We start from the raw sequence: 52,331 nt of genomic DNA on the forward strand, positions 1-52,331 counted from the left end.
TTGCCGCCTCGCATCAAGTGACATACAGACACTCTAGTACGCAATCGCCATCATTCAATGAATTTTCAACTCGGGACACTAGCCGGGAGTAACATCATTCCGTGAGGCAACACGACCGGCCGCGCTGCTTGACGCTCTCTAGACAATGGCGCGCAGATCGCGGATCTCTGCACGGCCACCATTCGCGCGGTCGCTCAAGGCGTGGTCGGGATCGCGTTCATCCAGATGCTGCTCATAGGTGTCGCGTTCATTGTCATGGGTATTCCGGGCGCGGGTCTGCTGGCGCTCGCGGTGCTGCTGATCGGAATCATGCAGCTGACTTTGGTCGAACTGAACAAGAGCCGCGGGACTCCCGCATTTTCCCCGGCTACTACGCCCCCGTGCTGGTGGTCGAAGACGGGCAGTATGTCGTCAAGCCGATGCGCTATCAATGTCGCATCGCGGGGAAGCCCGCGCACTACGATGTTAAGTACCCCGGCACGTACAACGCGCGGCGCGATAGCCTGGACAAGTTCTGGAAGCCGTGTTTTGGCTACACACATGGGCTGATGCTCGTTGACGTCTTCTATGAGAATGTCGCGCGCGCGAAGTGCGAGAACACATTGTTCGAGACGCATGACGGACCACAGGCGCCTGGTGAAAATGTCGTCCTGGAGTTTCGGCCCAACAACGGTCAGCTGTTGATGGTCGCGTGTCTCTGGTCGAAGTGGACGGCTCCCGGTCAGCCGGAGCTCCTCTCGTTTGCCGCCATCACAGACGAGCCGCCTGCCGAGGTGGAAGCCGCAGGCCACGATCGCTGCATCGTCCCGATCAAACGTGAGAACGTCGACGCCTGGTTGAATCCGCAGGCGTCCGACCTCGCCGCACTCGATGCGATTCTCGAGGACCGAGACCGGCCCTACTACGAGCATCGACTCGCCGCATAATCGTGGGCAGCGGCAGCCGCCTGCCGAAAGCCACTCGGAACGCGCCTTGCTCAACGGTTTTTGTGCTTTACTGAGGAGGTGCAACGATGGCAGGCGACAATTCGTATAAGCCCGGTGAGATAGTCAAGGTGTCCGGCATCTATTCCGTCGTTCATGACGATGGCAAGGATACGTTCGAAGTCACGTGTGTGGAGGGCGAACATTTTCCTCCGACGAGAAGCGGCAAGGGCGCCCACTTCGAACTCAATATGCGGCGACGCACTCACACAAGCACGATGAACTGAAGGGCACCGAGGCGCGTAAGTGACATGGCTAAGGTCTGATTGTCTACTCCACCGGCATGAAATGCTACCTGTCTAGCGCTTCATGCCGACCGCCCGTCGCATCGCGGCAGTGATTCCTTGCCGCGTGCGCCAGTTGCCTTCCCATGGGTCCGCTGCAAGCGTGCGTTGTCGGTGGATGGCTTGCGCCATCGTCCATTGGTCGCCGCTTTTTACCTCCGTCAAATCATCCCACGATATCGGCATCGATACCGCCATGCCCGGGCGGGCGCGCACCGAAAACGCGGCCACCGTACTGGCGCTTCGTCCATTGCGCAGATAGTCGATGAAGATCTTGCCGACTCGATTTTTCGGGCCCAGGACGGCTGAAAATCGCTGCGGCACGACGCGTGTCATGTGCTGTGCGACCGCTTGTGAGAAAAGCTTGACCTCCTCCCATCCCTGCCGGCGGGTGAGCGGCACGACGATGTGAAATCCCTTGCCGCCGCTCGTCTTCGCAAAGGAGCGTAGACCCAGTTCGTCGAGCACGACCTTGACGAGTGATGCGGCTTCCAACATTGCGGACCAAGGCAACGCGGGATCGGGATCGAGGTCAAAGATGACACGGTCGGGGTGTTCCAGATCGGGCGCCACGCCGTTCCATGAGTGGATCTCGACGACGCTCATCTGAGCGAGCCCGACCAGTGCGTCTGCGGTGTTAGCAACCAGCAGCGGTTTGTGTCCCGGATAGACGCTTACGGGCAACTCTTCCACGCCGGGAATGCGCGCACGCTCGGAGTGCTTCTGAAAGAACAGTTCACCCGCAATCCCGTCAGGCGCACGTACGAGCGCAAGCGGCCGGGCGTGCAGGTAGGGCAGCGCCCACTCCGCGATCGCGTCGTAGTAGCGCACGATGTCGAGCTTGATGCGGCCTGAGGCCTGATCCATCACGCGCTGTGGGTTGCTGATCTTGATGTCGCCCACCATGACCGTGCCGCGGGGACCGGGTCGTTCCCGTGTCGAGCCGACATGTCCTGCTTGTGGATCGTCGACGACCTTTTCTTCCGTGACCGCCCGCGCAGTCTTGTCTTCGCGCAGGGCATGAAACACGGGATGCCGGATTTCTCCATTGGGCGTCCACTCCAGGAAGGACACCTCCGCCGCAATGTCCGGCGCGAGCCAATGGAACTCGCGATCGCGCTCGGGTTCAGGCGCGTTGTAGAAGGTGGGCTGAGGCTGAAACAAGGCTTGAGCGCGCTTGTTGAACGCGGCACTGCGGGAGGGCGTCAGATGAGGCGCAACATGGCCCGCATACCTGAGCGTGCCGTCTTGTTCGTAGACGCCCAGCAACAACGAGCGCACGCCCGTCTTGGCGCCCTTCACACGCGAGAAGCCACCAATCACGAACTCTTGCCTGAGATTGCATTTGAGCTTGATCCAGTCGTTTGAACGTCCCGAGCGGTACGGCGCATCGGCGCGCTTGCCGATGATGCCTTCGAGTTTCATCTTGCAGGCCGATGCGACGAGCGAGGTCGGGTCCTCGGCGAAATCGTCGGAATAGCGAAGGAGAGGGCTCGCAACGCTCTGAATCAACTCGTGAAGCAGGGCCCGGCGCGACCGGAGCGGCTGCTCGCGGATGTCAGTGTCGTTGAGCCACAAAAGATCAAAGACATACAGGACGATGTCTGCCGTACTGCGCCGGTCGAACGCGTTCTGCAGCGCATTGAAGTCGGGCTTGCCACTGGCGTCCAGCACGACCGCCTCGCCGTCAATCCATGCGCTGCCGACGGGCAGGCCCGCCAATGCGTCTCGCAGCCGAGGCATGCGCTCTGTCCAATCGTGTCCGTTGCGGGTGATCAGCTTGACGTTGCCCAACTCGATGCGAGCGAGCATTCGGTAGCCGTCGAACTTGATCTCGTAGGACCAATCTCCCTTCGCAGGGTGTCGCTCCACCAATGTGGCCAGTTGTGGCTCGATGAGGGCCGGCATTTCGCCTGGCGCAGTCTCGAGAGGGCGTACGCGCGTCGTCGCGCGCGAACCATTCCATCGCCCCATGTCATTCGTCGTCCGCGTCCGGCGGCAAGCCGTCGCCATCGTACCCTGCGTCGTTCCCGATCATCGGCGGGCGAAGCGGTCGCTGCGTGTCGATGCCCGTCATCTCAAGAGCCGCGTCAATGCGCCGAAGCTCGGCCTTGAAACTGGCTCGCCACCGCGTGGGTGGTTCGTCGTCGCCCAACAGCGTCATGCCGTCATGGATGACGAGCGCATAGCGCGCAACCAAAAGCGCATCGATGAGTTGCGCTTCCCGTTTGGCTTGTTCCAAGAACGCTGTCGCTTTCATGGCGGCACCTCCTGTCGCCAGAGGCGCAAGCCTTGCGCCCGGGGCCAGGCGAACGAGGAGGGCGGATCGGTTGCCAATCCTGGATGGCCTTGCACTCCGGCGATAAGGGTTTATACTAACCCTGTCTCCTCCATGTCCACCGATATGGATTCAACCCGCTCAATCGAGCGGGTTTTTCTTTTCACGCGAAACTGTGTCCGGCGCAACGTGGTTGCCGCCCGGTGTCGCTTCGCTCGACCGGTCCCTACGAAGATAACCAGACTCCTCCGACCGACGTGCTTTCAGCGACCGGTTCGGGATCGAAGGAAGGCACCGAACCGCAGCAAGCGATGCGTGACGACCGTCGAAGCTTTCGGTCAACCGAGGCGGCCCAGCGCGCGCTGCAGTGGATGAGCCATTGACGCGCTCGGAAGTTAGACGGGTGCGACATGTTCGATGAGATCGAGCAGCGGCTGGATCGAAATGCCTTTGCGGCAGAAAGCATCGATTTGCGCCTGCTTGCCACGTTCCTCCACATCCGCTTCCGCCAGCGAGGTGTAGGCGATAATCGGCGTGTTCGCGAAGCGGCTGGAGCCTCGCATGGCTGAAGCCACCGCGAACCCATCGCACGCGGGCATCTCCATATCGAGAATCACGACGTGAGGCGTTGTCGCCAGCGGCATTCGGAAGGCGTCGGGGCCACTCTCAACGACCGTCGCCCGAAAACCTTCAACCACAACAACCGCAGCCAACGCCTGCGCGCCGGCCGTATCGTCGTCGACAATGAGCACGACGACCGGCGGCAACACGCGGTCAAACAGGCGATCGGTCCATAATCCAGGCGTCGCAACCATGACAGTCTTTGAATGTGTCATGGTGCGAATAGAGCAACGGCCATGCCCCTAGGCTTGTCGCTCGTCCGCTATAGGCTTGTCGTAGAGGTCGTGCAACGAGCGCTCTGCGTTAAGACGCGCCGTTTCTTCGGTAGCAAAAGCTTCCGAAGACTGTCCGACCATGATAGCTGTGCCATCTTCCGCGTTTGATAGAAAGGCTGCCAAGACCCAGCCGCCGGACTGGCGTTCCAGCATGATCTCGAACGATTGCCACATTTCTCGCCTCCTCGTCTCACTATAGACGGCCCTTATTTCAAGGCATCTTTTTTGCGTCGCTATATGCGCTTGCGATCCGCAGGCGCATCAGGAGCGCGGCCATGAATGAAGATCAGGTGAAAGGCGTCGGAGAGAAGGTGAAGGAGAAGATCAACGAGGGTGTCGGCAAGATGACGGACGATCCCGCGCAGGAGGCGAAGGGCGACGCTCAGCAAATTGGCGGCGAGGCAAGAAAACAAGTCGGCAACGCAGAAGAGGATGCGAAAGACGCAGCCAGTGGGGCGGCGGATCGTGACCGTGACCCGGGTTCCGTCGCGCCGTAATCTATCTGGTTCAAGAATGAGGGAAGCCGTGAAAGGCTCCGGAGACAGCCATGAATCGCATCTCAGCTTTATTAAGCGTCCTCCTTGTAGCGACCGGCACGAGCGCGTTCGCGCAAACCACGCAGAAGGCGCCGTCACCAACGACTCAGAACGGCGCCGCGACGAATCAAGCGGCCGACAGCGCTTCTAGCGGGGCAAGCACCCCAGGCGGCCCCACACTGATGCAGCAACGTGAAAAGGGCATGTCGCCGGATGGCGCTTCGGGGACGGACGGAAATGGAAAGGCGACCGGCAAAATAAAACAGTGAAGCTCCAGTCCCTCCCCGACGTGGTCCGGCGGGAGGGGCCATTGAGTGTTGACCGCGTCCATCCACAGCATATCGCGCAGCGCGGACAGAAGAGCAAACGGTTCGTGTTATAACGCCCGGCAGACCCGCGGCGCGCATGCTCAGCAGTCATGCTGGCGGACTCGTGTGCCGGCCCGTGTCGGGCCCGTCCGCCAGACCGTCAGCGGCGCTCTGCAGCCATGGCGGGCGATACGTCGCTCGACGATGGTCTAGGCAGCAGTTCGCATCTGTCTACCGCGAAACCAGCATGCCAATGATCACGCCTCCAAGTGCAGCGATGGTAATCGCCTTCCAAGGGTTGTCATGCACAAAATCGTCAGTCGTCTCCGTCGCAAGTCTGTACTTTTCAACGGCAGTATCTTGTACGTCCGAGAGCTTGTTTTTCATGTTTGCGCGCGCGTCGTCGCCTGATGACTGGCTGTTTCCAGACTGTGAAGCTTCGCGTTGATTGCCGTCCCCAGCGGTCGCGGGCGGCTGAGTGTCTCCACTCGACGCGCCGTGGTTTGCGCTGGTCGGAAATTCATAGGTTGTGTCGGCCTTCTCCGTGATCAGGGAGTCGACCGGTTCGTGGACCGTCTTCGCCATGGCTTCCTCCAAACGCGAGAGCTGATGTAGACGAGAAACAAAGGGGACGGGCGCGGCCGTTTCGCGCTCATCCCCACCTACCGGTTTTAAAGCGGCGGCTTATTAACCGGGATGACGGCGGGGACCTCCATCGGTACCCTCCGTTCTTTCGACGTCTACCTCGGTGCCACGTACCGTATCGTTGACGGTCTCCGTCCTGGTTGACGCTTCCTTGCCCACCACCACCTCTTCAACGACACGCGCGGTTTTGGCAACCACGGGCTGCTCTTGTGTTTCGCGAATTTCGACGGAGCCTTCCTTGAGATCAGCTGCGGTCGCCGGACGGTCCACGGCTCTGCGCTCAATGGTTGCGCGTTCTTCACGCAGATTGACTGATTCACTGACCGGCGTTTCGGTCACGCGGGAATATACGCGAACGCCGCCCGTGTGCACTTCGCGCTTGCCGACCTCCAGCGTTTCCTGGACGACCGGAAAAGCTTTACGTTCTGCCGCGATTTCGTCTGCGGTGTAGGTGGGTGCGTTGCGGTCGTAGCCCGTATATCCGCTACTGCGCCACTGCGCGACGCGCGAGTCGATGTCGACCGCGCCTGATGCATACAGTGCGTCCCGTACCCGTTCCACAGATGCTTCGTCGTTGACCTCCACGGAAAGTAATGCGCCCCCTCGACGAACTGCTTCGTGATAGTGGCCGATCTCCTCAGGTTCGTCGTCGCCGCCGAACAGTCTTTTGAAGAAGTGTTCAATGCCGCTTATGGGCACATCGTGACGTCCGTCGTCCGCAACCTCACTAGTGACAGACCGGCCCGTCGGATCACCGCCCGTCGCCGAGATGTCCCCGGTAGTCGCGCGATGAATTTCCATCTGCGCGCGAGCGATGCCTTCCGACTCAAGTCGCGTTTGAGCGCGCTCCGCCGCTTCGAACGTGTCGAATACGCCGATTATCGTTTGTGCCATTTCAAGTTCTCCGAACAAGTTAAAGGACCAATGTGTCTGAGTGTCTGGCAGTGTTGCAACAAATGTTCCGCTTTTCCTCTAGTCAATTCAGTCGAATGATCGGTCTTTTTTCCATGGACCGTTCGGGCCGTCGCGACGCTCAACGACGAGTTCTTCTGAGTTTGTCAGCACGCGAGACGTCACGTCTTCTTGCGCTTCGGTGGTCCTGACGCGCACCTCTTCCTTCAAGGTGAGCTGCATCCGGACCACTGGGACATACTCGTAGATTGGGATGACGAGGGTATCGCCTTTGCGCCGTGGCTCCTCTTTCTCTTCGACCGGCCGGTTGATGGGTATGCGCTGAACGTCGACCTTCTGACTACGGAGTTGCAGCGAGACAGGATGCTCTTCTTCATGGACGACAACCCGTTTCCACCGTCTCGATTCCGGCCGCAATGTTTTCCTGGACTGCCGCGACGCGCACTTCGCTGAGTGAATCGGGCGTTGGAATCGCGCCGGTATTCTCGTCCTCTCGCATCCGTTCCTCCTATGAACGTAAAAGGAGCGCCTGCAGCGCTTTTCATCCAGCGCAACGGATGTGCCTGTCGCGGACGCCCCAGATCGGCAGGCGGCATTTCCCATTCGGTGTCTGACCGTGCTTATAGGGCATGCCTTTGACGGGTCAGGGCCGAAGAGGAAGAGGCGCCCTCCGAGAAGACAGCACCCGTGACGACTCCCGTTATAAACGGTGAGGCTTTTGGGCGAGTGCGGAGGAGGGGATTTTCACTGGTGAAAATCGCGACCGGGGTTGTCTTGACGCCCTCAAGCTCGATCGGACGATGCGAACGCGCCTGATGCTCACGCGACAGGGCTCTGACGCCCCGTCCGCATCACAAGCGCACATAGCGTATGCCTGCGCCACGCGGCGCTACTGACGCGTGCCAGCGCGCGCGTGTATCCTGCAAAAAATTCCTGGGAGACGGCCATGGCAGACGACACGATCATATTGCGCATCTACCGCGCGCCGAACGGGCAATGGTCCGGAAAGCTGTTTGCCGGCGACGAAGAACTTGGCGCGATAGCCGGCTGTGAGTCAGCCGAAGATGTCGAGCAACAGGCGATCGACTGCGGCCTCCATCCAGATCGGGTTGAAGTGGAAGCAGGTTGAAGGCTTCTGCGCACGCGCGTAGGCATCCGATCGAAGTCAACCGAGCGCTGTTCGAAGCAGGCTTTCTCACGTCTTCGCGGCCAAGCTTCAGTTCACGGGGACGTAGCTGGAAAAGCATACGACCTCTCCTCGAAAAATTCCTTTTGTACGTGCATGAGAGCAACAATTTGGGGCCATACCGGACTGCCGGAAGGGCATGAAAAGGTCCATCGTTTCGCATTCGAATTGCATGATGGAAGTACGGCGCCGCCCGTCCGCGAATCGGTTTCGCTGCGCACTGCTCGTGTAGTCGTCGCCTATCTTCAAGATGGCAACGCGTTGATCCAAATGTTCCGAGCCATCGTCAGTAGCGAGCAAGCGAACTACGATAATTGATCGGCCAGAGCTTCGAAGACGATTTCATCGAGAACGGTCCGAGCGATCGTGTCGATGACTCAACGGGCTGGCAAAACGCCGAGCGTTAAGTCGTTCTGTGGATCGACCGGCGGCATCGGTCGGCCACGAACCTGCCCTGTCGCTAGCGTGGCGCGGTCGGCGCGATGCCGGAACACGAATCGGTGCGACCATGCAGGGCCGAACAACCCTACATGGCCTTGTCTTACTTGCTCTTTTTCAGATAGGCCTCAACATCGGCCGCCATCACGCCCACTTTCTTCACAGCGGCTTTCAGCTCGTCATGGGTACAGCCAATCTTGCCGCTCCAATAGCGCAGTTCGTAATCTTCATTGACGTTGATTCGGCTTCTGTCATCCGGTCCGCGGTTCTTTTTGTCATCAGACATTGCGTTCTCGCTAGTTGATACAAGCCAACGACCGCAGCGACAAAGCAAACTTTTTGAGCCGCCGCGTAAGCAGTTTAACGGAGCTTCGCCACGTGCCCGTCTTGAACCGTCGGCAAGACCGGCGCCGCGGCTTGGGAGACACGTCGCGCGGCAGGGAAACGGGAAAGCACCATGTCGAGGTGTACTAGACCGTGCTGCAGCAAGGTAAGCGATGGTCCAATTCGACCCCGGTTGACATAAGGCCGTCGTGTCGCACGCACGCATGTAGGAGCAACATGAGAATGTCGTGTTCGACATTTCAAAAAAGCCTCGACACACGCATGTCCCGGCTATTTTGAAATGTCGTACCGCCGGCTAAATACAGATGTCGTGTTTTTATGTCTGTCTACTCTCGATGCGACGTCGCGAGTTTCTCTATTTTTTACGGTCAGGAGAAATCGACGCCTTCGGGAAGGCGCTCGCAAGCAGCACATGTTGCGTTTTGCCCGTTAGCGCGGCAGCGATTGGAGATGCGATCGGCAAAGGACAAGGACGGCCAGACCGACCGCAGAACCCCGGATAAACCGGTACTTGCTCCCGTACCGGTCCCGTTTCATCAAACACTGGCAATCTGAAGGGGGGCGCCTCGGTTAGCTTAGCTTACGCAAAAAGAAGAATAATCAACTGTACGCAGCGGAGCTCACACAGCAAACTAGCCTTACAAGATGGCTACCGGCCGAATAAGCAGGGAGACAACCTTCGATAAGCCAGTCCACCGCAATGGTGACGCGTGCGGCGCAACCTGCTGTCCATCGGGACGTCTTTCCGAACAACAGTCAAGCCTCGAGGCGGTAGCTCCTCACAAGCGAGAGGCTAAAGGGGGTCAGTGCTGCGATAAGCTTGTACCAAGGCACTCTCGTTCGCCAGCAGAAGGTGAAGTTTTATTCGTTCCTGACCTGCGCATCAATAGCAGCAATCGGCAAGCAGCCGTACTCGCGGTGCGTGGGCGCTCACCACACCGGCGAGTGCAGAACACGCTCTCGCGCGGCGTCGTGACGAGCTTCTAGGAAGAAGACTAGAGCGGCGGTTTATTAGGAGACTTCGGATGAGCAATAGGGTAAATGCAGGTGCGCGGCTTGATCGCCTTCCGATCGGGCCTTTCCATACGCGCGTCTTATGGCTAATCGGATTGGGTATGTTCTTCGACTCATTCGATAATACGCTTTCGAGTTCCGTCCTTGCTGCAATGCTCAAGAGCGGCTGGTCAACGTTGCAGCTGAATTCCGTCTTCATGTCGTCAACGTTCGTCGGCCTGACAGTTGGAGCAGCACTTGCAGGTTGGTTGAGCGACAAGTTCGGGCGTCGCTTTGCTTACCAGTTCAACCTTGCGATTTTCGGTGGAATGGCGCTTGTGTCGGCGCTCGCCCCATCAATGCCGTGGCTCATCGCTGCTCGCTTCATTATGGGCATCGGGATGGGCGCTGAGTACGTCATGGGATATGGCCTCATCATCGAATTTGTTCCGCCGTCGCATCGTGGACGGTACCTGGGAAAACTCGCCCTGATTGGAGGATCCGGAGTTTTCGTGACGGCGGTCGTCGCGACATTCATTATTCCGTGGATCGGTTGGCGCCCAATGTTCGTGATCGGCGGTGTCGGGACGCTTTGGGTTTGGTGGATGCGTCGTCACCTTCCCGAATCGCCCCGGTGGTTGGAACGGGTGGGGCGCCATGCTGAAGCGGAAGAGGTTATGCGGGCCATCGAAAAAGATGCGGGCGTTGCGACGCCGCTACCCTCTGCTACGCAAACAACAGCGCCTGCCAAAGAGGCGCATTGGGTACCGCTTTCCACGCTTTTCTCGAGGACGGTCATCCGGCGTACCTTGCTTGCAATCGTAGTGAACGTTATCTGTCTGTTCGGGTCGTATAGCCTCACCGGGTGGATGCCTACATTCTTCGTCAAGCAAGGTATGAGCGTTACCCACTCGCTGGGCTTCACCGCTGCAATGATGGGCGGATGGATCGCTGGGCCGCTGTTCCTTTCGTACGTTTCGGACAAGATGGGACGACGTACTGCCATCATGGTGTTTGCTGCTGTGTGCGCGTGTCTGGGAGCGATTTACCCGTTCCTCACGTCCGCAACCACGATTATCTTGTGCGGCTTCCTGCTTGTATCGTCCGTCGCAATCTTCCTGACGCTGGGTCTAGGTATGACGCCGGAAATGTTCCCGACGGAATATCGATTCCGTGGGGGCGGAGTGGCGCAAATGTTTGGACGGCTTGGTTTGATTGGTTCGCCTTTCATCGTCCTCGAGTTGTTTAACCGCTTCGGAATTACCGGTGTCGTTTTCGCCATATCCGGAGCATATATTTTCATCGCGATTTTGATCATGTTGGCTGGTATCGAGACCAACCAACAATCCCTCGAGGCATTGGAGCCTGAGGAGATGTCTGAGGCGGACGGCACGCTCGCGTCCACCGCGTCTCGACAATAAGCAAGACATCCGGTCAAGGATTGAGCTGCCCTACGCGGGCGCTCACACGCTTACTCGTGAATACGGTGTGACCTGTCTTCCGCAATCGACAGCTCAACCCAGAAGAGGAAAATCGGACATGCGCGGTATTGTGTTTCGCGGTGACTCAACTCTCGAACTTGCAACCTTTGCGGATCCAACCCCGGGCGTCGGCGAGGTCGTTCTTGAAATCAAGGCTTCGGGGATGTGCGGAAGCGACCTTCACTGGTATCGGCGACCGGCGGGAGAAGTTCCGGCAGTCATTGCCGGTCATGAGCCCTGTGGAGTAGTCGTGGCAGTCGGTCAGGGTGCGGTAGGCCCTCATGCACGCGTTGGTGCGCGTGTGATGGTGCATCACTACGCCGGCTGCATGGGCTGTCCGGACTGCCGGTCCGGATGGCCCCAAATGTGCCGAACTGCGCCGATAACGGTGTATGGAACTGACGCTCATGGGGCGCACGCTCCCTATATGAAAGTCTCGGCCGATACGCTAGTGCCGTTGGATGAACGGCTCAGCTTCGAGGCAGGCGCCGCCATCTCCTGCGGCACGGGAACAGCTTGGGGCGCGTTTGAGCGCATCGGCCTAACCGGCCGAGACACCGTTGCCGTGTTTGGACAAGGGCCTGTGGGCCTGTCTGCAACGATGCTTGCCAAGGCCCAAGGCGCTCGGGTCATCGCACTTGATATTGATGAAAGTCGTCGCAGAACAGCAAAAGAGTTCGGCGCCGATGCGGTGATCAATCCCCTCGAAGTTCCAGTTGCCGAGGCGATCCGGGAGCTCACCAATGATAGAGGCGCAAGCGTTGCGTTGGAAACTTCGGGCGCTGCTGCGGCCAATCGCGACGCGCTCGACTCAGTAAGCCCCTGGGGCACCGTGTGTCTGGTCGGAATCGGCTCTGAATTCAGTCTGTCGCTGGCAAAGTATCTGCGCACCCAGGTTCGCATTCTGACGTCCTGGACCATGTCGGTCCAGGGACAGCGGGCATGCGCCGACTTCGTCGTTGATCGAGGCCTCAATCTCGACGCATTGTTTACCGATCGTTGGCGCTTGGAGCAAGCCGACGAAGCTTATCAAGCCTTTAACCGTCAAAGCGGTGGTAAGGGCGTGTTCCTGATGTAGTAGCGGTGGTCGTAGTGCAAGTCGCTCGACGGGAACATGGACAGAAGGAAACAAATGAACAGGACCAGAGAAGAAGCGGCCAAACGGTATCCAAGGTTGGGCCAGCTTATCGCAGGCGAGATGCGATATGAAAGCACTCAGGCGTCGATGAACGTCATCGACCCCACGACTGGTTCGATTCTGGGCGCTATGCCGATGGCTACCGAAGCCGACGTCGATGAAGCGCTGGTCGCGGCGAGCAAAGGGTTCGATATCTGGCGTAACACGTCTGCCTTCGAGCGCAGCAAGCTTATGCGGCGTGTTGCAGATCGTATGCGCGAGCGAGCAGACGCGCTCGCCGAACTGTTGGTCCTGGAGCTTGGCAAGCCATGGAGTGAGGCGCTCGGAGAGGTAGAAGTCGCAGCGGGGATGTGGGAGTGGGCGGCCGAAGAGGGTAGGCGCGCATATGGACGCGTCATTCCATCTAGAGAGTTAAACGCCCGCCAGATGGCGCTTGTTGAACCTGTGGGTCCGGTCGCCGCTTTCGTCACCTGGAATGGACCGCTGGTAACACCTTCGCGAAAAATGTCAGGTGCCATCGGTGCGGGCTGTTCGATCCTGCTGCGTGCATCCGAAGAAGTGCCGGCGTGCGCGTTCGCGCTAGGCCAGATCGTGTACGAATGCGGATTTCCTGCCGGTGTCCTGTCGGTGCTCGCTGGTGATCCCGTGATGATGTCCACCAAGTTGCTCGAAAGTCCTGTAACGCGAGCAATTACGTTCACCGGTTCGACCGCTATCGGCAAGCTGCTGTCGCAGCAAGCTGTCACGCACATGAAGCGCCCGATCATGGAATTGGGCGGCCACGGACCCGTGTTGGCTTTCGAGGGTATTGACGTGCGTACCTTTGCCAAACGAGCGGTCGCCGCCAAGTTCGCAAATTCGGGACAGGTATGTTTCGCCCCGACTCGCTTCTACGTGCAACGCTCGATCTATGCAGACGTCGTCGACGCTATGACCGCCGAGGCGAAACAGATCATCGTGGGCTGTGGCTTTGATTCCTCGACCCAGATGGGGCCATTGAAAAGCGAAAGACGTCTGAAAGCGATTGAGGATCTGATCGCCGACGCGAAGCAACGCGAGTTGAGAGTTACGACCGGAGGAAAGAGGATCGAGCGACCGGGCTTCTTCTACGAACCCACTATCGTCGCGGACGCAACCATCGAAGCAAAGCTCTCGAACGCCGAGCCCTTCGGACCGATTGCGGCGTTGACGCCGTTTGATACGTACGATGAGGCAATAGCCTTAGCGAATCGACTGCCTTACGGCCTCGGCGCTTATGTGCACGCGCGAGAATTCGAAACGCTTCACCGCGCGGTCAACGACCTCGAAGCAGGCAACGTCATCTGTAATGGCTGGCGCGTCACGTATCCGGAAACGCCGTTCGGCGGTCACAAAGAGAGCGGAATGTATTCGGAAGGCGGCATCGAAGGGCTTCGTGCGTTCCAGAACGTTAAGTACGCGTCGTTTTCGTGATGCGCACTGTAGTCAGCGAAACTTACCACGCTGTCGAGGAAAACGAACTGTACTTAAGAAAGTTCGACGCGCAAAATCAAACGACGATATAAGCCGTGATTTACTGAGCTACTTATTCATGAATGACGAACTGGACCTCTGCCATCACTTTGCCGACTTCGCAGCGAATACACGCTACGAAGACCTGCCCGACGAAGCAATCGAAGCCGCGAAGAAGACGGTACTCGACACGCTGGGCGTGACGTTGGCTGCGAGCGGGATGGAGCCTGCGGTCAAAGCGCTGGTAGAACTGCTCGAACAAAGCGGCGGGACCGCAGAGAGCACGGTCCTCGGTTTCGGCGGCAAGCTGCCGGCAATGTCGGCAGCATTTGCTAACGGCTCGATGGCGCACTGCCTGGACTTCGACGATCAGACACCGTGGGGCGCGCACGCAGCGAGCTCGATCGTACCGTCTGTTTTTGCATTGGCCGAACGCACGGGCGGCGTGTCTGGGAAGAAGATCATCACCGCCGTCGCCATCGGGCAGGATCTTTTCGCCCGCTTGCGTTGCAATGTCGGCTGGAATCAGAATTGGAACCTGTCGTCGATGGTCGGCGCATTCTCCGCAACGGCGTCCGCGGCCCACGTGCTTGGATTGTCCGCCAGGCAGACCGCACATGCGCTGGGCATTGCGAGCCAGCAGTCGTGCGGGACGATGGAAGTGATCTTCGCAACCGGCAGTGACTTGCGTGGCCTGTACGCCGGATTCACTGCGAAGGGGGTCGTCATTGCCGCCTTGCTCGCGCAAAAGGGCATTACGGGCATCGACACGTTGTTCGAAGGAAAAGCCGGGATATTCAAGGTTTATTTCGGCGGGAAGTACGATCGCGAGAAAATGCTTGACGGGTTAGGCGAGCAGTTTCTCGGAAGTACGACGCTCTATAAGGCATGGCCCGCAGTCGGAAATTCCCATACCTATATTCACGCTGTCATCGAGCTGATGAAGGAGAAGCAGCTTGCGCCGAAAGACATCGAGACGATTCGGACGTATGTCGGCGATTTCACGTACACCATGTGCACACCGCTCGACGTCCGCCGCGCGCCGGCTACGCTCGTCGATGCAAAGATGAGCTTGCCGTTCATCGTGGGCATTGCGGCGAGCAAGGGAAAAATGGACATAGCCGATTTCACTGAGAAAGCGCTGAAAGATCCCGATGTGCTCGCGATGGCGTCCAAGGTGACGCCGGTGCAGGACCCGAGCCAGAACTGGACGTTCAAGCTGCCTGACGGGCGAATCGAGATTGCGACGAAAGACGGGCAGGTGTTCGAGCGGCTCGGAAGCAAGGTCCCTGGCAGCCCTGAAGCACCGCTTACCTGGAAGCAGCTCTCCCAGAAGTTTGCAAGTTGCGCATCCGTTGCGGCCGTGGCTCCGCCGGATGCGGGTATCGAAACGGCTGAGCGATTGATCCGACAGCTCGAAACTGTCGATGACGCTACCGACGTACTTCGAGCCCTAGCATGGAAGTCTTAGCGCATGGAATGAACAGCGCATAGCGGTGGATATCCGCCAGCGAAAAGGAAATGGGCATCCGACTCAGGAGTCCTAATGGATGTTCCAGTTAATTGGACTTTGCGCCGTCGGGCGCATCCGCAATTAAACGCGGGCATGTAATAACCCGTAAGGAGGATTAAATGCGAGTTTCAGAAGCTTCGTCGACAGACTTCGGCAGGATCGGAAGCAACATGCGGGAGGGGGTCCTTGAGCAAAAGTTCTTGTTGCAAGGTAAGCCCGGCTCCCCGAACAACTATTTGATTAATGTGGGCCGGACAGGTGCCGGCGGCTGGACAGCGCCAAGTCACCGCCACAACTTCGATCAGATTCGCTATGTAATCAAAGGCAGCTTCCCATACGGACAGGGCAAAAGCATGCCGGAAGGTTGGGTTGGGTACTTCCCTGAAAGCGTGTACTACGGGCCGCAAGACCGTCCGGAAGGCTTGGAAATGATGGTCTGCCAGTTTGGTGGCGCCCAAGGATACGGCTTCGCCAGTGTAGAGGAGCGTGAGGCAGCGAATCAGCTGCTTAAAACCAAAGGCGAATTCAAAGACGGTATTTACACTTGGTATGACGAGTCGGGCAAGAAGCATAATCAGGACGGATTTGAGGCCTGCTTCGAACAAGTGATGGGTCGCAAGCTGGAATATGCCCAGCCGCGATACAACGATCTTGTACTGATGAACCCGGCGAACTATGCGTGGATCCCAGAACCGACGCAAGGCGTCTTTACGAAATGGCTCGGCTCGTTTACCGAACGCAATACACGAATCGGTTTTGTCAAGGTTGAAGCCGGGGCGTCGTTTGCCGCAGGGCTGCAACCGTCCATCGAGTTGCTCTTCCTGAGTAAGGGCAAGGTCAGCTTTGAAGGAAAAGAGTACGGTCTTCACTCGGCGTTTGAGTTCGACGCCAACGAAGGTCCGGTGCCACTCAGGGCGATAGAGGAAACGGAATTTTTCCGTATCGTGTTGCCAACATTCTGACGCGACTGCATCGAACAATGCATCTCGTCTAACGCCGCTCTTATACGGAACCCTCTTAGGCTATGACTACGATTGCCGTAATTCACACCGGGCCGGTTACAGTTCAGCCAATCAAGGAGCAAATCAGCGAGCAAATTCCTGAGGCGCGCGTCATCAATATCATTGACGACAGCTTGCTTGCCGATGTACGAACTGCCGGGCATCTGACGCCCGAAGTCGCAAGTCGGATCAACTCATACATGTCCAATGCACAAGCGATGCATGCCGACATTATTTTGAACGCATGCTCCTCGGTTGGCGAAGCAGTTGACTACGTCCGCAACTTCGTTACAACGCCGATCGTCAAAATCGATGAGGCGATGGCCGAGGAAGCGAGCTCGATTGGCCGCCGAATTGGCGTCGTCGCAACTGTTTCAACGACGCTCGAACCGACCGTGCGGCTGATCGAGAAAAAGGCCGCCGAAGTGGGCCGCACGATTGACGTGACGGAGCGCATCGCGGAAGGCGCGTTCGAGGCGCTGCTTAGCGGCGACGCCGCCAAACATGACGAAATTGTGAAGGGCACGATCTCGGCTCTGACCGAGCAGGTCGACGTGGTCGTGCTGGCGCAGGCTTCAATGGCACGGCTTGTTCCGCAGCTGCAGGGCGTGCACATCCCTGTACTATCCAGCCCGCAAAGCGGTGTCGCAGCGCTCAAGCGAGCACTCGCCAGCGTGCGCTAAACGGGAAGCGCGTGAGCGCTTCTTGTGTACTCGAGGAGACAACATGAAAGTAACCGCGCGGGAACTCGTTAGAAATGTCGTCAAGGAGAAGCTGGCGCGCGATGAAGTGGCGCTCTCCATGACCGTTCGACTGGTCAGAACGGCCGAAATCGTAACGATTGCCAAAACGGCGGGTTTCGATACGTTTTACATTGACCTAGAGCACAGCGCGCTCTCGATGGAAACGACGAGCCAAATCTGTATCTCGGCGCTGAACGCAGGTATCGCGCCATTCGTTCGCCTGCCGAATCTCGCGTCGGATGTGATCGCGCGCATTCTCGACGGTGGCGCGCTCGGCGTCATTGCGCCGCATGTCGAGACCGCTGAGCAGGCGCGGCAGGTCGTTCGTGCGGCCAAGTTTCCGCCGCTGGGCGAGCGCTCTCATGGCGGCGTGCTGCCGCACATGGGCTTTCGCTCGTTTCCGACTTCCGAAGTCGGTGAGGCGGTCAACGACGCGACGATGGTCGTCATCATGATCGAAACCAAGGAAGCGCTCGACGCGATTGACGAGATTGCCGCAATCGAAGGCGTGGACCTGCTCTTCATCGGGACTAACGACTTGTGCGCATCGCTTGGCATTGCGGGTCAGTTCGAGCATGAGAGCGTGCGCGATGCTTACACGAAGGGCATTGCCGCATGTCGAAAGCACGGCAAGCACCTTGGTGTCGGCGGCCTCAATGCTCATCCGAAACTCGTCGCGCAGTTCGTGGAAATGGGCGCACGATACGTCTCGACTGGTACCGACATCTCGTTTCTGGTGAGCGGAGCGAGCGCAAAAGCCGCGATGATGCGCGACCTCTGACTGCTATCCCTCAAGGATCTTGCGAATGAACAAAATCGTAGTGTATAAGCCGCTGCCCGACGAAACGATTGTCTACCTGCGGTCTCACGCGGAGGTCACAATCGTTGATCCGAAGCAGCCGGGCGCGCTCATCGACGCGCTCAAGGATGCTGACGGCGCGATTGGAACCGGCGTGAAGATGAATGCCGAGACCCTCGCGGACGCCAAGCGTCTCAGGGTGCTATCAACGGTGTCGGTAGGCTTCGATGCGTTCGATATTGACTATCTGAATCAACGCGGGATCTTGCTGACGAACACACCGGACGTCCTTACCGAGTCGACCGCCGACACTGCGTTTTCGCTGGTCCTCCTCACGGCCCGACGCCTCGCCGAACTCGATGCCTTCGTAAAAGCTGGAAAGTGGACCAAGAAAATTGGTGAGGACAAGTTTGGCGTGGATGTCCATCACAAGACGCTCGGCATCGTTGGGCTGGGTCGTATTGGAACCTCGGTCGCCCGGCGCGCTGCCTTGGGCTTCCAGATGAACGTTCTGTACGTGGACCGCGGCGTCAACGAGCGTGCTGGACGCGAGTACGGGGCCAGGAAGGTGGAACTGGACGAATTGCTCAGCGCGTCCGACTTCGTTTTGCTGCAACCGCCCTTGACCGCGGAGACCCGCAATCTGATCAGTACGCCGCAACTGAAGGCGATGAAGCGCAGCGCATTCCTTATCAACGCGTCGCGCGGCGAAATCGTCGACGAAGCAGCGCTGGTCGAAGCGCTCAAAGAGGGCACCATTGCGGGCGCAGGACTCGATGTCTATCTAGAAGAGCCGCTCCGGGCCGAGTCGCCGCTTCTGAAGATGAACAACGTCGTGACGTTGCCGCATATCGGATCCGCCACACAGGAGACGCGACGCGCAATGAACAAGAACGCTGCCGAGAACCTTGTCGGCGCGCTGAACGGTACGTTGCTGTCCAACATGGTCAATCCGGAGGTGTTCGAGCGTTGAGGGGCCTGCGCGCTGGGGGCGATTGACGGCCCCAGTTGTGTCTCTCCCAAAAACACCAACCCGTCTACTTCGACAGGTTCTTCACGATCTCGATCATCTTGTCCAGAATCGGATCGTTCTGCCGGCGTACCCATCCGAAGATAAAGCGGGTCGAATAGTCCAGGTTCGTCAGCGGGATGATCGTCAGGTCGCTCGGATACATGAAGTTCTTGCCCATGACCGCCAATCCAATGCCCATGCCCACGGAAATAAGGTTGAGCTGCGAGGCAATCGTGCTGACCTCCTGAACGATGTTCGGCTCGAACCCGGCTGCCTGACAGAACGCGTACAACTGTCCATAGCTCAGACTACTGCTGGATTTTGGATCGACTACGAACCCTTCGTCGGCGAGATCGGCGAGCGTAAGCGACTTCCTGCGCGCTAACCGATGGTCGTTTGAAACCGCGACGCCCAGGTGGCCTGTCTGAATGCACAAGGAATCGAGAACGATGCCTTCGCGCTCGATGTTGATCTCAGTACGGCGCTTGCCCGGATGCGGGCTGGGGCCCAGGTGCATGAAGCCGGCATCAATCTTCCCCTCTGCAAGAGCCTTGGGTTGTAGCGAGGTAGAGAGTTCAACCAGCGACAGGCTGATTTCCGGATAGGTCTCGCGGAACTGCTTGACTGCGGCACGGAACATGGAATGCATCAGCGTTAGCGATCCGTATCCAATGCGCAGCGTCCCTGTCATGCCATGTCCAACACGCTTGGTCAGGACTATCGCTTCATTGAGGTCGTCCATGACCCGCACGAGATGGGGCAACAGCGTGCGCCCAGCCGCGGTGAGCTTCACCGTGTGCGCCAGCCGCTCGAACAGTGGGGTTCCGAGTTCCCCCTCCAGGTCGGCGATGATCTGCGAGACGGCGGGTCGGGTGATGTGCAATCGCACGGCGGCTCGCCCAAAGTGCTCTTCTTCTGCGGCCGCAATGAAATAGCGAAGATGCCGAAGTTCCATCTTTATTGTGTCTCCTTCAACTGCAGCCGGTTAGCAGAGCTTCAACCGGCGGGCGCGTTATCTCCGCCTTGTCTCATGATTTTCGTTGTCGGTTAGCGCGGCTTACCACGACACCATAATAGCTGACTTGACCCAACGTCTGTGCGATTTCAAACTTCTATCATCGTCGCTTTAGACGCGGCAAATAGGCAGGCGCTTCGGGGCCGCATGTAGAGTAGGAGAAAGCAGTGAGCCTTTCGAGAACATCGTTACGCACGCTTGTCGAAAAGTGGATTGGAGCAGCGAATGGAATTCGCGTCACGCAGTTCATTCACGGTCGCAACGATCAATACAGATTCGTACGTGTTGAAGGGCCAGCGAACGACTGCCCGCTAGCGTTCATCTTCTTTCGCCATGCCGACGGGAGCTGGTGTGTCTTTCCGCCAGAGCGCAGGCGGCCCGCCATGAATCTCGGCGCTTAGGCGCGAATAGCGCGCCTGGTAGACGGACCCGAACCACGGGAAACACACGCTTTACAAGGCAACGCCCAAGCGAGACGGGGCTGACCAAATCAAACTGGAGATGTATATGCGATCGTACGAGAAGTGCTATATCAATGGAGAGTGGGTTTCGCCGCTTAGCCGTAACGAATGGACCCTGGTGAACCCTGCTACTGAGGAACCGGTCGCAAGCGTCACGCTGGCCGGCGCGCAAGACGTCGATCTGGCGGTGAAGGCCGCGCGCGCTGCCTTCACTTCGTTCAGCAAGACTTCGAAGAGCGAACGCATCGAACTGCTCGAGACCATCATCGACTGCTTCGTTCGCCGCGAGCACGAGCTCGCAGAGGTCGTCACGCTCGAACTGGGTACACCGATTTCGCAAAAGATTCATGTGCCGGCGGCGCTCGGCTCTTTCAAGCAGGCACTTGCAACGCTTCGGGAATACGAGTTCGAGTATCGCCTGGGGCCCAACACGGTTCGTCGCGAACCGATTGGGGTATGCGGTCTGATCACCGCGTGGAACTGGCCTCTTCAGCTTCTCGCCACCAAGCTCGCATATGCGCTCGCTGTCGGCTGCACGGTGGTTCTCAAGCCAAGTGAATTCACGCCGTTGAGTGCCATCCACCTCACGGAAGTGCTTCACGAGGCGGGCGTCCCGAAGGGCGTCTTCAACCTCGTGCTTGGCGACGGCCCCATCGTAGGCAATGCTATCAGCAAGCACATGGACATCGACATGGTGTCGTTCACCGGGTCGACCCGAGCCGGTGTCCTGATCGCGGAAGCGGCTGCGCCCTCCGTCAAGCGCGTTGCTCAGGAGCTGGGAGGAAAATCGGCGAACGTGATCCTCGATGATGCGGACTTGCGCGCCGCGGCCAAATGGAACGTCGCCCGCGCATTTTCGAATTCCGGCCAATCGTGCCATGCGCCGACGCGCATCCTGGTTCACGCAAGCCAAGAGGAAGAACTGCTGGCATTGCTTCAGGAAGAAGGGAAGGCAGTAAAAGTGGGGAACCCGCTCGACCCGCAGGTGACCATGGGGCCCGTCGTCAACAAGCTGCAGTTCGAACGAGTACAGGACTACATCAGAATCGGCACCGAAGAGGGCGCCACGCTTCGCGTTGGCGGCGTAGGTCGTCCCGATGGACTTGAGCGTGGTTACTTCGTGAGGCCGACGATATTCTCCAACGTGACGCCCCAGATGCGCATCGCCCAGGAAGAGATCTTCGGTCCGGTGCTTGCCGTCATTCCTTATCGCACGGAGGAAGAAGCCATTGATATCGCAAATGGAACGCCGTACGGTTTAGGCGCTTACGTGTTCTCATCGAACCGGGAACGAGGTGTTTCTGTCGGTCGCCAACTTCAAGCGGGGCGCGTGTTTCTCAATGGTGCGGCGAGCAACACTGAGGCGCCGATGGGCGGATATAAGCGTTCCGGTAATGGACGGGAGATGGGTGTCTTCGGGCTTGAGGAATATCTCGAGACCAAGGCCATGATCGGCTTCGACTGACGAGTGGTGCGTCTCGCTAGATGCTAAAAGCGCTCCATGATGCGAGGATGATCAAGCATCATGGAGCGTCTGTTTGCAAGCGATAACGGAAAGCGTTCCCGCGACAACAAGTGCATCTTCTTTACGCGGCCACTTGCGCGCCGTTCAATGCCTCCAATGCTTTGGAGAAGAAATTCACCGTTCCGAAATTGCCCGACTTAAGAGCCAGCCCTAGTGGCCTGGCACTGATCGATTGCGTCGCAGGTACACCCGGATCGATTTGCGGCCCGATACGCAGGGAGCGGACACCGAGCGCTTGAACCACGGCACCCGAAGTCTCCCCGCCTGCGACAACGAACTTCCGTACGCCAGCGTCCCGGAGTTTGCACGCGATAGAAGCGAGCGCAGCTTCGACTAAATGCCCCGCCTTCTCGACGCCCACTTCCTTCTGCACGAGCTTGACCTCGTCCGGCGACGTCGTGGCATAGATCAATACTGTCTCTTCATGGCTGCGCGCGAATTCAACAGCACGCTCGACCATCGGTTCGCCGCGAGACAGCGCAATCGCATCGATACGAAAGCTAGGCCTGGATGCGCGCCACTCGGCCACCTGCGCATTAGTCGCCTTGGAAGCGCTGCCGGCAAGCACGACCGACCCGCCATCGATGCAAGGAAGCTCGGCGGCATCACCTGTGTATACGAGCAGATCCGCCGAATGGAAGTTCTGCGGCAATCCGAGCGCGATTCCAGAGCCGCCAGTGACCAAAGGTAGATCGCGGCATGCGCGGCCCATTGTGTACAGATCGGCGTCCGAAAGCGCGTCGGCAATGGCGATCCGCACGCCGTCCTCTTTCAATTCTTCGATGCGCGCCCGGACGGCCTCCGGGCCTTTCGAGATGATGTCGTATCGAATGAGGTCGACTTTGGACTTGGTCTGCCGCTGCAACACCCGCACGAGGTTGGAGTCGGACATTGGCGTGAGTGGATGATTCTCCATGCCCGATTCGTTCAGCAACACGTCGCCGACGAAAAGATTGCCACGAAAGACGGTCCGGCCGTTTTCTGGAAACGCCGGACAAGCGATAGTGAAGTCGCCCTTCAGCGCGTCAAGCAACGCATCCGCGACGGGGCCGATGTTGCCTCGATTGGTCGAATCGAACGTAGAGCAATACTTGAAGAAGAACTGCCGGCAGCCTTGCGCACGCAACCACTCCAGTGCGTCGAGCGATTGCCGCACGGCTTGTTTGCGAGGAACCGTGCGCGACTTTAGTGCGACGACGAGCGCATCCGCTTCGATGCTGACGTCTGTATCCGGTACGCCGATAGTCTGAACTGTGCGCATGCCGCCGCGCACCAGCATATTGGCGAGATCGGTCGCACCGGTGAAATCGTCGGCGATGCAGCCGAGCAGTGCCTGCGCCATTGCTTCGCTCCCTCGGGAATCCGATGCCCGTATTGGTTGTTAAGTGGGTTGCGCAAACCGCCGCCCGCAGAGTCTATTGGGGCATTAATCCGAGCCCGATGCCGGCAAACCCGCATCGATCTCCCAGATCTTCGCCAACGCGTCGATAGTCGCCGATTCGCCGAGGCGGTTGGACGCCGCATCCAGCGTGGAACGGACCATGGTTGCGAGAAGCATCGGTGCCCCGTAACGCATGCCCAACGCCGACGCTTTCCTCAGGTCGTTTGCGCAGTCGCCCACCGTTGCATCAGCGGTTCGCCCGTTCGCGGCGAGAGCCGGAAGCACGCGCGCGGAGGCGCTGTTGTAGCCCGAGCTTTTGTTCAACACCGTGGCCATATCTGCAATCGTCAGTCCGTTTCTGGCACCCATGGCCGCGCACTCATAGGTGATGAGGCGGTTGCATGCGGCAATCGCGGCGACCACCAGACGCATGGCGTGGCCGCTCCCCGCGTCGCCGCAGTGGATGACCTTCGGGCATATCGCTTCGAGGATGGGTCGCACGGAATCGAGGACGGCGGCCGAGCCGCCAAAAAAGATGGCCGATGCTTGCGCAATCGCTTCGGTGTTTTCCGTGTGAAGAGGGGCATCGACAAGCGTGATGCCGAGGTTACTCAAGTCTTTCGAAACCGACCGGCTATGGTCAGGGTCACCTTGCCCCATGTCGATGACGATGGAGCTGCCCTTGAGCCAGTCCGTGTTGCGAAGCAGCGCCTCACGCGCATCTTCGGCATTGCAAAGTACTATGACGTCTGCGCCCTTGGCCAAACCTATAACGCTATCTGCTTGTTTCGCGCCGTCGCATCGCAGGGAGCCATGGTCTGTATCGAAGATGCGAACCGAGTGAGCCTTGGCCAACGCCCGTGCGACAAACGCGGCCATATCACCGCTTCCCGCTACTCCAATCGTAGTCACTTTGCCTCCTGGTTCACGACATTTATCGGCGTACCAACAAACTTGGTGTCGGCCATTGACTCGATGACGCCGATCATTTGTTCGAGTTGCGCGTCCTTGCCCAGCGCATTCAAGCCGATCTGCAAAAGCGAGCGCGCAGCGCCGCCTATAGGCATGGGTACTTTCTGTTCTGCCGCCAAACCGATGGCCTGGTGAATGTCTTTCACTTGCAGCGCAAGCCAGAACTTGGTGGACTGACGTCCCTCCGCAATGGCGGGCAGCATGCCCTGCGAGGTGTAGTTACGAGCCGTCGTAGCGTTGATCGACTCGGTCATGAGTTCAAGGGGAAGGCCGAACTTTCGTCCCATCGCCACGACTTCGAGCGTCGCCAGGCGGCAACTAACGTTCATCATGTTGTTCACGGTCTTCATGGTTTGGCCGTTACCGACGCGTTCGCCGCAATGAAAGACGTTAGGGCTGATTGCTTGCAGTACCGGCAGCGTCTTCTGGAACGCGTCGTGCGGACCCGAAGCGATGATCGAAATGGTTCCGGCAATGGCAGTGGCCATTGCACCGGAGACGGGCGCGTCGAATAGCACGACGTCCATCTCTTCGAGCTGACGAGCGAACCCTGCGGTTTCAGCCGGCACGCCACTGGTTTGATCAATGACGATCTTCCCCGGAGCCAGTCCCTCGGCAACACCGTTCGCGCCGAAGAGCACCGCCTGGACGTCCGAGCTTCTGGGTAAGCACAGCAGCACGACATCGCTGTTACGCGCGAGTTCCGCGGGCGTTGCCGCCGCTGTCGCGCCCAGTTCGACGAAAGCAGTCACCGCCTTCTCGTTCAGATCGAACACGTTCAACGGAAACTTGTCGATCAGATGACGCGCGAGCGCCCCACCCATGGCGCCTAGTCCGATATACCCGATGCGCATTTATCTCCTCCTGATTTTTAATGCCGACGATGTACTCGGCCGACGGCCGCGCAAACAACACGGCGCAAGGTTATGGTGCGCCTGGGCAGGCCCTGCGTCGAGTCGCATTTTCTCGGCGTCGTGGTAAGTGGGTCTTACCGCTGGACGAATGGATTCGCTGGCGGCTTGTCGGAGGTAGACAGGAAGACGCTCTTGGTTTCGAGGAACTCATGAACCGCTTCGATTCCGTTCTCGCGACCGATGCCCGACATCTTCATGCCGCCAAACGGCATCATGAAACTGTAGGCTCGGTATGTATTGACCCAGACGGTGCCGGCTTTCAGGGCCCTGGTCATGCGCATCGCGCGGCCGATGTTCCCGGTCCAGACGCCCGCGACCAGGCCATAAATCACGCTGTTTGCCAACGTCACGGCATGTTGCTCGTCATCGAACCCGATGATGGACAGCACGGGACCGAAGACTTCCTCTTGCGCAATGCGCATGTCGTTGGTGACGTCCGTAAAGATGGTCGGCTCGACGAACTGGCCGCCCGTTAGCCCTGGGCCGGAAGCGGGCTTGCCGCCGAGAATGCAACGAGCGCCGTCGCGTCTTGCAATTTCGATGTAGTCGAGCACCTTCGCATATTGAGGAGGCGTTGCGACGGGCCCGACATTCGTCTCCGGCTGCATCGGGTCGCCGAGCCTCACACCGCGGGCGAGAGCGAGCAGACGTTCGGTGAAACTTTCCTTGATCGAATTCTGCACTAGGAGCCGTGAGCCGGCGATGCACATCTGACCGGCCGCGCCAAAGATGCCCGAGACGACGCCGACTGCTGCAGCATCAAGGTCGGCATCCTCGAAAACAATATTCGGCGACTTTCCCCCGAGCTCCATCGAGACGCGCTTCATGCCTCCGGCCGCGGTCTCGTAGATCCGCTTGCCTGTGATATCCGAGCCGGTGAAGCTGATCTTTGCGACGTCGTCGTGCTCGACGAGCGCAGCGCCTACTTCGTTGCCGTAGCCCGTGACGACATTGAAGACTCCGTCGGGCAGTCCGGCTTCTTTGGTGAGCGCTGCAAATTCGAGCGAACTCGCTGACGCAAATTCCGAAGGCTTGACAACGACCGTGCAGCCGGCGGCCAACGCAGGAGCGCACTTCAACGACAGGAACTGCAGCGGCGAATTCCACGCGGTCAGGGCGGCGACGACGCCCACTGGCTCATGCGTAGTGAAAGCAAAGACGTCAGCCTTCTCGACAGGCATGACGGCGCCTTCAATCTTGTCCGCAAGCCCACCGTAGTAGTACCAGTATTCGGGAATGGTCTTGAGCTGACCTTGCATCTCCGTGAAGACTTTGCCGTTGTCCCGCGTCTCTGTCGCGGCGAGTTGCCCGGCGTGCTGGACGATCAGGTCGCCGATGCGCCGCATCACCTTGCCGCGCTCGGTTGCGGTCATCCGGCTCCACGGACCGTCGTCCAGCGCGCGCTTGGCGGCTTCTACGGCGCGCGCGGAATCTCCAGCGGTCCCGCGAGGAATCTTGGCCCACGGCTCGCCGGTGTAGGGATCCACCGTGTCGATCCACTGGCCCTTCGCGGGATCTTCGGGCTTCCCGTCGATCCACAGCTGATATGTCTTCACGCACCTGTCTCCATGGCTTCGCTAACCGTCGAAGGTCGCCGTCGATTCGTCGATCAGAGGCCCGCTGTCTGTCCGCCGTCGACCACGACTGCATGACCAATGGCGAACCCCGCTACATCGGAACACAGCCAGAGGACGGTGTTGGCGATCTCCTCCGGACGACCCAGGCGGCCAATCGGCTCTTGGGCGATCATCCGCTTGCGGTTCTCTTCGGTGCCTTGCGTGAAGCGGCCGATCATCGGGGTATCGATGATGCCCGGACACACCGCGTTGATGCGTACGCCATCTTTCCCATACTCGAGCGCTGCCGACTTCGTGAGACCGATGACGCCGTGCTTGGCCGCACAGTAAGCAGCCTGGCCGCGGATGCCCACCACGCCCGCGCCAGACGACGTGTTGACAATGGAACCGCCGCCGTTCTTGAGCATGATCGGAATCTGGTACTTCATGCAGTAGAAGACGCCGCCGAGATTCACACGCAGATTGCGTTCGAAGGCTTCGTCGGGAATGTCGGCCGTGTAGGCGAGCGCTTGCTCGATGCCTGCGTTATTGAATGCGAAGTCGAGCCGGTCGAATTTATCGATGGTTGCCGCAAGCGCGGCCTGCACGTTGTCGGGCTTTGAGACATCGCATTTCACGGCGAGCGCGCGGACGCCTTCCGCTTCGACCATCCGCACAGTTGCCTGTGCGGCTTCTTCCGAGAGATCGACCACGACGACATCCGCGCCTTCCTGGGCGAAAGCCAGGGCCGTTGCCTGTCCGATGCCGTTCGCCGCGCCGGTCACGAAAGCCACTTTCCCCTCATAGTTCCACTTGCGATGCGTCGTCATTGCTTCATAGCTCCGTTTTAAAGATGGCGCTGCGCGGCTGTCGCGCTTGCAGTTGTTGATCCGTTCCAAGGTACACGCAGCAATAGAGCGTTTTTCCGTCTCTGCCGCCTAGCGTGCACGACACGGCGTTGCCCTCGAACCGTATGCGGTCCGTGATTTCGCCGCCTTCGAGTACACGAACGAACTCGCCGGTGTTATAGCAACCCGCCCAGATGGCGCCGTGCTTGTCGGCACAGATTCCATCGGGCTGCCTGCCCTTGAGGTCCGCGAAGACTCGCCTGTTCGATAACGTGCCGTCATTCGCTCTGTCATACGCGGTGAGCTTGCCGCACCAGGTCTCGGCGACCACGAGCGTGCGTCCGCCGTCCTTGATCACGGCGCCGTTGGGAAATTCCAGTCCCTCGGCTGCGACGCGAATGGAGCCGTCAGGCTCGACGGCATGCATATCGGTCAGTTGTATGGGCGCCCCGCCGAACAAGTCGTAGCCGAAGTTGCCGACATACACGCGGCCGGCTTCATCGACCACGAGATCGTTGAGGTCTCCAGTCGCTATATCGCTCAGGTCCGCATAAACCGAAAGGGCGCCGTTCGACACCCTCATCAGCTTCCTCTGGGCGCATGACACGACAATGGGCGTCATGTCTGACAGGAAGCCGATGCCTGCCGGGCGTCCCGGCACCTCACAGACGACGCTGCGGGTACCGTCTTCGGCGACGATATAAAGCTTGGAATCGAAAACGTCCGACACCCAAAGCCGGTTGTCGAACCAGCGTGGCGCCTCCAGGAAGACGAAGCCATCGGCCACGAGCGTCGCCTGATGCTCTTTCATGGATATGCTCTTTTAATGGAAATGACGCGGTGAGGTGTCTCCTTCCAACGCAGGTTATTGCCTCGTTGCCTGTCAGGTCCAGTTCGATTTTGTTCGCTCGACGGTAAGCAAGGCTGAAGGCCGCTGTTGAACCAGTTACTTACCTTGCTTGAGCACGTGAATCTTATTGCTCTCGACCCAGCCTTCCGTCTTCTGCAGGTAAGCCTTGACGTGCGGCGAGATGCAATGCGCGTTGAAAGTCTCCAGGCTTTCCCATCGTTCGATAAAGACGAAGCAGCGCGGCTCCTGCATATCGCGGTACATCTCGTACTGAAGCACGCCCTCTTCTTCGTGAACGGGCGCGAGCAAGTCTTCGAGCGCGTCGGCCAACTTCTCCTCGCACCCAGGCTTTGCAAAAGAGATGGCAATCGCGGATACCTCGGACATGGTGTTCTCCTGTGATATGGAAAAAGGAAAGGCGAGGATATACGTGAGCATCGGCGAACAAAAGCGCCCTCGGGATACATCCAGGCGAGTCGCGACTTCCCGCGGGCCGCTCGATGAGATCGCGAACTAGGTGTTTCCCTTATGCGGCGCAGGCATCCAAAAACTTGCCGCCCTAATGCTGACGGGCGAAGGCGCTGCGACGGGCGTTTGCGGACGGTCTCTAACCAGCACGAGGATTGGTTTAGCGATGCTTACCCTCAACGCCAGAAAAACCAACTAGACCTAACCGTCGACTGGGAAATAACCTTCATCAAACAGCAGCACACCCCTGAACCCAGTTGTTGGACGGCATGGAAATCTACGACTACATCACCATCGGAGCAGGGTCGGCGGGTTGCGCACTTGCACGCGGCCTGAGCGACAACCCTGAGAACAAGGTCTTGCTTCTGGAAGCCGGTCCTCCTGCCGACAGGTTCTGGGTGAACACACCAGCCGGCATGGCGAAGCTGTACTTCCATAAAGAGCTCAACTGGAATTACTACACCGATCCAATGCCGGCGCTCCGGAACCGAAAGATGTACTGGCCGCGCGGTAAGACGCTGGGCGGCTCGAGTTCCATCAACGGGATGATCTTTATCCGCGGACACCGCAATGACTTTGACAGTTGGCGCGACCTGGGTAACCCGGGGTGGGGCTACGACGATCTCCTGCCGTACTTCAAACAGATGGAGCACAACCAGCGCGGCGCGAACGAATATCGCGGCACAGGGGGACCGCTGTGGGTGAGCGATCCCGTGACGAAGGTCCGCAGCTCACACGATTTCATCGAAGCCACGGAGCGGTTGGGCGTTCCTCGCACCGAGGACCTCAACGGTGCGGTGCATGACGGCGTCGGCTTCATGCAGCACACCATTCGCGAAGGACGGCGGTATTCGGCCTACACGGCATTCATCGAACCCGTGCGTCACCGGCGCAATCTGACGGTGCTGACCGAGGCTGCGGTGCAACGTATCGTGCTGAAAGGCAATGTAGCGACGGGTGTCGAAGTCGTCATTAAGGGAGAGCGTAGAACGTTCAATGCGGCGAAGGAAGTCATTGTCTCGGCCGGGTCCCTGAATTCGCCGCAGATACTCATGCTGTCCGGCATCGGGCCGGATGAGGAGTTGCAACGACACGGCATCAGAACGCTCGTGAACCTACCCGGAGTGGGCCTCAATCTGCAAGACCACTTCTATGTGCATGGAAGCTATCGCTCGACGCCGGACAGTTCATACAACCTCGAACTGGGTGGCATCAGGAAGTATCTGGAAGGCGCGCGCTATCTGCTGACGCGTAAGGGCTATCTAGCGCTCGGATCGTCGCAGGTCGGTGCCTTCCTGAAGAGCCGGCCAGAAGAACCGTACGCGGATTTGCAAATTAGCTTCAGGCCGATGACCTTTACCTACCATCCAGGCGGCGAGTGCGAAGTGGATCGCCAGCCGGGCATGGGCGTGTCGGTGTATCTACTGCGTCCGCGGGCCACCGGAACCGTGACCTTGCGCTCGTCGAAGCCGGACGATCCTGCCGTGTTCAAGCCCAACTTCTTGAGTAATGAAGACGACAACAGGGCGATGATCGCGGGTGTGAAGATGATTCGTCGAATCATGTCGACGGAGCCAGTTGCATCGCGCGTCGTTGAAGAAGAGATTCCCGGTCCGATGGTTCAGACTGACGAACAGATTTTTCATTGGATGGCGGCGACCGGCAACTCCGCACACCATCAGGCGGGTACCTGCAAGATGGGCCGCGACCGCCTCGCGGTCGTCGACGAACGCCTGCGCGTGAGAGGGGTCGAGCGCTTGCGCGTGGTGGATGCATCGATCATGCCGCATCTCACGTCGGGCAACACCAACGCGCCGTCCATCATGATCGGCGTTAAGGCAGCAGACATGATCGCGAAGGACGCTTCATCTCCTCGGGAAATTCGAGAGAGAGAGGGTATCCGCGGTCTGAACCGGTTCAGCAAAAGGAATTCATTCGATGTCAACCGCAAGTCTTCAAAGTGATCAAAGCAAGGTGCGAACACAGTATCCGCGAGTCGGTCTGTTCATCGATGGCGAGTGGATCTACGACCGGGAGACAGTCGTCGAAGTAAGAAACCCGGCCACGGAAGAAGTGCTCGGACGGGTGCCGAAGGCGACCGGCGACGACCTCTCGCGCGCTCTGGATGCAGCCGCACGGGGATTCCGCATCTGGCGCGACACACCGCCCCAGGAGCGCGTCAAGGTCATCCAGAAAGCAGCGGCTTTGATGCGCGAGCGACTCGACCTCATCGCCACGACGATCACGCTGGAGAACGGCAAGCTTTACTCCGATGCCTACGCGGAAGCCGACCGTTCGATGAACTTCTTCGAATGGAATGCTGCGCAGTCTTTGCGCGACTACGGGTTAGTTGTGCCAGGCGAGTCACAGATGCAAAAGTTCGTCCTGCGACAGCCGATCGGACCGGTGGCGGCCTTCACGCCGTGGAACGTGCCGATCAGTTCGGCGGCCCGCAAGGTCAGCGCAGCATTGTCAGCGGGATGCTCGGTCATTCTGAAGGCCGCCGAGGAAACGCCCGCTACGGCATGTCTCGTGGTGAAGGCGTTCGAAGACGCGGGCCTGCCGCCCGGCGTGCTGAATCTCGTGTTTGGCAATCCGGCGGAAATATCGTCGGTGCTCATTGCTTCGCCGGTCATTCGGCTGGTTACGTTCACGGGCTCGGTGCAGGTCGGCAAGCACCTCACGCAGCTGGCCGCGGCGGCCATGAAGCCGGTCTTGATGGAGCTGGGCGGTCACGCTCCGGTCCTCGTCTGCGAGGGTGTAAATGGCGCGGCAGTCGGACGACTCGCCGCGCGCGGCAAGACGAACGCGAGCGGACAAATTTGTGCGTCGCCATCGCGGTTCATCGTTCATCGCAGCGTGTATGACGATTTTGTTGCCGCCTTTGCGGGTGCAGTGAACGATGTCCGCGTCGGCGACGGCTTCAGCGAGACCGCGCAGATGGGGCCGGTGGCGAGCGCACGGCGGCTGGCGGCCATGCAATCGCTGGTGGCGGACGCCCGGCAGCGCGGTGCGCGCGTGGCTGCGGGAGGCGAACGGATTGGCGAACGCGGTTACTTTTTCGCCCCGACCGTTCTGGCCGATGTTCCGAACGATGCCGACGCAATGACGATTGAACCCTTCGGCCCGCTCGCCGCGTGCGTGCGCGTTGACAATCTGGGCGAGGCCATTGCGCTGGCGAACAGCCTGTCGGTCGGACTGGCCGCGTATGCCTTCACCAACTCGTTGGAGGACGCCGAGCGCATCGGCCGCGAGCTGGAGTGTGGCGTCCTCTCCATCAACCATTTCGGCACGCCGGACGCCGATACGCCCTTTGGTGGTGTCAAGGACAGCGGCATCGGGCGAGAGGGCGGTCCATCAACGCTCGACGCCTACATGGTCACGAAAACAGTGCTGCAAAAGACAGTACGCATCTAAGAAAAGCTCAATACAAGAAGACCCGTTCAGAAACGAGCGCAGACGTTGGACCAAAACAAACATATTGGAGACAAACGATGGGCACGTTTCAGAGGCGTCTTCTGAGCGCAGGCGCGGCGAGCCTGTTGCTGGCCGCCGGTGCGGCAAGCGCAAAGCAAATCACGGTTGGGTACGTCGCTGCGGGATTGCAGTATCCGTTCAATGTCGCTGTCGCGAAGGGCTTTGAAGATGCGGCCAAGGCAGCGGGCGCCAAGGCCATCATCCTCGACCCCAAGACGAGCGTCGAGAAGCAAGGCAACGCAATCGACGACCTGATTTCGCAGAAAGTCGACGGCATCGCTTTTCTGCCGCTTGATGGCGTTGTCGCCCAAGGCTGGGCGGACCGCGTCGCGGCGCACGACATTCCGCTCGTCTCGGTGGCGACTGAACTGGGCGATCCGCAGAAGCGCTCGATCCACGACGTCTATCCGAAGCTCGCCGCGCTGGTGGCGAGCGACGAGGTACATACGGGCTATAACGCCGGGGAGATTGCGGCGAAGTTGTTGTCGAAGGGACGCGTCGCCAACATCGCGATCGTGGAAGGCGCGCCGGGTTATCCGCAAGTCTGGCAGCGCACGAAAGGCTTCAAAGATGCGTTGGACAAGGCTGGAGTGAAGTATCGCGTGGTTGCGTCCCAGCCGACCGACTGGACCGCCGAGAAGGGCGAAGCCGTCTGTCAGAACATCCTGACCGCTCATCCCGATGTCGATCTCTTCTATAACCAGGCGGATGACATGGTCGTTGGCTGCGCACGCGCTGTACGCGCGGCCGGTTCCAATGCAAAGCTCGTCGGCTGGGGCGGCTCGCGCCTGGGCATCACGGCGATCAAAGCGGGTGAGGTGGATGGCACTGTCTGCGTCCAGCCGGAGCAGATGGGCCAGCAGGCGTTCAAGGCGCTTTACGCCGCTGTGACGAATCCAGGCGCACCGAAGGGCAAGTTCATCGAAATCCCGACGCCCGGCGTCACTAAAGCGAACGTATCCAGTTGCGTGCCTCAGTGGTAAGCGCCGCCCTCAACGCGGTCCAAGTAACGAAAGCAGCAAGACAACAAAACAAATCGACGGAGACACTCATGAAGAGTCATTTCAGGAAGGTGGGCGTGATTTGCCTGGCGAGCGCGTTGGCGTTCATGGCAGACGTCGCGCTGGCGAAGGACATCACGCTCGGCTACGTTGCCGCGGGCATGCAGTACCCGTTCAACGTTGCGGCCGCAAAAGGCTTCGAGGCGGCGGCGAAGGCGGCAGGCGTCAAGACGATCGTCCTCGATGCGAAAACGAGTGTCGAGCGCCAGGGGAATTCGGTGGATGACCTCATCGCGCAAAAGGTCGATGGCATCGCCGTTCTGCCGATCGACGCTGTCGTCGCGCAGGCCTGGGTCGATCGGGCTGCGTCCCACAACATACCGATCGTGGCTGTGGCGACGCAGGTCGGCGATCCCCAGAAGCATCCTGTGAAGGATGTCTATCCGAAGCTGACCGCGCTGGTCGCGAGCGACGAAGTGCATGCCGGATACAACGCCGGGCAGATTGCAGCGACGCTGCTCCCCAAGGGGCGCACGGCGAATATCGCGATCGTCGAGGGCGCGCCCGGGTATCCGACCGTATGGCAGACGACTCAGGGCTTCAAGGAGGCACTCGACAAGGCGGGCGTCAAGTATCGCATCGTCGCCTCGCAGCCTACGGACTGGACGCCTGAGAAAGGTGAGTCGGTCTGCCAGAACATGCTGACCGCGCACCCGGACATCGATCTGTTCTTCAATCAGGCCGATGACATGGTGATTGGCTGCGCCCGCGCCGTACGCTCAGCAGGCTCGCACGCAAAGCTGATCGGGCGCGGTGGATCACGTCTTGGCATCAACGCGATCAAGGTCGGCGACGTCGATGGAACCGTCTGCATCCAGCCCGGAAAGATGGGGCAGCTCGCGTTCAAGGCGCTGTACGCAGCGGTGACGAACCCCAGCGCGCCGAAGGCACAGTTCGTCGATGTCGACACGCCTCAGGTTACCAAGGCGAGCCTCGCGCAATGCGTGCCCGAGTGGTAAGCACGAGCGACGACAACCGATGTCGTAGGAGAAAGACAAAATGGCAAACGAAGTCCCGCTGTTGCAGCTTGAGGGCGTCACGAAGACATTCCCGAACGGGCTGACCGCGCTTCGCGGAGTCAATCTGGAAGTGTCACGCGGTACGGTGCATGGGTTGCTCGGCGCGAATGGCGCTGGCAAATCGACGCTCATCAAGATTCTCTCCGGCTCACTTCCGGCCACGGGCGGACAAATCGTTTGGAAGGGCGCTGCCGTTGAATATTCAAGTCCGAAAGCGGCGAATGACATGGGCATTGCGACCATCCATCAGCACATTCCGTTGGTACCGACGCTCTCGGTGCTCGAGAACGTGTTCCTGGGAGAGGAAGGCCGGTGGCGACGAAATACGAAGATACGGCAGCGGTTCTCGGAGTTGTGCGCGCGCGTCGGATACTGGCTCGACCCGGACGGTCTCGTGAGCGATTTGTCCATCGGGCAACGTCAGATGGTCGCGATCCTGCAGGCGCTTGGCACGGGCGCCGAAATGATCGTAATGGACGAGCCGACCGCTTCGCTTGCCGCGAGTGAACGCGAGGTGGTTTATCGCATCGTGCGGCACCTTTCCAGCGTCGAAAACAAGGCGATCGTGTTCGTCTCGCATTTTCTCGATGAAGTGATCGCGCTCACGGACCGTGTGACGATTCTGCGCGATGGTCAGGCGGTCGTGGATGCGAAGACGTGTGATCTCGACGAATCGCGTATTGCGGAAGCCATCGTCGGCCGCCAAATCGTCGCACTCGAACGGGCGACGCCGCGGCCTGTCGATGCGGCAGCCCCCGTGCTGTTGGAACTGAAGAATCTCGCGTCGCCCCACAAGCTCGAACCGGTCTCCTTGTCCCTCAAGGCGGGTGAGGTCGTAGGCGTAGCCGGGCTCTTGGGCTCGGGTCGCAGCGAATTGCTCCATGCGATCTTCGGCGCGGACCCGGACGCCACGGGAGAAGTGCTACTTGAAGGCCGTGCGCTCGCCCAGTCGACGGCGGCCGCGGTGAAGGCGGGTCTGGCGCTCGTGCCGGAAGACCGCATGGCGCAGGGCCTCGTGCCCGGCTTCGAAATCTGGCGCAATACGACGCTTCCCGCGCTCGATGGCGTATCACGGGGGCGCTGGTTGCCGGACAGAACGCAAGAGCAGCAGCGAGGCGCGGAGGCCATCCGGCGTTTGTCGATCAAGGCGAACTCGCCGGACATTCTCGTGACCGAGCTCAGCGGCGGGAATGCGCAAAAAGTGACCATCGCAAAGTGGCTGTTCAGCGATGTGAAGGTGTTCCTGCTGGACGAGCCGACCGCCGGAATCGACATCGGCGCGAAGACCGACATTCTGTTGCTCGTGCGAGAACTGGCGGCTGCGGGAAAGGCGGTGATCGTCGTATCGTCGGAGTTCGAGGAAATTCTGGCTGTGGCCAGCCGAATCCTAGTCATGCGTGATGGACGCTGCATCGCCGAGCGCCTGGGCCACGAAACGTCCGAGCACGAACTGGTTCTGCTGGCAGGCGGCACGAGTGCGAACTCGGCGAGCGCGCCACGTGCAGCCGCGCAATCTTGAAAGAGCGAGTAATGATGAATCTGACGACTTCAACCCATTCCGGTCCGTCCCACGGCGGCGACGGTTCTTCGGGCGGCCCAACGGACGGCGTGACCGCGACGATGCAGGCGCAGGCGACGGACTGGCGACGCTTATTGGGTCTGCGCGAGATGGGCGTCTACTACGCCCTCATCTTGCTGGTGCTGGTGATCTCCGCGGTCACAGTCTATACCGGCAGGCCCAGTTACCTCAGCGTGGCCAATATTTCCAACGTGCTCTACCAGTCGTCACTGGTTGCGATCATCGCCGTTGCGATGACGGTGATTTTGATCACGGGCAACTTCGATCTTTCAGTCGCTTCGGTGGCGGCGCTTTCGGCCGCGGTGGTCGTGGGGCTCGCGGATACCGTCGGGTTCTGGCCCGCTGCGCTCATCGCGATGCTGGTCTCGGTCTTGGCTGGCCTGTTGAATGGCGCGATCGTCCAGTATCTCGGTATCAACGCGTTCATCGTAACGCTGGGCACATTGACTGCGATTCGTGGGGTGGTCCAGATCTATACCGATGGCCGCTCGCTATCCGTGGACACGCCCGACGCGTTGCAGGCGATGCGACTCTTCGAGTCCGGCCGACTGCCGATAGCCATTCCGCTCATCGTCATCGGCGCGGCCCTGCTGTTGGCGGGATGCTATTTCGTGGTCCGTGCGCGCCGCGAGTCGCGCACTGTCTCGGTGACGTCCCTCGGAATGCTGGCAGGCGGAGTCTGCTGCCTCGCTCTCGTCGCGGCCGGCGGGATGTCGCTTGCGATGCCGAAGCCCGTCGTGTATATGGCTATTTTTACGTTGATCGTCTGGTTCGTTCTGAGTTTGACGAACGTGGGCCGGCGGGTCTATGCAGTAGGCGGCAATCCCGAAGCGGCGCGTTTATCGGGGATCAATGTGAAGCGGTACAAGATGGCGGGCTTCATTCTCTGTAGTGCGGCGGCCGGCTTTGGCGGAATCCTGTTCGGCAGCCGTCTGGGGGCGGTCAATCCGACGGCGATGCAAGGCGCGGAACTGACTGTCATCGCTTCGGCGATTCTCGGCGGCACGTCACTGTTTGGCGGCGCAGGCTCCGTCATTAAAACGCTTGCGGGCGCGCTGCTGCTGTTCACCTTGACGAACGGATTCAACATCCTGAACTTGGGCGCGAACTATCAGGGCGTCATCGAAGGAACGGTGGTCGTGACGGCAGCGGCCATCTATACGGTCGGCGGTACGCGACGTCGTAAGCGCTAAGCCATGTCTGCACACGTTGCGGATTGCACGTTGGGTCAGGAGCCCCTGATCGTGACTGATCGTTGCACCGGCTCCGAAGCGCTGACGGTTGCCGATCGGAAGATCATTTCGCAAGGGCTGACCGCGCTCTTGCGTGAACGGTCGGTGGCTTACGAGATCGCGGTGAACGTCGCGCTTTCTCGCGGCATCGCCCGACCTGACGTGCGCGATTTCGGCCTACCCGACATCCTCCGTCTCAGCCGAATGATCTAGCAGAAACCAATGTTGAGTGCGTTTTTGTTACGAGCGCATGTGGAGAAGAAAGGTGACCAAGCAAAGCTCGATCCGGACCCTCTCGGCCGGTTCAATCGGCAACTTCGGCGAGATCTATGACTTCGCGGTGTTCGGATTCTCCGTTCCTATTCTGTCGGCTCATTTCTTTCCCGGCAGCGATCGCACCGCAGCGTTACTCAGTACGTTCGCCGTCTACGCCGTTGCGTTCTTCGCGCGGCCGCTCGGCGGGCTCTTGTTCGGCGTCTTGGCCGACAAGGTAGGGCGGGTAAGGGTCATGGCGATGACCGTCTGGTTGATGGCGCTCGGCACCGCCGTGATCGGGCTCTTGCCGACGTACGCGAGTATCGGCATTGCAGCGCCCGCGCTGCTGGTCTTTTGCCGCATTGCTCAGGGGCTTGCGCTCGGTGGTGAGACGACGGGCACGACCAGCTTCATTCTCGAATCGGCGCCAGACGACCGCAGAGGCGGCTGGATCGGCCTGACCTTGATCTTCTCGCATCTGCCAAATGCGTTGGTGGCAGGACTCTTGATCGGCCTTCAGTTCGCCGCCGGTGCAAGCGCGTATGCCGATTGGGTCTGGCGTGTTCCGTTTCTTGCGGGCGGGCTGATCGGCATCGTCGGCTTCTGGCTGCGGCGCAATCTCGATGAACCGGACGAGTACAAACAGGCGACACGCCGATCGGGTTCGAAGCATCCTCTTCGCACCGCGATTCGCGAGGGCGGCCTCAGGGGCATGCTGAACGTGGCGATGATTCAGCCGATACAGACCGTCGGATCCTACTTGCTGCTGGGATTCATGTACACGTTCCTGGTTCGGGTGGCGAAGCTCGACCCGACATCGGCGCTCATCACGAACGCGGTGGCCATCGTCGTCCTGTCGTTCATGATTCCGCTCGGCGGCGTATTGAGCGACCGGCTCGGGCGCAAGCGTATTCTGTCCTTCGGCGCCGCGTGGCTCGCGTTCGCGGCTTATCCGGGCGTGTACCTTGCCGCGAGCGGGACCGTCACGGGCGCGCTTGCCGGTCAGCTTTTGCTGGTAGTCGGGGTTGGGCTATATGGAGGTGCGTGCTTCGTTGCCGCGCCCGAATTCTTTCCGACTGCCTTTCGGGCCACCGGCCACGCGATCTCTTATCAGGCCGCAGTGGCGGTCTTCGGCGGAACGACGCCTTTTATCGGAACACTGTTGGTTCAGGCCTTCGGTTCACCGCTCGCGCCGGCTTATTACGTGACGTTGGTTGCCGTAGCTTGTCTCATCCTGGTTCAGTTCGTGCCGGAAACAAGAGGCGTGAGTCTGCGTACCGCTGCCAGTACGACGCCGAGCGAGGGCGCTTCGCGCGTCGCACATGACCTGAGATAAGGTTAGGACGGTTGATCGAGACGATAAGTCTTGATCGCGTTATTGCGAAAGATCTTGCGCCGGTCAGCGTGCGACAGGTGCTGCGTGGCGCGGTCGACGATATCAACCCATTGCCCGTAGCTTGCCGCGAGTTCCAGCACAGGCCAGTCTCCGCCGAAAAGCACCCGATCCACGCCGAAGCGGTCGATCGCGTGATCAATGAGGGGCAGCACCTGGTCCTCGCTCCATGTCGCATGATCGGCCTGCGTTAATAAACCGGAGAGTTTGCAGGCGACGTTGGGCAGCGACGATAGCTCCCTCAAACCCTCGCGCCACCGAGCGAGCCGATTCTCCTTCACCTCGGGCTTGCCCATGTGGTCCAGGACGAACGACACAGATGGGCATCTGCTCACCATCTCGATCGTATGCTCGAACTGATGCGGGTCGATGCAGATATCGAAGGAAAGATCGTACTTCGGCAATAGGTTGACGGCTTCGAGAAAGTCGCGCTGCAAGATGACCGTCGAGTCCGGCATGTTCTGAATAAGACGGCGTATGCCGCGAACCGCGTGCAAATCCGACAGACGCGCCATCTCCGGCTCCATGGACAAGCCCCTTTCCATCGGCAGGCAGGCGATGCACCCCATGATGCGCCCGTCATCGACGGACGCGGAGGCGATCCATTCGGCTTCATCGAGATAGAACGGCATGTCTACATCGGCTTCGACAAAGACAAAACCTTCAACGTGATGGGGCTTCGAAGCGCTCGCCAGATCGTCGGCCGTCCAGTCGCGGTCGAGCTTCGCGGCGCCGGTCGCCCACGACGAACCGCCCGACCACGAATAGCCGAAGCGCTTCCGGTCGAGCAAATGGATATGCGAGTCGATGATAGGGAAGTCGATCATTGTGGATAGTCCCTTGTAGCACGAACATGGACAACGCTTTCACAAGCCAAGGTGATCCTTTCCCGCGAGCCACGCAATCAAATGTTCACGGAAGCCCTCGGCGGCGGGAGACGCATCGCGAGTCGAGGAGTGGTAAAGGCAGACCTGACGCATGACTTCAGGCTGAACGATCTGGCGCATTACGAGGCCGAAGCGCCGCCCGAGCAGGCCGACGTAAGCGGGCGCGATCACAAGCCCGAGTCCTTCGGCTGCCATGCCGAAAGCCGTGCTAATGTTCTCGACGATCTCGACCGGCGTAATGCGATCATTCGCATCGTATTCGCCGTGCGTGAGCAAGATGGTGCGCTCATAGTCTCGCCCGGCGACGACCAGCGGATAGTGCCTCAATTCAGCCCATGAAATCTCCTCGCGTTCTGCCAACGGATGCCCGGCTGCGAACCACACTACCCACGCGCTCTTGAAGAGATCGAGCCGCGCGACACTATCGCTTACAGACTGATCCGGTCCGACGGCTAGGTCGACTGCGGCGCTCCTGACGCTATCGACTAGATTCTCTACTGACGTGTCCCGTATACGCACGAGCACCTTGGGTTGGGACCCTGCGTAAGCCTTGACCGCTGCTGGCAGAATCGTGCTCGCCAGAATAAGCGGCGCGGCCACACGAACAATGCCGGCTGCACGATTACGAATGTCGTCCGCCGCTGCCTGCGCGAGATCCATATGCGCGAGCACGCTTCGAGCCGAGCGATGAAACTCGCGGCCAGCGGGAGACAAGGAAACGCTGCGAGTCGTGCGATCGAAAAGCCGGAAGCCAATCGAGGACTCCAGTTCGCCGACGAGCTGACTGACGGCGGATGCAGACAGATTAAGACGCTCTCCGGCTTTGGAGAAGCTCCTGACATCGGCTACGGTCACGAACGCCGAGAGTTGTCGTGGCGTGAATCGAGGAAGGGACATGAACCGCGCGATGCATCGCATTATTAACTGTTTCTTAAGAATACCTCACGATTCATTGCTTGTTCATCGGTGTATCTCCTATCAGACTGATGCTCAGCCAGTTTGCGGAACCGAGAGACCATCACATGAACGAGCATAACCCTTCTGAACACGCTGATTCGCAATCTATCCAGCCTGTCGGCGATCTTTGCCATGTCTTCTCCAACCACGTTGCAGATACCCGGTTCGAAGACCTGTCGCAAGAAGCCGTCGAAGCGGCCAAGAAGTCCATTCTCGACATCATCGGTGTCACGCTCGCCGGCAGTGGCATGGAGCCTGCGGTACGCGGCGTCGCCGACGTTATCCTGGATGCAGGCGGGCGACCGGAAGCTTCCGTTCTCGGGTTCGGTGGTAAAGCGCCGGCGCAGTCGGCCGCGTTTGCTAACGGCGTCATGGCGCACTGCCTCGATTTCGACGATCAGACGCCCTGGGGCGCGCATCCCGACAGCTCCGTCGTTCCGGCTGTGCTTGCACTCGCCGAGCGCAAAGGACGGGTCTCCGGGCGAGATCTCATCACAAGCGTTGCGCTGGGACAAGACCTGTTCGTGCGTCTGCGCTGCAACGTTCAATGGCGACAGGACTGGAATCTCTCGTCTGTCGTCGGCGCATTCTCGGCTGCTTCGGCGGCGGCCTATGTCCAGGGGCTGAGTCGCGAGCAGATTGCGCATACGCTCGGCATTGCGAGCATGCAGTCGAGCGGGACGATGCAGGTCATCTTTGGCATCGGCAGCGATCTGCGCGGAATGTACGCCGGGTTCACGGCACAGGGGGCGGTGATGTCGGTGCTGCTCGCACAGAAGGGCATTACGGGAATCGCGGAACTGTTCGAGGGAAAGGCAGGCATCTTCAACGTCTACTTCGGCGGAAAGTACGACCGGGAAAAGATGGTCGACGGTCTGGGCAAGGCGTATCTCGGGGCCTCGATGTTGTACAAAGCGTGGCCGGCCGTCGGGAACGTGCACACATACATTCACGCCACCATCGATTTGATGAAAGAGCATCAACTGAAGGCGAGCGATATCGAGCAGATCAAGGTCTTCGTCGGAGATTTCCATCAACGCATGTGTTATCCGCTGGAGCAGCGACGCGCGCCCGCGACCCTCGTGGACGCGAAGTTCAGCCTTCCATTCTGCGTCGCGCTTGCAGCGGCGCGCGGACAAATCCGTATCGCTGATTTCAGCGCAGCAGCGTTGCGCGATTCGGAGGTGCTTGCAATCTCTCAGAAGGTCGTTCCGGTAGAAGACAGCAGCCTCGACTGGAAGGTAAAAATTCCGGACGGTCGCATGGAAATCGTGACCCGCGATGGGCGTCGCTTGGTACGGGTCGGCGACAACGTGCCGGGAAGCCCTGAAGCACCCATGTCATGGGACGCGCTCGCCACTAAATTTCGCGATTGCGCTTCGGTTGTGGCGAGGCCGCTTGCGACAGAGCGAATCGAGCAAGCGATCAACCTCGTGCGCAACCTCGAGTCGCTAGAGGATTCGACGCTGTTGTTCAACGCAGTCGTCTAATCGCAGGCTCATACATCAACAGGGAGACACAGCAGCATGAAGCGATTCGAAGGAAAGGCGGTGGTCGTGACGGGCGCTGCCAGCGGTATTGGAGCGGCGTGCGTGCGCCGGTTGTGGGAAGAGGGCGCGTCGGTGGCGCTGGCGGATCAGGATCAGGTCGGAATCGACAAGCTCGTCACCGAGTTGCACGACGACGCTCGCATCTTCGCCGCAAAGCTCGACGTGTCGGATGCAGAACAGGTGCGGCAGTTCATCGCTGGGGCGCAACAAAAGCTCGGGAACTTGCACGGTCTGATCAATTGCGCTGGCATCAAGGGTGTGGGCAACGTGCTGGATTGCGAGTCTGAGAACTGGAAGAACGTGATGTCGGTGAACCTCGACGGCACTTTCCTCATGTGCCAGGCGTTTGCCCGCGCGGTTCAACATGACAACACGTCACGCGCCATCGTGAACATTTCGTCTGGAGCGGGAATCATGGGTGTGCCGAACCGGCTGCCCTACGTGGCTTCAAAGTTCGCGGTCTCCGGCATTACGCGCACGATGGGCGCAGAGCTTGGGCCTTATGGAATTCGAGTAAACGCCATCGCGCCTGGCATGATACGCACGCCTTTCACGGCCTACATGTTCGACGATCCGGAGAAGGCCAAGCGTATCCGGGCCGCTCACGCGATAGGTCGCGAAGGTCAGCCCGAGGAAATTGCAGCGGTCGCCGCCTTTCTGTTGACCGATGACGCCAGTTTTATGACGGGCGCCATTGTCTCGGTCGATGGCGGTCAGACGGCGTGCATTCCTTCTGTCTAACGCATGGACCGCGTACAGAAAGGGCTTGGTCCGGAGCCCTCGACGCTCAGTGTATCTTCTTTACTTCGCACGATTACTGGTTTTGTTGCTTTATGCTGCGCGTTTCGAGAACACTTCCTTGAACACAGGCATCGCCGAGAACACGTTCGGCCATCCCGCGTAAAAGGCCAACTGGGTTAGTACCTCGGACGCTTCATCTTTCCTCAAGCCGTTGTCCATCGCGCGGTTCAGGTGGTACGGGATTTGAGCGACCTGACCATTGGCCACAAGTGCGCTTACCGTGACCAGGCTTCGATCGCGCGGCGCCAGCCCCGGTCGTAGCCAGAGGTCACGAAAGAGCGCGTCGGTCGTGTACTGAACGACTCCTGGCGCAACTGCACCGAAGTTCTCCTGGACCATCTGCGCGCGCTGGCTCTCAGCGGATTCGTTTATCGGTAGCAACGTCGCGTCGGCAGGATCAACGTCATTAGCCCGGATGCCGCGCTCATCAAAGATTTCCTTCACTGCGCTTGATGCGGCGGTGGCGTTGGCCCATCCTGAATAGAACGCGAGATGCGCGATCATTTCCGAGATCTCGGTCGGCTTTACGCCGTTGTCCAGCGCGAGCCTGAGCTGGAATGGCATTTCAACAGTCTGGCCACGAGCGATCATTACTGAAAGAGTGACGATGCTGCGGTCACGCGGGGAGAGATGCGGCCGCTTCCAAAGACCGTTAAGCAGGGTCTCAGTCGTGTATCGCTCGAAGGCCGGAGATACTGATTTCAAGTCCGCAAGGGACGGAGGTTGTTGCATCTTGTCAGTCCTTTTCATAGGCGCGCAGGCACAGACGAGGATGGAGGCGCTCACTGCCGCGATTAACGGCAGGAGCCGGCAGCAGCGGTCAGGGCTGACGGTATTGCTCCTCAGTGACCTGTTCGAACCAGTTGACATTCTTGTCATCGAGTGCCTCTTGAAGCGCTACATGCGTTACACCGTGGTCGACGTCGCGCCGTGCCAGTGTTTGACGCCAGCAGAAATCGACACAACGTCGCCAGCGACGATTTGCTGGCGTTCCTGCCCCCATTGCTGAACTCAGCCTCTCCCAGACGTAACGATGAGGGTCTGCCCTAGCGGATGCGTATGCCAAGCAGTGCGAGAGCCCGGCTCGAATGTAACCATGCCGCCTGACAGGCGAGAGGGCGCGTTCGACTGAAAGAGCGGGTCGATGCGAACTTGCCCCATGAAGCGCTGCGCTATGCCCTGTACAGAGGGTTTCGATCCGCTATGTGAAACCGTCACGCCCGCGGGATCAACGTCACTCGCTGATGCGGCCAGCGAAACCCACGCGAAGGCGGAGACAACGATGGCTTTCGGGAGGCCTTTCATTGCGCTTCGCCGCCGCCGAGATACTGCTCGTCCGTCACCTTGTCAAGCCAATCGACGTTCTTTCCGTCAAGCGCTTCCTGGATGGCGATATGGGTCATCGCGGTCGTCGATGTCGCGCCATGCCAGTGCTTGTGGCCGGGCGGGCACCAGATGACATCGCCCGCACGAATTTCGACACGCGGCTCGCCTTCGCATTGCGTCCAGCCGCATCCGGCTGTCACCAGGAGTGTCTGACCGAGCGGGTGCGTATGCCAAGCGGTACGCGCGCCGGGCTCGAAGGTCACACTCGCGCATGATACCCGGGCCGGCGGGGGAGGAGCATTAAGCGGATCGATCCGCACCGTGCCTGTGAACCATTCCTCTGGTCCTTTCATCGACGGCTGTGATCCAGCGCGTTTAAGTTGCAAGTTTCTCTCCCAAAAAGTCGGTTTACCGACAAAGAACGTTGCCTCAATTCCTCAATCGATTACTCGCTCGACGGTGGCGTTGAACGACGCCGCCTTTCGAAGCGCATCTAGCCCCGACACAATGTTTCCCAGATTGACGAGCGATTTCGAGTAGCCAAAGTCCTTGTAAAACAGCGCAAGATTGCCCCACGGCGCGTAGTAGGCGACGGTGCCTTCGGACGGATCAAAGCCGTCCGGTGCGTCTTGCGTCGCTAGCTTTCGCGGGGGATAGGCAATCTTCTCGGTGGCGTGATAGTCCTCGAAGTTGAGCGTCAAAGGCAATTGTGCGACAAGGTCGCGGCTGCTCGGATTGTCCTTCAGATCTGCGATGATCGTTTGGCCATCGAACTTGATCGATATTTTCATGACTCGCTCCTGAGGTCGGACCTTCGACGGGACGGCGGGCGGACGGCTTGATGGTTGCGCTGATGCCGAGCTAGACACCGCCGGCAGCGTGGAACACAACAAACAACAGATCGCGGCGATCGGTCGTCTCGCGCTGCGCGACGTACTCATGCGATTCCCATCAGAATTTTATCGAGCGTGATCGGATAATCGCGCACGCGTACACCGGTAGCGTTGTAAAGCGCATTGGCGATCGCTGCGCCCACGCCGCAAATGCCGAGTTCACCCACGCCTTTCGCCTTCATAGGCGAGGAGGTCGGGTCTGCTTCGTCAAGGAACACCACTTTCTGATGCGGAATGTCGGCATGGACCGGCACCTCATAAGCAGCTAAATCGTGATTGATGAACATGCCGTAGCGTTTGTCCACCACGAGGTCTTCCATGAGCGCTGCGCCTACCCCCATCGTCATCGCACCGATAACCTGACTTCTGGCGGCCTTGGGATTCAGAATTCTGCCCGCTGCACAAACGGCGAGCATGCGACGCACGCGAATCTCGGCGGTGGCCGCATCAACGCCGACTTCGACGAAGTGCGCACCGAAGGTCGATTGTTGAAAACGCTTTGCGAGATCGCCGTATTCCATGGTGCCTTCGACGACGATTTCGCCGGAAGATGCTGCTTCGGCAAGCCGCACATTGCGCCCGTCCGAACGCACGCGCTCGTCCGCGAAGACGACATCCGTACCGTGCATTTCAAGCCTGGTAGCAACTGCTTCACGGAGCTTCATGCAGGCAGCATAGACACCCGCCGTTGAGCTGTTCGCGCCCCACTGGCCGCCCGAGCCGGAAGAAACGGGAAACGTCGAGTCGCCGAGGCGTACAGAAATCTTGTCAAGCGGCAGTCCCATCATCTCAGCCGCCGTCTGCGCAATGATCGTGTACGTCCCGGTGCCGATGTCGGTCATGTCGGTTTCAACCGTCACGAACCCTCGACGATCAAGCCTTACTCGTGCACCGGACTTCATCGAAATATTGTTTCTGAACGCCGAGGCGGTGCCCATGCCAACCAGCCAGCGGCCGTCGCGTACTTGCCCTGGGCGGGCGTTACGCTTCTCCCAGCCAAACTTTTGGGCGCCCACCCGGAAGCACTCGATGAGTTGACGCTGCGAGAAGGGCCGTTCGGGCTGTTCCGGATCGACCTGGGTATCGTTGATATTGCGGAACTCGATCGGGTCGACCTTGAGTTGTTCCGCCAGCTCATCCATCGCGACTTCAAGGGCCATCAGGCCCGGCGCTTCGCCGGGTGCGCGCATCGCGTTGCCCTCAGGTAAATGCAGGGTAGCAAGACGCATCGCCGTCATGCGATTCGCCCCCGCATAAATGAGGCGCGTCTGGCCGACGGCGGTCTCGGGTTGCCCATTTGGTTGGTCACCGGACCAGCTTTCATGCGCTATAGCCGTGATTTTTCCGCTCTTGTCTGCACCGATGCGGATGCGCTGGATGGTCGCCGGTCGATGTGTCGTATTGTTAAACATGAGCGGGCGCGTGAGCGCGACCTTCACGGGGCGCCCCACGGCCTTTGCGCCAAGCGCGGCCAGCAGCGCGTCGCTGCGCACGAAGAGCTTGCCGCCAAATCCTCCGCCGATATAAGGCGAAATGAGGCGCACGTTCTTGCGGGGAATGCCGAGTGTCTTGGCGACGTCCCCTGCTCCCCACGCAATCATCTGGTTCGAAGTCCACAGCGTCAATTTGTCGCCGGTCCATACCGCGATAGACGCGTGCGGTTCCATCATCGCGTGGCTCTGATCGGGCGTGGTGTAAGTCGCATCAAGGCGCATTGGAGCCACGGAGAACGCGGTATCGAAATCGCCCGTGCGCGTCGCCGGTTCGCCCCAGTAACCGCTCCCAGCCATGCCAGCCGTGTCTTTCGCTGCGGCGAGATCGTAGCTTCCGCCCTCGGCGACATAGTCGATACGTATCTTCTGGGCCGCGTCGCGAGCCTGTTCGAAGGTGTTGGCCACGACCAATGCGATCGCCTGGTGATAGTGATCGATTTGCGGCCCACCTAGCAGCTTGACCGTGTTGAAGTCACCCTTTGTTAAAGTACCGGCGCTTTCGGCCGTGACGATTGCAACCACCCCAGGCGCCGCTTTCGCGGCTGCGAGGTTCATCGACTTGATGCGTCCGCGCGCGATGGCGGCGCCCACAACGAAACCATAGGCAGGATCGCGGGTTGAGTCGTGCCATTCGTATGCATAGGTCGCGGTGCCGGTCACCTTGTGACGTCCGTCGATGCGGTCCGTCGCATGACCGATGTGTTTTAGGCGGTCGATCGGATTATCGGTGGCGGGGGTATCGAACTTCATTGGCTCACCTCCTTCGCTTCGGTCAGTACCGCATCGAGCGTGCGCTCTGCCAGCGTTACCTTGTACGCGTTCTCGCGTGTCGGCTTGGCATCGGCCATGAGACGCGACATCACAGCGCGCGCGCCATTCGGAAGTTCTGCTTCAGCCGCTTCGATGCGCCAGGGCATCGGCGCCACGCCGCCGAGCGCAACGCGGCCCGTGCCATCTTTGCGCACGATCGCGGCGACCGATACCAGCGCAAATGCATACGACGCCCGGTCACGAACCTTGTGATAGATGTGCGTGCCGCCAATGGGCTTGGGCAGCGTGACACTCGTGATCAGCTCTGCGGGTTCCAGCGCGTTCTCCAGATGCGGCGTCTTGCCTGGAAGGCGGTAGAAATCGGCGATGGGTATGTTTCTCTCCGTGCCATCCGCGCGAACGGTGTTGATGGTCGCGTCAAACGCTCGCAATGCAACGGCCATGTCGCCTGGATAGGTGGCGATACAGGCATCACTGCCACCGATCACGGCCAAGGACCGGCTGCTTCCTTGTAGCGCCGGACAGCCGCTACCGGGCGCGCGCTTATTGCACGGGAGGTTGGTGTCGTAGAAGTAGGGGCAGCGCGTGCGTTGAAGCAAGTTGCCCGCGGTCGTCGCCTTGTTCCTGAGTTGACCCGACGCACCGGCAAGTAATGCCCGGGAAAGCAAGGGATAGTCGCGCCGCACAGTCTCATTCGCCGCGAGATCCGTGTTGCGCACGAGCGCGCCAACTTGCAGCCCATCGTCTGGCGTGGTCTCGATTCGATCGAAGCCAAGCCCATTGATATCGATGAGATGAACCGGCGTCTCGATCTGCAGCTTCATCAGATCGAGCAGATTCGTGCCTCCGGCGACGAACTTCGCACCCGGTGTCTGCTGGGCGGCAGTTGCGGCGGCGGCGGGCGTCGATGGGCGCTCGTAGGTAAACGGTTTCATGCCTGGCCTCCCGCGACTTCGGTCATCGCCTCGGCGATGTTGGAGTAGGCCCCGCAGCGACAGATGTTGCCGCTCATGCGTTCGCGCATTTCCATGTTGGTCGGACGAGGCGGAGCCAGCAGGTCCGTACTGACGTGGCTGGGGACACCGGCCTTGATCTCATCGAGCACCGCGACGGCGGAGCAGATCTGCCCGGGCGTACAGTAGCCGCACTGAAAGCCGTCGTGCTTGACGAACGCCGCCTGCATGGGATGCAGGTTCGCCGGTGTGCCGAGGCCTTCAATGGTGACGACGTGGCTGCCCTGATGCATCACTGCAAGTGTCAAACACGAGTTGATGCGCCGTCCGTCGACGATCACGGTGCAGGCGCCGCATTGCCCATGATCGCAGCCCTTCTTGGTGCCGGTCAGATGCAAATGTTCACGCAGCGCATCGAGCAACGTCGTGCGGGTGTCCAGCGACAGTTCGCGCGGCACGCCGTTTACATGCAGCATGACCTTCGATGCCGATACTACGGTGGCGGCACTCGCCGGGGGTGCTTCGGCGGACATGCTGGAAATCGACAGCGAACCGCTGGCGATTGTGGCAGCGCCCATTCCTGCGAGTTTTAGAAGACTTCGCCGAGTGATGTTCAGATTGTCTTCCGCGGCGTTGCAATTTGCGGCGACGCCGTCGTCGTCAACGTGCTGGCTACTAACGTTCATGTATTTCGCTCCTGGAAACGCGCGCACGGCGGCGAGCGTGCTCAATCCTCCAACTATAAGGGCGCTAAGCCGGCCGATTCATGATCCGTATTCATAAGCCCGATGAGTCTTCGGGGATTAATCCCATTGACAGCCTGCTGTAAATTAGCGCCTTGGTCGAGCCTTTTGCTTCGCAAAGGCGCCGCTCTCACCGCATCTAAGCATTAATTTTCTTTACAATGACCCGATCCACCCTATCGAACAAACAGGTATGGGGCGCTGTGCTTTCCATGTCGCTCTGTGCCTTCGCCCTCGTCGCATCAGAGTTCTTGCCCGTCAGCCTTCTGACGCCCATCGCACATGAGCTTTCCCTAAGCGAAGGGCAGGCGGGGCAGGCGATTTCTGTGTCGGGATTTTTTGCGGTTCTGACGAGCCTTTCTGTGTCATCGTTGACGCGGCGTCTTGACCGAAAGAAGGTGATTCTCACGCTGACGGCGCTGATGGTAGCCTCGGGCATTCTCGTGTCCGTGGCGCCCACTTACACTGTCTTGATGCTCGGGCGCGCACTCCTCGGTGTCTCCATAGGCGGATGCTGGTCGATGTCCACCGCCGTGATGATGCGCATTGCACCCGAGGCTTTCGTGCCGCGTGCGATCGCAGTAGTACAGGGCGGCAGTGCGCTCGCGACGGCAGTCGCCGCGCCCGCCGGAAGTTTCCTTGGCTCGATCATTGGATGGCGAGGTGCCTTTTTCTGTGTCGTGCCGCTTGCCGCCATTGCGCTTATCTGGCAAGCGCTCACCTTACCGAAACTACCCGCGCAGCGCCAAGCGCAGACTAGGCGCGGCGTACTTCAAATAATCAGCGACCGTCAGGTCTTATGCGGGGTCGGCGCTGTCGCTCTGTTGTTTATGGGGCAATTCTCGCTGTTCACCTACTTGCGTCCCTTTCTTGAGACGGTGACGAAGGTGGACGTGTCAATTCTGTCTTTCATGCTGCTCGTGATCGGCGCCGCAGGGTTGGGCGGCACAGTTTTCGTCGGCTCGATAATCAAACGGAATCTGCATGGCGTGTTGATCACGATTCCCTTGCTTATGAGCGGCATTGCCGTCGCGCTAATGTTTTTTGGCGAATCGGTTGCGACGACCGCGGTATTGCTGGCCGCATGGGGTTTGATCGCTACCTCAGCACCCGTCGGTTGGTTCACGTGGCTATCTGAAACGCTCCCCGGCGATGCAGAAGCCGGCGGGGGCCTGATGGTGGCGGTTATCCAGCTTGCTATCACGCTCGGCGCGACGCTCGGCGGCCTGCTTTACGACAGCAGCGGATATCGCGCGACGTTTGGTCTCTCAGCCGGGCTGCTTCTCGCCGGTGCGGTGCTGGCGGCGGTCGCATCGCGCGTTCGATGCGAAAACGTAGGTAGGGCGGGGTCACGCGTTGCGGGGCAAGCTTAGCTAGCCCCAAGCCAGTAGCCCGACTTTACAGCGGCTGTTTCAACGCTTCCAAGACGACAGAGAATGCTTTTGAACTCTGACGTCGGCTCGGGTAATAGGCGTGAAGGCCCGGAAACGCCGGGCACCAGTCGCGCATCACCGGCCGCAATTCACCGCTCTGGATGTGCGGTAGCACGGCGTCCTCGGGAACAAACGCCAAACCGTAGCCGTCGATCGCGGCCCGGATCATTTGCGGTTGCGAGTTGAAAATGGTCTGTCCACTCACGCGGGTTTGAACCGAACGCTTTCCTTTCTGAAGTTCCCAGGCATAAAGACCTTTGGTCGTCGTCAGGCGCAGCGCGATGCAGTCGTGCTTGAGCAGGTCTTCTGGCGAGCGTGGCAAGTGCCGGCGTTCGAAATACGCAGGCGAGCCGACGATGGACATACGAATGTCCGCGCTGATGCGCACGGCGATCATATCTTTGGCAACCTGATCGCCAAACCGTATGCCCATGTCGTATCGGTCCTCCACGATGTCGACGAGCCCATAGTCGACTGTCATTTCCACCTGTATTTCCGGATAGTCGCGCAGCACCCGGCGCACCTTCGGCCAAACGATGGCGTCGATCGCATGATCAGTGGCGGTGATGCGAACGATGCCTGCAGGTCTTTCCCTTGACTCTGACAAGGCCAACAGTTTGGCATCGATTTCCTCGACCCGCGGTGCGGCGGTTCGAAAGAGGTCCTCTCCGGCTTCGGTCATCGACACACTGCGTGTCGTCCGGGTGAGCAAGCGAATGCCCAGCCGCGATTCAAGATCACGAATCGTATGGCTCAGTGCGGATTGGGAGACGCCAAGCTTCGCGGCAGCACGTGTAAAGCTGCGCTCCCGCGCGACTGCGAGAAAGACGAGGATGTCGTTGAAGTTTTCACGTGCCATTGCGCCAGGCGCCCGCTGTAGTCGAATTTCAACTCGCGCACCGAATTCTTCGTGCGCGAACCTGCTGCTCCGCGCCCCAGACTCATGAGGCGGGGTCATGACACAAGCGGTGCTTCGCCACTTTAATCAGACACGGTCATGAATGTAAAGCGCTTCAACGAATTGCGCATTCATTGTGGCGAAACCTAGGCAATGTTTAAGGGTAACCATCTGATGCGAAAGTTGTTAGCGACAGTCTGCGACGTCCAATCATGCAATTACGTGATGTCGACGTTGAAGATGAATGGCCACGGCCGCGGCGCAGCCAACTATCACGGCGCTGGCCAGGAACACTGAACGCAGGCCGGCGTGTCCGCCGACCCATCCAAGGAAGGGGCTGCCCAGAGCCATCGCCACATCTAGAAAGGCCGTATAGAGACCCATCGCCATGCCGCGATTGTTGGGCGCTATCGTGCGAACTGCTTCAACGCCTAGCCCGGGGTAGACGAGCGAATAGCCGACGCCCGAAAGGGCGGCACCTAGTGTGCTGAGTTAGAAGTTCGTTGAATCAAGTTTTTGGTCGCTCAGGAATGACGAAGTGTTGGTTAAAGAGCCGCTCGCACTCGCGCAGTCCTTCTTCGGTAAAGGTCACAGATTTCGTCTTGTTGACCGGGTCTTCGATGAGCCCCCGTTCGTAG

The 52,331-nt window shown here is 59.6% G+C and carries 49 protein-coding genes and 5 pseudogenes; 26 read left to right on the forward strand and 28 right to left on the reverse strand.

The window, feature by feature from the left end; translation table 11 throughout:
• Positions 1–141: 141 nt before the first annotated feature.
• From NCT32_RS31365 to NCT32_RS31375, 3 pseudogenes are all read left to right on the forward strand, one after another.
• Positions 142–318 (forward strand): annotated as a pseudogene (locus tag NCT32_RS31365) (AI-2E family transporter); the annotation flags it as partial.
• Positions 318–926 (forward strand): annotated as a pseudogene (locus NCT32_RS31370) (SOS response-associated peptidase family protein); the annotation flags it as partial. The pseudogenes NCT32_RS31365 and NCT32_RS31370, both read left to right, overlap by 1 nt.
• A gap of 86 nt (positions 927–1,012) precedes the next feature.
• Positions 1,013–1,233 (forward strand): annotated as a pseudogene (locus NCT32_RS31375) (hypothetical protein).
• A 49-nt stretch (positions 1,234–1,282) separates the two neighbouring features.
• Here NCT32_RS31375 and ligD read toward each other — a convergent pair.
• From ligD to NCT32_RS31395, 4 genes are all read right to left on the reverse strand, one after another.
• A complete protein-coding gene (gene ligD / locus NCT32_RS31380; protein ID WP_086961567.1) occupies positions 1,283–3,241 on the reverse strand; it encodes a DNA ligase D in 1,959 nt (652 codons plus the stop codon).
• Position 3,242: 1 nt separating this feature from the next.
• Positions 3,243–3,527: a hypothetical protein gene (locus NCT32_RS31385; RefSeq protein ID WP_061121272.1), complete on the reverse strand. Its 285-nt coding sequence runs from the start codon at positions 3,525–3,527 to the stop codon at positions 3,243–3,245.
• 413 nt (positions 3,528–3,940) lie between these two features.
• Positions 3,941–4,360, reverse strand: a complete 420-nt coding sequence (locus NCT32_RS31390) for a response regulator (RefSeq protein WP_061121271.1) — start codon at positions 4,358–4,360, stop codon at positions 3,941–3,943.
• A 48-nt stretch (positions 4,361–4,408) separates the two neighbouring features.
• Positions 4,409–4,615: a hypothetical protein gene (locus tag NCT32_RS31395; protein ID WP_061121270.1), complete on the reverse strand. Its 207-nt coding sequence runs from the start codon at positions 4,613–4,615 to the stop codon at positions 4,409–4,411.
• Between the two features lie 101 nt (positions 4,616–4,716).
• Here NCT32_RS31395 and NCT32_RS31400 point away from each other — a divergent pair, with 101 nt between their 5' ends.
• Positions 4,717–4,938 carry a CsbD family protein gene (locus NCT32_RS31400; protein WP_061121269.1) on the forward strand — a complete coding sequence of 74 codons (222 nt, stop codon included), beginning with the start codon at positions 4,717–4,719 and terminating at the stop codon, positions 4,936–4,938.
• 50 nt (positions 4,939–4,988) lie between these two features.
• The gene (locus NCT32_RS31405; RefSeq protein ID WP_086961555.1) at positions 4,989–5,246 is read left to right on the forward strand and encodes a hypothetical protein; all 258 of its coding nucleotides are present in this window, start codon (positions 4,989–4,991) and stop codon (positions 5,244–5,246) included.
• Between the two features lie 270 nt (positions 5,247–5,516).
• On the opposite strand, the gene NCT32_RS31410 is transcribed toward NCT32_RS31405, so the two are convergent.
• The 3 genes from NCT32_RS31410 to NCT32_RS31420 form a co-directional block, all read right to left on the reverse strand.
• Entirely contained in the window at positions 5,517–5,870 is a 354-nt protein-coding gene (locus NCT32_RS31410; RefSeq protein ID WP_061121268.1) for a YqjD family protein, read from the reverse strand.
• A gap of 102 nt (positions 5,871–5,972) precedes the next feature.
• Positions 5,973–6,824: a YsnF/AvaK domain-containing protein gene (locus tag NCT32_RS31415; protein ID WP_061121267.1), complete on the reverse strand. Its 852-nt coding sequence runs from the start codon at positions 6,822–6,824 to the stop codon at positions 5,973–5,975.
• An 87-nt stretch (positions 6,825–6,911) separates the two neighbouring features.
• Entirely contained in the window at positions 6,912–7,259 is a 348-nt protein-coding gene (locus tag NCT32_RS31420) for a DUF2382 domain-containing protein (RefSeq protein ID WP_250491131.1), read from the reverse strand.
• A gap of 529 nt (positions 7,260–7,788) precedes the next feature.
• On the opposite strand from NCT32_RS31420, the gene NCT32_RS31425 reads away from it, so the two are divergent.
• Positions 7,789–7,971 carry a hypothetical protein gene (locus NCT32_RS31425; protein ID WP_061121265.1) on the forward strand — a complete coding sequence of 61 codons (183 nt, stop codon included), beginning with the start codon at positions 7,789–7,791 and terminating at the stop codon, positions 7,969–7,971.
• Positions 7,972–8,569: 598 nt separating this feature from the next.
• Here the strand turns inward: NCT32_RS31425 and NCT32_RS31430 are convergent.
• Entirely contained in the window at positions 8,570–8,752 is a 183-nt protein-coding gene (locus tag NCT32_RS31430) for a DUF3606 domain-containing protein (protein WP_061121264.1), read from the reverse strand.
• Positions 8,753–9,836: 1,084 nt separating this feature from the next.
• Here NCT32_RS31430 and NCT32_RS31435 point away from each other — a divergent pair.
• From NCT32_RS31435 to NCT32_RS31475, 8 genes are all read left to right on the forward strand, one after another.
• On the forward strand, positions 9,837–11,225 hold the full coding sequence (locus tag NCT32_RS31435; protein ID WP_061121263.1) for an MFS transporter: 1,389 nt from the start codon (positions 9,837–9,839) through the stop codon (positions 11,223–11,225).
• A 118-nt stretch (positions 11,226–11,343) separates the two neighbouring features.
• Positions 11,344–12,363, forward strand: a complete 1,020-nt coding sequence (locus NCT32_RS37370; RefSeq protein WP_061121262.1) for a zinc-binding dehydrogenase — start codon at positions 11,344–11,346, stop codon at positions 12,361–12,363.
• A 54-nt stretch (positions 12,364–12,417) separates the two neighbouring features.
• Complete coding sequence (locus NCT32_RS31450) at positions 12,418–13,875, forward strand: NAD-dependent succinate-semialdehyde dehydrogenase (RefSeq protein ID WP_061121280.1); 1,458 nt, start codon at positions 12,418–12,420, stop codon at positions 13,873–13,875.
• A 118-nt stretch (positions 13,876–13,993) separates the two neighbouring features.
• Entirely contained in the window at positions 13,994–15,385 is a 1,392-nt protein-coding gene (locus tag NCT32_RS31455) for an MmgE/PrpD family protein (RefSeq protein ID WP_061121261.1), read from the forward strand.
• 161 nt (positions 15,386–15,546) lie between these two features.
• A complete protein-coding gene (locus NCT32_RS31460; RefSeq protein WP_061121260.1) occupies positions 15,547–16,389 on the forward strand; it encodes a hypothetical protein in 843 nt (280 codons plus the stop codon).
• 62 nt (positions 16,390–16,451) lie between these two features.
• Positions 16,452–17,111 carry an aspartate/glutamate racemase family protein gene (locus NCT32_RS31465; RefSeq protein WP_061121259.1) on the forward strand — a complete coding sequence of 220 codons (660 nt, stop codon included), beginning with the start codon at positions 16,452–16,454 and terminating at the stop codon, positions 17,109–17,111.
• A gap of 43 nt (positions 17,112–17,154) precedes the next feature.
• Complete coding sequence (locus tag NCT32_RS31470; protein ID WP_061121258.1) at positions 17,155–17,952, forward strand: HpcH/HpaI aldolase/citrate lyase family protein; 798 nt, start codon at positions 17,155–17,157, stop codon at positions 17,950–17,952.
• A gap of 25 nt (positions 17,953–17,977) precedes the next feature.
• Positions 17,978–18,943: a D-glycerate dehydrogenase gene (locus NCT32_RS31475; RefSeq protein ID WP_061121257.1), complete on the forward strand. Its 966-nt coding sequence runs from the start codon at positions 17,978–17,980 to the stop codon at positions 18,941–18,943.
• 64 nt (positions 18,944–19,007) lie between these two features.
• Here NCT32_RS31475 and NCT32_RS31480 read toward each other — a convergent pair whose 3' ends face one another.
• Positions 19,008–19,937: a LysR substrate-binding domain-containing protein gene (locus tag NCT32_RS31480; RefSeq protein WP_061121256.1), complete on the reverse strand. Its 930-nt coding sequence runs from the start codon at positions 19,935–19,937 to the stop codon at positions 19,008–19,010.
• Positions 19,938–20,504: 567 nt separating this feature from the next.
• On the opposite strand from NCT32_RS31480, the gene NCT32_RS31490 reads away from it, so the two are divergent.
• Positions 20,505–21,923, forward strand: a complete 1,419-nt coding sequence (locus tag NCT32_RS31490) for an aldehyde dehydrogenase family protein (RefSeq protein WP_061121279.1) — start codon at positions 20,505–20,507, stop codon at positions 21,921–21,923.
• Positions 21,924–22,044: 121 nt separating this feature from the next.
• Here NCT32_RS31490 and otnK read toward each other — a convergent pair whose 3' ends face one another.
• The 7 genes from otnK to NCT32_RS31525 form a co-directional block, all read right to left on the reverse strand.
• Positions 22,045–23,325, reverse strand: a complete 1,281-nt coding sequence (otnK, locus tag NCT32_RS31495) for a 3-oxo-tetronate kinase (protein ID WP_061121255.1) — start codon at positions 23,323–23,325, stop codon at positions 22,045–22,047.
• 84 nt (positions 23,326–23,409) lie between these two features.
• A complete protein-coding gene (locus NCT32_RS31500; protein ID WP_061121254.1) occupies positions 23,410–24,276 on the reverse strand; it encodes an NAD(P)-dependent oxidoreductase in 867 nt (288 codons plus the stop codon).
• Positions 24,273–25,190, reverse strand: a complete 918-nt coding sequence (locus tag NCT32_RS31505) for an NAD(P)-dependent oxidoreductase (RefSeq protein ID WP_061121253.1) — start codon at positions 25,188–25,190, stop codon at positions 24,273–24,275. The genes NCT32_RS31500 and NCT32_RS31505 overlap by 4 nt, the downstream gene beginning before the upstream one ends.
• Positions 25,191–25,324: 134 nt before the next feature.
• A complete protein-coding gene (locus NCT32_RS31510) occupies positions 25,325–26,806 on the reverse strand; it encodes an aldehyde dehydrogenase (RefSeq protein WP_061121252.1) in 1,482 nt (493 codons plus the stop codon).
• A gap of 53 nt (positions 26,807–26,859) precedes the next feature.
• A complete protein-coding gene (locus NCT32_RS31515) occupies positions 26,860–27,636 on the reverse strand; it encodes a glucose 1-dehydrogenase (RefSeq protein ID WP_061121251.1) in 777 nt (258 codons plus the stop codon).
• Between the two features lie 4 nt (positions 27,637–27,640).
• Complete coding sequence (locus tag NCT32_RS31520; protein WP_061121250.1) at positions 27,641–28,465, reverse strand: SMP-30/gluconolactonase/LRE family protein; 825 nt, start codon at positions 28,463–28,465, stop codon at positions 27,641–27,643.
• A gap of 135 nt (positions 28,466–28,600) precedes the next feature.
• The gene (locus NCT32_RS31525; protein ID WP_061121278.1) at positions 28,601–28,891 is read right to left on the reverse strand and encodes a putative quinol monooxygenase; all 291 of its coding nucleotides are present in this window, start codon (positions 28,889–28,891) and stop codon (positions 28,601–28,603) included.
• 350 nt (positions 28,892–29,241) lie between these two features.
• Between NCT32_RS31525 and NCT32_RS31530 the strand changes: the two genes are divergently transcribed.
• The 8 genes from NCT32_RS31530 to NCT32_RS31565 all read left to right on the forward strand — a co-directional run bounded on the left by NCT32_RS31530 (position 29,242) and on the right by NCT32_RS31565 (position 38,931).
• Complete coding sequence (locus NCT32_RS31530; protein ID WP_086961565.1) at positions 29,242–30,936, forward strand: GMC family oxidoreductase; 1,695 nt, start codon at positions 29,242–29,244, stop codon at positions 30,934–30,936.
• On the forward strand, positions 30,911–32,389 hold the full coding sequence (locus tag NCT32_RS31535) for an NAD-dependent succinate-semialdehyde dehydrogenase (RefSeq protein ID WP_061121249.1): 1,479 nt from the start codon (positions 30,911–30,913) through the stop codon (positions 32,387–32,389). Before NCT32_RS31530 ends, NCT32_RS31535 begins: the two co-directional genes overlap by 26 nt.
• A gap of 77 nt (positions 32,390–32,466) precedes the next feature.
• Positions 32,467–33,432, forward strand: a complete 966-nt coding sequence (locus NCT32_RS31540) for a sugar ABC transporter substrate-binding protein (RefSeq protein ID WP_061121248.1) — start codon at positions 32,467–32,469, stop codon at positions 33,430–33,432.
• Positions 33,433–33,500: 68 nt separating this feature from the next.
• Positions 33,501–34,469, forward strand: a complete 969-nt coding sequence (locus NCT32_RS31545; RefSeq protein ID WP_061121247.1) for a sugar ABC transporter substrate-binding protein — start codon at positions 33,501–33,503, stop codon at positions 34,467–34,469.
• 40 nt (positions 34,470–34,509) lie between these two features.
• Positions 34,510–36,048, forward strand: a complete 1,539-nt coding sequence (locus NCT32_RS31550; RefSeq protein ID WP_061121246.1) for a sugar ABC transporter ATP-binding protein — start codon at positions 34,510–34,512, stop codon at positions 36,046–36,048.
• A gap of 11 nt (positions 36,049–36,059) precedes the next feature.
• The gene (locus tag NCT32_RS31555) at positions 36,060–37,301 is read left to right on the forward strand and encodes an ABC transporter permease (protein ID WP_250491133.1); all 1,242 of its coding nucleotides are present in this window, start codon (positions 36,060–36,062) and stop codon (positions 37,299–37,301) included.
• A gap of 3 nt (positions 37,302–37,304) precedes the next feature.
• The gene (locus tag NCT32_RS31560) at positions 37,305–37,553 is read left to right on the forward strand and encodes a hypothetical protein (RefSeq protein ID WP_250491134.1); all 249 of its coding nucleotides are present in this window, start codon (positions 37,305–37,307) and stop codon (positions 37,551–37,553) included.
• Positions 37,554–37,605: 52 nt separating this feature from the next.
• Positions 37,606–38,931 (forward strand): MFS transporter, encoded by a 1,326-nt coding sequence (locus NCT32_RS31565; protein WP_250491135.1) that lies wholly within the window; start codon positions 37,606–37,608, stop codon positions 38,929–38,931.
• Positions 38,932–38,933: 2 nt separating this feature from the next.
• Here the strand turns inward: NCT32_RS31565 and NCT32_RS31570 are convergent, their stop codons facing one another.
• Both NCT32_RS31570 and NCT32_RS31575 read right to left on the reverse strand, forming a co-directional pair.
• The gene (locus NCT32_RS31570; RefSeq protein WP_061121243.1) at positions 38,934–39,815 is read right to left on the reverse strand and encodes an amidohydrolase; all 882 of its coding nucleotides are present in this window, start codon (positions 39,813–39,815) and stop codon (positions 38,934–38,936) included.
• Between the two features lie 39 nt (positions 39,816–39,854).
• Entirely contained in the window at positions 39,855–40,793 is a 939-nt protein-coding gene (locus tag NCT32_RS31575; protein ID WP_311768209.1) for a LysR family transcriptional regulator, read from the reverse strand.
• 104 nt (positions 40,794–40,897) lie between these two features.
• Between NCT32_RS31575 and NCT32_RS31580 the strand changes: the two genes are divergently transcribed.
• Together NCT32_RS31580 and NCT32_RS31585 are read left to right on the forward strand one after the other, a co-directional pair.
• Positions 40,898–42,322 carry an MmgE/PrpD family protein gene (locus tag NCT32_RS31580; RefSeq protein ID WP_061121275.1) on the forward strand — a complete coding sequence of 475 codons (1,425 nt, stop codon included), beginning with the start codon at positions 40,898–40,900 and terminating at the stop codon, positions 42,320–42,322.
• Positions 42,323–42,358: 36 nt separating this feature from the next.
• Positions 42,359–43,123, forward strand: a complete 765-nt coding sequence (locus tag NCT32_RS31585) for an SDR family NAD(P)-dependent oxidoreductase (protein WP_061121242.1) — start codon at positions 42,359–42,361, stop codon at positions 43,121–43,123.
• A gap of 90 nt (positions 43,124–43,213) precedes the next feature.
• Here NCT32_RS31585 and NCT32_RS31590 read toward each other — a convergent pair whose 3' ends face one another.
• From NCT32_RS31590 to paoA, 7 genes and pseudogenes are all read right to left on the reverse strand, one after another.
• On the reverse strand, positions 43,214–43,915 hold the full coding sequence (locus NCT32_RS31590; RefSeq protein ID WP_409241555.1) for a carboxymuconolactone decarboxylase family protein: 702 nt from the start codon (positions 43,913–43,915) through the stop codon (positions 43,214–43,216).
• Positions 43,916–44,003: 88 nt separating this feature from the next.
• A pseudogene (locus NCT32_RS31595) lies at positions 44,004–44,401 on the reverse strand (cupin domain-containing protein).
• Between the two features lie 83 nt (positions 44,402–44,484).
• A complete protein-coding gene (locus tag NCT32_RS31600; protein ID WP_061121240.1) occupies positions 44,485–44,895 on the reverse strand; it encodes a cupin domain-containing protein in 411 nt (136 codons plus the stop codon).
• A gap of 51 nt (positions 44,896–44,946) precedes the next feature.
• Complete coding sequence (locus tag NCT32_RS31605; protein WP_250491138.1) at positions 44,947–45,450, reverse strand: cyclophilin-like fold protein; 504 nt, start codon at positions 45,448–45,450, stop codon at positions 44,947–44,949.
• Entirely contained in the window at positions 45,447–47,645 is a 2,199-nt protein-coding gene (gene paoC / locus NCT32_RS31610; RefSeq protein ID WP_061121238.1) for an aldehyde oxidoreductase molybdenum-binding subunit PaoC, read from the reverse strand. The genes NCT32_RS31605 and paoC overlap by 4 nt, the downstream gene beginning before the upstream one ends.
• A complete protein-coding gene (locus tag NCT32_RS31615; protein ID WP_061121237.1) occupies positions 47,642–48,601 on the reverse strand; it encodes a xanthine dehydrogenase family protein subunit M in 960 nt (319 codons plus the stop codon). Before NCT32_RS31615 ends, paoC begins: the two co-directional genes overlap by 4 nt.
• On the reverse strand, positions 48,598–49,350 hold the full coding sequence (paoA, locus tag NCT32_RS31620) for an aldehyde dehydrogenase iron-sulfur subunit PaoA (protein ID WP_284508599.1): 753 nt from the start codon (positions 49,348–49,350) through the stop codon (positions 48,598–48,600). The genes NCT32_RS31615 and paoA overlap by 4 nt, the downstream gene beginning before the upstream one ends.
• A gap of 173 nt (positions 49,351–49,523) precedes the next feature.
• Between paoA and NCT32_RS31625 the strand changes: the two genes are divergently transcribed.
• Positions 49,524–50,735: an MFS transporter gene (locus tag NCT32_RS31625; protein ID WP_061121235.1), complete on the forward strand. Its 1,212-nt coding sequence runs from the start codon at positions 49,524–49,526 to the stop codon at positions 50,733–50,735.
• Between the two features lie 25 nt (positions 50,736–50,760).
• Here the strand turns inward: NCT32_RS31625 and NCT32_RS31630 are convergent, their stop codons facing one another.
• The 3 genes and pseudogenes from NCT32_RS31630 to NCT32_RS31640 all read right to left on the reverse strand — a co-directional run.
• Positions 50,761–51,654, reverse strand: a complete 894-nt coding sequence (locus tag NCT32_RS31630) for a LysR family transcriptional regulator (protein WP_061121234.1) — start codon at positions 51,652–51,654, stop codon at positions 50,761–50,763.
• 249 nt (positions 51,655–51,903) lie between these two features.
• A pseudogene (locus NCT32_RS31635) lies at positions 51,904–52,164 on the reverse strand (MFS transporter); the annotation flags it as partial.
• Positions 52,165–52,201: 37 nt separating this feature from the next.
• Positions 52,202–52,331, reverse strand: a 130-nt coding sequence (locus tag NCT32_RS31640) for a DUF6429 family protein (RefSeq protein ID WP_250491141.1), incomplete at its 5' end; no start/stop codon positions are given.

Source organism: Caballeronia sp. INML2, assembly GCF_023631365.1.
GTDB classification, from domain to species: Bacteria; Pseudomonadota; Gammaproteobacteria; order Burkholderiales; family Burkholderiaceae; genus Caballeronia; species Caballeronia turbans.

Excerpts from the sequence above, each read along its gene's own strand:
- NCT32_RS31605 (WP_250491138.1), bottom strand. The coding sequence starts at position 45,450 with ATGAGTACGTCGCGCAGCGCGAGACGACCGATCGCCGCGATCTGTTGT.
- NCT32_RS37370 (WP_061121262.1), top strand. The coding sequence starts at position 11,344 with ATGCGCGGTATTGTGTTTCGCGGTGACTCAACTCTCGAACTTGCAACC.
- NCT32_RS31435 (WP_061121263.1), top strand. The coding sequence starts at position 9,837 with ATGAGCAATAGGGTAAATGCAGGTGCGCGGCTTGATCGCCTTCCGATC.
- NCT32_RS31470 (WP_061121258.1), top strand. The coding sequence starts at position 17,155 with ATGAAAGTAACCGCGCGGGAACTCGTTAGAAATGTCGTCAAGGAGAAG.
- NCT32_RS31560 (WP_250491134.1), top strand. The coding sequence starts at position 37,305 with ATGTCTGCACACGTTGCGGATTGCACGTTGGGTCAGGAGCCCCTGATC.
- NCT32_RS31535 (WP_061121249.1), top strand. The coding sequence starts at position 30,911 with ATGTCAACCGCAAGTCTTCAAAGTGATCAAAGCAAGGTGCGAACACAG.
- NCT32_RS31515 (WP_061121251.1), bottom strand. The coding sequence starts at position 27,636 with ATGACGACGCATCGCAAGTGGAACTATGAGGGGAAAGTGGCTTTCGTG.
- NCT32_RS31520 (WP_061121250.1), bottom strand. The coding sequence starts at position 28,465 with ATGAAAGAGCATCAGGCGACGCTCGTGGCCGATGGCTTCGTCTTCCTG.
- NCT32_RS31480 (WP_061121256.1), bottom strand. The coding sequence starts at position 19,937 with ATGGAACTTCGGCATCTTCGCTATTTCATTGCGGCCGCAGAAGAAGAG.
- NCT32_RS31460 (WP_061121260.1), top strand. The coding sequence starts at position 15,547 with ATGCGAGTTTCAGAAGCTTCGTCGACAGACTTCGGCAGGATCGGAAGC.
- NCT32_RS31585 (WP_061121242.1), top strand. The coding sequence starts at position 42,359 with ATGAAGCGATTCGAAGGAAAGGCGGTGGTCGTGACGGGCGCTGCCAGC.
- NCT32_RS31490 (WP_061121279.1), top strand. The coding sequence starts at position 20,505 with ATGCGATCGTACGAGAAGTGCTATATCAATGGAGAGTGGGTTTCGCCG.
- NCT32_RS31395 (WP_061121270.1), bottom strand. The coding sequence starts at position 4,615 with ATGTGGCAATCGTTCGAGATCATGCTGGAACGCCAGTCCGGCGGCTGG.
- NCT32_RS31450 (WP_061121280.1), top strand. The coding sequence starts at position 12,418 with ATGAACAGGACCAGAGAAGAAGCGGCCAAACGGTATCCAAGGTTGGGC.
- ligD (WP_086961567.1), bottom strand. The coding sequence starts at position 3,241 with ATGGGGCGATGGAATGGTTCGCGCGCGACGACGCGCGTACGCCCTCTC.
- NCT32_RS31415 (WP_061121267.1), bottom strand. The coding sequence starts at position 6,824 with ATGGCACAAACGATAATCGGCGTATTCGACACGTTCGAAGCGGCGGAG.
- NCT32_RS31575 (WP_311768209.1), bottom strand. The coding sequence starts at position 40,793 with ATGCGATGCATCGCGCGGTTCATGTCCCTTCCTCGATTCACGCCACGA.
- NCT32_RS31385 (WP_061121272.1), bottom strand. The coding sequence starts at position 3,527 with ATGAAAGCGACAGCGTTCTTGGAACAAGCCAAACGGGAAGCGCAACTC.
- NCT32_RS31475 (WP_061121257.1), top strand. The coding sequence starts at position 17,978 with ATGAACAAAATCGTAGTGTATAAGCCGCTGCCCGACGAAACGATTGTC.
- NCT32_RS31525 (WP_061121278.1), bottom strand. The coding sequence starts at position 28,891 with ATGTCCGAGGTATCCGCGATTGCCATCTCTTTTGCAAAGCCTGGGTGC.
- NCT32_RS31580 (WP_061121275.1), top strand. The coding sequence starts at position 40,898 with ATGAACGAGCATAACCCTTCTGAACACGCTGATTCGCAATCTATCCAG.
- NCT32_RS31390 (WP_061121271.1), bottom strand. The coding sequence starts at position 4,360 with ATGGTTGCGACGCCTGGATTATGGACCGATCGCCTGTTTGACCGCGTG.
- NCT32_RS31410 (WP_061121268.1), bottom strand. The coding sequence starts at position 5,870 with ATGGCGAAGACGGTCCACGAACCGGTCGACTCCCTGATCACGGAGAAG.
- NCT32_RS31630 (WP_061121234.1), bottom strand. The coding sequence starts at position 51,654 with ATGGCACGTGAAAACTTCAACGACATCCTCGTCTTTCTCGCAGTCGCG.
- NCT32_RS31505 (WP_061121253.1), bottom strand. The coding sequence starts at position 25,190 with ATGCGCATCGGGTATATCGGACTAGGCGCCATGGGTGGGGCGCTCGCG.
- NCT32_RS31540 (WP_061121248.1), top strand. The coding sequence starts at position 32,467 with ATGGGCACGTTTCAGAGGCGTCTTCTGAGCGCAGGCGCGGCGAGCCTG.
- NCT32_RS31625 (WP_061121235.1), top strand. The coding sequence starts at position 49,524 with ATGACCCGATCCACCCTATCGAACAAACAGGTATGGGGCGCTGTGCTT.
- NCT32_RS31405 (WP_086961555.1), top strand. The coding sequence starts at position 4,989 with ATGAATCGCATCTCAGCTTTATTAAGCGTCCTCCTTGTAGCGACCGGC.
- NCT32_RS31455 (WP_061121261.1), top strand. The coding sequence starts at position 13,994 with ATGAATGACGAACTGGACCTCTGCCATCACTTTGCCGACTTCGCAGCG.
- NCT32_RS31430 (WP_061121264.1), bottom strand. The coding sequence starts at position 8,752 with ATGTCTGATGACAAAAAGAACCGCGGACCGGATGACAGAAGCCGAATC.
- otnK (WP_061121255.1), bottom strand. The coding sequence starts at position 23,325 with ATGGCGCAGGCACTGCTCGGCTGCATCGCCGACGATTTCACCGGTGCG.
- paoC (WP_061121238.1), bottom strand. The coding sequence starts at position 47,645 with ATGAAGTTCGATACCCCCGCCACCGATAATCCGATCGACCGCCTAAAA.
- NCT32_RS31545 (WP_061121247.1), top strand. The coding sequence starts at position 33,501 with ATGAAGAGTCATTTCAGGAAGGTGGGCGTGATTTGCCTGGCGAGCGCG.
- NCT32_RS31615 (WP_061121237.1), bottom strand. The coding sequence starts at position 48,601 with ATGAAACCGTTTACCTACGAGCGCCCATCGACGCCCGCCGCCGCCGCA.
- NCT32_RS31530 (WP_086961565.1), top strand. The coding sequence starts at position 29,242 with ATGGAAATCTACGACTACATCACCATCGGAGCAGGGTCGGCGGGTTGC.
- NCT32_RS31400 (WP_061121269.1), top strand. The coding sequence starts at position 4,717 with ATGAATGAAGATCAGGTGAAAGGCGTCGGAGAGAAGGTGAAGGAGAAG.
- NCT32_RS31425 (WP_061121265.1), top strand. The coding sequence starts at position 7,789 with ATGGCAGACGACACGATCATATTGCGCATCTACCGCGCGCCGAACGGG.
- NCT32_RS31550 (WP_061121246.1), top strand. The coding sequence starts at position 34,510 with ATGGCAAACGAAGTCCCGCTGTTGCAGCTTGAGGGCGTCACGAAGACA.
- NCT32_RS31590 (WP_409241555.1), bottom strand. The coding sequence starts at position 43,915 with ATGCAACAACCTCCGTCCCTTGCGGACTTGAAATCAGTATCTCCGGCC.
- NCT32_RS31570 (WP_061121243.1), bottom strand. The coding sequence starts at position 39,815 with ATGATCGACTTCCCTATCATCGACTCGCATATCCATTTGCTCGACCGG.
- NCT32_RS31465 (WP_061121259.1), top strand. The coding sequence starts at position 16,452 with ATGACTACGATTGCCGTAATTCACACCGGGCCGGTTACAGTTCAGCCA.
- NCT32_RS31555 (WP_250491133.1), top strand. The coding sequence starts at position 36,060 with ATGATGAATCTGACGACTTCAACCCATTCCGGTCCGTCCCACGGCGGC.